Annotated in this window: 56 protein-coding genes (1 of these 56 cut by a window edge); 17 read left to right on the top strand and 39 right to left on the bottom strand. The window is 58.4% G+C overall.

From position 1 onward, the window contains the following. Positions 1–99: 99 nt before the first annotated feature. The 3 genes from IE091_RS11130 to IE091_RS11120 form a co-directional block, all read right to left on the bottom strand. Complete coding sequence (locus tag IE091_RS11130) at positions 100–267, bottom strand: hypothetical protein (RefSeq protein WP_189463658.1); 168 nt, start codon at positions 265–267, stop codon at positions 100–102. Positions 268–435: 168 nt separating this feature from the next. After that, the gene (locus IE091_RS11125) at positions 436–1,362 is read right to left on the bottom strand and encodes a LysR substrate-binding domain-containing protein (protein WP_189463657.1); all 927 of its coding nucleotides are present in this window, start codon (positions 1,360–1,362) and stop codon (positions 436–438) included. Between the two features lie 13 nt (positions 1,363–1,375). Then, on the bottom strand, positions 1,376–2,284 hold the full coding sequence (locus IE091_RS11120; RefSeq protein WP_186299156.1) for a LysR family transcriptional regulator: 909 nt from the start codon (positions 2,282–2,284) through the stop codon (positions 1,376–1,378). A 102-nt stretch (positions 2,285–2,386) separates the two neighbouring features. Here IE091_RS11120 and IE091_RS11115 point away from each other — a divergent pair, with 102 nt between their 5' ends. Beyond that, the gene (locus tag IE091_RS11115; RefSeq protein WP_189463656.1) at positions 2,387–3,499 is read left to right on the top strand and encodes an NAD(P)/FAD-dependent oxidoreductase; all 1,113 of its coding nucleotides are present in this window, start codon (positions 2,387–2,389) and stop codon (positions 3,497–3,499) included. A 65-nt stretch (positions 3,500–3,564) separates the two neighbouring features. Beyond that, positions 3,565–4,308, top strand: a complete 744-nt coding sequence (locus tag IE091_RS11110; RefSeq protein WP_144984002.1) for a transporter substrate-binding domain-containing protein — start codon at positions 3,565–3,567, stop codon at positions 4,306–4,308. Positions 4,309–4,426: 118 nt separating this feature from the next. Here IE091_RS11110 and IE091_RS11105 read toward each other — a convergent pair whose 3' ends face one another. After that, positions 4,427–5,194, bottom strand: a complete 768-nt coding sequence (locus tag IE091_RS11105; protein ID WP_016915559.1) for an exodeoxyribonuclease III — start codon at positions 5,192–5,194, stop codon at positions 4,427–4,429. 151 nt (positions 5,195–5,345) lie between these two features. On the opposite strand from IE091_RS11105, the gene pyrE reads away from it, so the two are divergent. Then, positions 5,346–6,011, top strand: coding sequence for an orotate phosphoribosyltransferase (pyrE, locus tag IE091_RS11100; protein WP_016915560.1), 666 nt, complete (start codon positions 5,346–5,348; stop codon positions 6,009–6,011). Here the strand turns inward: pyrE and IE091_RS11095 are convergent. Continuing rightward, positions 6,008–6,490, bottom strand: coding sequence for a tRNA (cytidine(34)-2'-O)-methyltransferase (locus IE091_RS11095; protein WP_039178973.1), 483 nt, complete (start codon positions 6,488–6,490; stop codon positions 6,008–6,010). The two genes, pyrE and IE091_RS11095, sit on opposite strands and share 4 nt — an antisense overlap. A gap of 94 nt (positions 6,491–6,584) precedes the next feature. Between IE091_RS11095 and rep the strand changes: the two genes are divergently transcribed. Next, complete coding sequence (rep, locus tag IE091_RS11090; protein ID WP_144983994.1) at positions 6,585–8,654, top strand: DNA helicase Rep; 2,070 nt, start codon at positions 6,585–6,587, stop codon at positions 8,652–8,654. 100 nt (positions 8,655–8,754) lie between these two features. Here rep and IE091_RS11085 read toward each other — a convergent pair whose 3' ends face one another. Both IE091_RS11085 and IE091_RS11080 read right to left on the bottom strand, forming a co-directional pair. Then, the gene (locus tag IE091_RS11085; protein WP_039178981.1) at positions 8,755–9,567 is read right to left on the bottom strand and encodes a c-type cytochrome; all 813 of its coding nucleotides are present in this window, start codon (positions 9,565–9,567) and stop codon (positions 8,755–8,757) included. 210 nt (positions 9,568–9,777) lie between these two features. After that, entirely contained in the window at positions 9,778–10,707 is a 930-nt protein-coding gene (locus IE091_RS11080; protein WP_189463655.1) for a GNAT family N-acetyltransferase, read from the bottom strand. A gap of 56 nt (positions 10,708–10,763) precedes the next feature. On the opposite strand from IE091_RS11080, the gene IE091_RS11075 reads away from it, so the two are divergent. The 3 genes from IE091_RS11075 (at position 10,764) to IE091_RS11065 (ending at position 13,573) form a co-directional block, all read left to right on the top strand. After that, a complete protein-coding gene (locus IE091_RS11075; protein WP_016915565.1) occupies positions 10,764–11,435 on the top strand; it encodes a response regulator transcription factor in 672 nt (223 codons plus the stop codon). Then, a complete protein-coding gene (locus IE091_RS11070; RefSeq protein WP_096921755.1) occupies positions 11,435–12,838 on the top strand; it encodes an ATP-binding protein in 1,404 nt (467 codons plus the stop codon). The genes IE091_RS11075 and IE091_RS11070 overlap by 1 nt, the downstream gene beginning before the upstream one ends. A 117-nt stretch (positions 12,839–12,955) precedes the next feature. Further along, positions 12,956–13,573: a CBS domain-containing protein gene (locus IE091_RS11065; RefSeq protein WP_144983985.1), complete on the top strand. Its 618-nt coding sequence runs from the start codon at positions 12,956–12,958 to the stop codon at positions 13,571–13,573. A gap of 96 nt (positions 13,574–13,669) precedes the next feature. On the opposite strand, the gene nhaD is transcribed toward IE091_RS11065, so the two are convergent. The 5 genes from nhaD to IE091_RS11040 form a co-directional block, all read right to left on the bottom strand. Further along, positions 13,670–15,136 (bottom strand): sodium:proton antiporter NhaD, encoded by a 1,467-nt coding sequence (nhaD, locus tag IE091_RS11060; protein WP_096921754.1) that lies wholly within the window; start codon positions 15,134–15,136, stop codon positions 13,670–13,672. 155 nt (positions 15,137–15,291) lie between these two features. Then, on the bottom strand, positions 15,292–17,118 hold the full coding sequence (gene glmS / locus IE091_RS11055) for a glutamine--fructose-6-phosphate transaminase (isomerizing) (RefSeq protein WP_189463654.1): 1,827 nt from the start codon (positions 17,116–17,118) through the stop codon (positions 15,292–15,294). A 43-nt stretch (positions 17,119–17,161) separates the two neighbouring features. Beyond that, positions 17,162–18,529 (bottom strand): bifunctional UDP-N-acetylglucosamine diphosphorylase/glucosamine-1-phosphate N-acetyltransferase GlmU, encoded by a 1,368-nt coding sequence (gene glmU, locus IE091_RS11050; RefSeq protein ID WP_039179002.1) that lies wholly within the window; start codon positions 18,527–18,529, stop codon positions 17,162–17,164. A 15-nt stretch (positions 18,530–18,544) separates the two neighbouring features. Beyond that, positions 18,545–19,642: an FAD:protein FMN transferase gene (locus IE091_RS11045; protein WP_039179005.1), complete on the bottom strand. Its 1,098-nt coding sequence runs from the start codon at positions 19,640–19,642 to the stop codon at positions 18,545–18,547. A gap of 27 nt (positions 19,643–19,669) precedes the next feature. Beyond that, positions 19,670–20,470, bottom strand: a complete 801-nt coding sequence (locus IE091_RS11040; protein ID WP_039179009.1) for an undecaprenyl-diphosphate phosphatase — start codon at positions 20,468–20,470, stop codon at positions 19,670–19,672. 181 nt (positions 20,471–20,651) lie between these two features. Here IE091_RS11040 and IE091_RS11035 point away from each other — a divergent pair, with 181 nt between their 5' ends. Beyond that, the gene (locus IE091_RS11035; protein WP_189463653.1) at positions 20,652–21,845 is read left to right on the top strand and encodes a cation diffusion facilitator family transporter; all 1,194 of its coding nucleotides are present in this window, start codon (positions 20,652–20,654) and stop codon (positions 21,843–21,845) included. Here the strand turns inward: IE091_RS11035 and mgtE are convergent. From mgtE to argC, 19 genes are all read right to left on the bottom strand, one after another. After that, a complete protein-coding gene (gene mgtE, locus IE091_RS11030) occupies positions 21,842–23,224 on the bottom strand; it encodes a magnesium transporter (protein ID WP_039179015.1) in 1,383 nt (460 codons plus the stop codon). The genes IE091_RS11035 and mgtE overlap by 4 nt on opposite strands. Positions 23,225–23,342: 118 nt before the next feature. Then, entirely contained in the window at positions 23,343–23,771 is a 429-nt protein-coding gene (locus tag IE091_RS11025) for a F0F1 ATP synthase subunit epsilon (RefSeq protein WP_016915576.1), read from the bottom strand. A gap of 24 nt (positions 23,772–23,795) precedes the next feature. Next, complete coding sequence (atpD, locus tag IE091_RS11020) at positions 23,796–25,175, bottom strand: F0F1 ATP synthase subunit beta (RefSeq protein WP_016915577.1); 1,380 nt, start codon at positions 25,173–25,175, stop codon at positions 23,796–23,798. Between the two features lie 76 nt (positions 25,176–25,251). Then, positions 25,252–26,142 (bottom strand): F0F1 ATP synthase subunit gamma, encoded by an 891-nt coding sequence (gene atpG, locus IE091_RS11015; protein WP_081138484.1) that lies wholly within the window; start codon positions 26,140–26,142, stop codon positions 25,252–25,254. A gap of 65 nt (positions 26,143–26,207) precedes the next feature. Further along, on the bottom strand, positions 26,208–27,752 hold the full coding sequence (gene atpA, locus IE091_RS11010; protein WP_100731127.1) for a F0F1 ATP synthase subunit alpha: 1,545 nt from the start codon (positions 27,750–27,752) through the stop codon (positions 26,208–26,210). A gap of 16 nt (positions 27,753–27,768) precedes the next feature. Continuing rightward, the gene (locus IE091_RS11005) at positions 27,769–28,305 is read right to left on the bottom strand and encodes a F0F1 ATP synthase subunit delta (protein WP_016915580.1); all 537 of its coding nucleotides are present in this window, start codon (positions 28,303–28,305) and stop codon (positions 27,769–27,771) included. Between the two features lie 11 nt (positions 28,306–28,316). Next, positions 28,317–28,787 (bottom strand): F0F1 ATP synthase subunit B, encoded by a 471-nt coding sequence (locus IE091_RS11000; protein ID WP_016915581.1) that lies wholly within the window; start codon positions 28,785–28,787, stop codon positions 28,317–28,319. Between the two features lie 76 nt (positions 28,788–28,863). After that, positions 28,864–29,091: a F0F1 ATP synthase subunit C gene (gene atpE / locus IE091_RS10995; RefSeq protein WP_016915582.1), complete on the bottom strand. Its 228-nt coding sequence runs from the start codon at positions 29,089–29,091 to the stop codon at positions 28,864–28,866. Between the two features lie 71 nt (positions 29,092–29,162). Next, complete coding sequence (gene atpB / locus IE091_RS10990; protein ID WP_016915583.1) at positions 29,163–29,990, bottom strand: F0F1 ATP synthase subunit A; 828 nt, start codon at positions 29,988–29,990, stop codon at positions 29,163–29,165. 15 nt (positions 29,991–30,005) lie between these two features. Beyond that, entirely contained in the window at positions 30,006–30,404 is a 399-nt protein-coding gene (locus IE091_RS10985; RefSeq protein WP_229800817.1) for an ATP synthase subunit I, read from the bottom strand. 202 nt (positions 30,405–30,606) lie between these two features. Beyond that, positions 30,607–31,551 carry a ParB/RepB/Spo0J family partition protein gene (locus IE091_RS10980; RefSeq protein ID WP_189463652.1) on the bottom strand — a complete coding sequence of 315 codons (945 nt, stop codon included), beginning with the start codon at positions 31,549–31,551 and terminating at the stop codon, positions 30,607–30,609. A 66-nt stretch (positions 31,552–31,617) separates the two neighbouring features. After that, the gene (locus tag IE091_RS10975) at positions 31,618–32,385 is read right to left on the bottom strand and encodes a ParA family protein (protein ID WP_039179044.1); all 768 of its coding nucleotides are present in this window, start codon (positions 32,383–32,385) and stop codon (positions 31,618–31,620) included. Continuing rightward, positions 32,385–33,050, bottom strand: a complete 666-nt coding sequence (gene rsmG, locus IE091_RS10970; protein ID WP_189463651.1) for a 16S rRNA (guanine(527)-N(7))-methyltransferase RsmG — start codon at positions 33,048–33,050, stop codon at positions 32,385–32,387. The genes IE091_RS10975 and rsmG overlap by 1 nt, the downstream gene beginning before the upstream one ends. Then, positions 33,047–34,951 carry a tRNA uridine-5-carboxymethylaminomethyl(34) synthesis enzyme MnmG gene (gene mnmG, locus IE091_RS10965; protein ID WP_189463650.1) on the bottom strand — a complete coding sequence of 635 codons (1,905 nt, stop codon included), beginning with the start codon at positions 34,949–34,951 and terminating at the stop codon, positions 33,047–33,049. Before mnmG ends, rsmG begins: the two co-directional genes overlap by 4 nt. A 542-nt stretch (positions 34,952–35,493) precedes the next feature. Then, positions 35,494–36,252: an amino acid ABC transporter ATP-binding protein gene (locus tag IE091_RS10960; protein ID WP_144983966.1), complete on the bottom strand. Its 759-nt coding sequence runs from the start codon at positions 36,250–36,252 to the stop codon at positions 35,494–35,496. A 10-nt stretch (positions 36,253–36,262) separates the two neighbouring features. Continuing rightward, the gene (locus IE091_RS10955; RefSeq protein WP_016915590.1) at positions 36,263–36,934 is read right to left on the bottom strand and encodes an amino acid ABC transporter permease; all 672 of its coding nucleotides are present in this window, start codon (positions 36,932–36,934) and stop codon (positions 36,263–36,265) included. A gap of 98 nt (positions 36,935–37,032) precedes the next feature. Next, positions 37,033–37,800 (bottom strand): transporter substrate-binding domain-containing protein, encoded by a 768-nt coding sequence (locus IE091_RS10950; protein WP_100731122.1) that lies wholly within the window; start codon positions 37,798–37,800, stop codon positions 37,033–37,035. A 149-nt stretch (positions 37,801–37,949) separates the two neighbouring features. Next, complete coding sequence (gene erpA, locus IE091_RS10945) at positions 37,950–38,303, bottom strand: iron-sulfur cluster insertion protein ErpA (protein ID WP_026001913.1); 354 nt, start codon at positions 38,301–38,303, stop codon at positions 37,950–37,952. Positions 38,304–38,401: 98 nt separating this feature from the next. After that, positions 38,402–39,436, bottom strand: coding sequence for an N-acetyl-gamma-glutamyl-phosphate reductase (argC, locus tag IE091_RS10940; protein ID WP_189463649.1), 1,035 nt, complete (start codon positions 39,434–39,436; stop codon positions 38,402–38,404). 163 nt (positions 39,437–39,599) lie between these two features. On the opposite strand from argC, the gene IE091_RS10935 reads away from it, so the two are divergent. The 5 genes from IE091_RS10935 to IE091_RS10915 all read left to right on the top strand — a co-directional run bounded on the left by IE091_RS10935 (position 39,600) and on the right by IE091_RS10915 (position 44,450). Continuing rightward, on the top strand, positions 39,600–41,405 hold the full coding sequence (locus IE091_RS10935) for a chloride channel protein (RefSeq protein ID WP_189463648.1): 1,806 nt from the start codon (positions 39,600–39,602) through the stop codon (positions 41,403–41,405). Between the two features lie 22 nt (positions 41,406–41,427). Next, positions 41,428–41,859, top strand: coding sequence for a protoporphyrinogen oxidase HemJ (gene hemJ, locus IE091_RS10930; RefSeq protein ID WP_016915595.1), 432 nt, complete (start codon positions 41,428–41,430; stop codon positions 41,857–41,859). Further along, complete coding sequence (thiD, locus tag IE091_RS10925; RefSeq protein WP_189463647.1) at positions 41,859–42,668, top strand: bifunctional hydroxymethylpyrimidine kinase/phosphomethylpyrimidine kinase; 810 nt, start codon at positions 41,859–41,861, stop codon at positions 42,666–42,668. The genes hemJ and thiD overlap by 1 nt, the downstream gene beginning before the upstream one ends. A gap of 37 nt (positions 42,669–42,705) precedes the next feature. Next, a complete protein-coding gene (hemL, locus tag IE091_RS10920; protein ID WP_039179067.1) occupies positions 42,706–43,986 on the top strand; it encodes a glutamate-1-semialdehyde 2,1-aminomutase in 1,281 nt (426 codons plus the stop codon). Between the two features lie 86 nt (positions 43,987–44,072). Continuing rightward, positions 44,073–44,450: a hypothetical protein gene (locus tag IE091_RS10915; RefSeq protein WP_039179070.1), complete on the top strand. Its 378-nt coding sequence runs from the start codon at positions 44,073–44,075 to the stop codon at positions 44,448–44,450. A gap of 50 nt (positions 44,451–44,500) precedes the next feature. On the opposite strand, the gene IE091_RS10910 is transcribed toward IE091_RS10915, so the two are convergent. The 6 genes from IE091_RS10910 to IE091_RS10885 form a co-directional block, all read right to left on the bottom strand. Further along, positions 44,501–45,283 (bottom strand): curlin subunit CsgB, encoded by a 783-nt coding sequence (locus IE091_RS10910; protein WP_144983957.1) that lies wholly within the window; start codon positions 45,281–45,283, stop codon positions 44,501–44,503. A 57-nt stretch (positions 45,284–45,340) separates the two neighbouring features. Continuing rightward, the gene (locus tag IE091_RS10905) at positions 45,341–45,859 is read right to left on the bottom strand and encodes a hypothetical protein (protein WP_144983954.1); all 519 of its coding nucleotides are present in this window, start codon (positions 45,857–45,859) and stop codon (positions 45,341–45,343) included. 222 nt (positions 45,860–46,081) lie between these two features. After that, positions 46,082–46,912 carry a CsgG/HfaB family protein gene (locus IE091_RS10900; RefSeq protein ID WP_039179075.1) on the bottom strand — a complete coding sequence of 277 codons (831 nt, stop codon included), beginning with the start codon at positions 46,910–46,912 and terminating at the stop codon, positions 46,082–46,084. 60 nt (positions 46,913–46,972) lie between these two features. Then, complete coding sequence (locus IE091_RS10895; protein WP_373294998.1) at positions 46,973–47,350, bottom strand: curli assembly protein CsgF; 378 nt, start codon at positions 47,348–47,350, stop codon at positions 46,973–46,975. Positions 47,351–47,391: 41 nt separating this feature from the next. After that, positions 47,392–47,907: a CsgE family curli-type amyloid fiber assembly protein gene (locus tag IE091_RS10890; protein WP_039179081.1), complete on the bottom strand. Its 516-nt coding sequence runs from the start codon at positions 47,905–47,907 to the stop codon at positions 47,392–47,394. Positions 47,908–47,924: 17 nt separating this feature from the next. Further along, complete coding sequence (locus IE091_RS10885; RefSeq protein ID WP_039179084.1) at positions 47,925–48,617, bottom strand: LuxR C-terminal-related transcriptional regulator; 693 nt, start codon at positions 48,615–48,617, stop codon at positions 47,925–47,927. 281 nt (positions 48,618–48,898) lie between these two features. Between IE091_RS10885 and rdgB the strand changes: the two genes are divergently transcribed. The 4 genes from rdgB (at position 48,899) to IE091_RS10865 (ending at position 52,307) form a co-directional block, all read left to right on the top strand. Continuing rightward, complete coding sequence (gene rdgB, locus IE091_RS10880; protein ID WP_026001914.1) at positions 48,899–49,507, top strand: RdgB/HAM1 family non-canonical purine NTP pyrophosphatase; 609 nt, start codon at positions 48,899–48,901, stop codon at positions 49,505–49,507. Further along, a complete protein-coding gene (gene hemW, locus IE091_RS10875; RefSeq protein WP_189463646.1) occupies positions 49,500–50,669 on the top strand; it encodes a radical SAM family heme chaperone HemW in 1,170 nt (389 codons plus the stop codon). Before rdgB ends, hemW begins: the two co-directional genes overlap by 8 nt. A gap of 44 nt (positions 50,670–50,713) precedes the next feature. Continuing rightward, the gene (locus IE091_RS10870) at positions 50,714–51,385 is read left to right on the top strand and encodes a YiaD family glycine zipper/OmpA-like lipoprotein (RefSeq protein ID WP_039179089.1); all 672 of its coding nucleotides are present in this window, start codon (positions 50,714–50,716) and stop codon (positions 51,383–51,385) included. Between the two features lie 76 nt (positions 51,386–51,461). Beyond that, positions 51,462–52,307: a 23S rRNA (adenine(2030)-N(6))-methyltransferase RlmJ gene (locus IE091_RS10865; protein ID WP_144983951.1), complete on the top strand. Its 846-nt coding sequence runs from the start codon at positions 51,462–51,464 to the stop codon at positions 52,305–52,307. Positions 52,308–52,327: 20 nt separating this feature from the next. Here IE091_RS10865 and mnmE read toward each other — a convergent pair whose 3' ends face one another. Together mnmE and yidC are read right to left on the bottom strand one after the other, a co-directional pair. Then, entirely contained in the window at positions 52,328–53,707 is a 1,380-nt protein-coding gene (gene mnmE, locus IE091_RS10860; RefSeq protein WP_144983948.1) for a tRNA uridine-5-carboxymethylaminomethyl(34) synthesis GTPase MnmE, read from the bottom strand. A 117-nt stretch (positions 53,708–53,824) separates the two neighbouring features. Then, on the bottom strand, positions 53,825–54,676 hold the 3' portion of the coding sequence (gene yidC / locus IE091_RS10855) for a membrane protein insertase YidC (protein WP_189463645.1). 831 nt of this gene lie beyond the right edge of the window; 852 of the gene's 1,683 nt are visible here — the last part of the coding sequence; its start codon lies beyond the right edge, outside the window; its stop codon occupies positions 53,825–53,827.

The following is a 54,676-nucleotide window of genomic DNA, read 5'->3' as shown; positions in this document are numbered from 1 at the left end:
TGATGGTCATATCGCCGCATAGGTGTGCCGAATGATGCTGTGCACTATGCCAGAAAAATCAGGTGGTTGTCGACAGGCTATCCGCAACCACCTGAATAGTTACTCCGCGTCATGCTCTTCGAGAAATGCTGGAATGATCTTATCGCGCATGGCTTGCTCGGTAGAGCCCCCGTAGGAACCAACATAAAGCGGTTCAGCGAGAGCGGTATTCATGCCGAGAAACAGCAGTCCCGCCATAGCAGTCGTTTGGCTAGTCATTTTTTTCATGCTTGCAGTGTCCTGTCATTGATGTCGATGTTTTGCTTGTTGTTATCAATGGCCGCCACCGCTTCTGGTATTGCTAGAAAACGGTCAGAAGGCGTGGGCAGTGCGACCTGCAATTGAAGCTAGCATCGCTTTGGTCATCAGGGCTAATGCCGTTTGTTAGCCATCCTATTAGCTAATGTTATGGGTCAATGGCGTAGGCGATGTATCGAGCTGATCGGCAAGGTGTCGTTTCAACTCCTCGAGAAACTCCAGTACCAATCGTGACGGGGGCCGGAAAGCGGGAAGCACTGCACTGTAATGAAAGGGAATTTCAGGAGTAAAGGGACGGGATACCAGGCCTTGCGAAAGGTAGCTATCCGCAGTGATAGGGTCGATCAACGACACTCCGGCTCCCGCCAGGACCAGTTCGCACGCCACACTCGACAATTGGGTCTCGATCCGCATTCGGCGCTTGATGCCCGCCTGCTGGAAGACCTGGTCGATAAGCGGCCTGACATCCTGGGTTTGTCCGAGAGAGACGAAAGGTTCTCCCTCGAGATCCTCGATGTTCACGACCGGCTGGCTGGCAAGGGAGTGGTCGGGCAGCATCACTAACCGCAACGCCCCACTGGCAATCGGACGAATGGTGACGGAGGGGTCGACCAGTTGCATGCCTATCAGGCCGGCATCGCACTGTTGTGTTGCCACCCACTCCAGCACCCGCTGGGAGCTATGCACCTGCAGGGAGATGGTGATGCCGGGATGTCGCTCGGAGAAAGCGTTGATCATCGTCGGCAGCGCATTCAACGCCAGGGCGGGCATACAGCTCAGCAGCAATCGACCGGTGCGAAATTCACGAATTTCGCGGGCCGTATCGGTAATTTTATCCAGGCCGACGAAGGCTCGCTCCACGTCTTCATAGAGAGCTAATGCTTCCGGCGTGGGAATCAGTCTCCCCTTGTGACGCTGGAAAAGTGCAAACCCCACATGGAATTCCAGATCCCCGACCAAACGACTGACGGCAGGCTGGGAAACGTGCAGTGTCTGAGCGGCACGCGTTACCGTCTTGTGAACCATCACCGCCCGAAAGGCTTCTATCTGGCGAAGATTAATCATCTTTCTAACGCTCCTATGGCAGTCGGGTGGCTTGCGAAAAGCGTTGGCGAAACACGCCGATAAACTCCTGTGCAAGCTGCGATACAGGCTGGTCACGTGGTGTCAACAAAGCAAAATCTTCTCCTAACAAGGGAGAAAAAGGCCGTAATACCACGTTCATGTCGCTGAGGGCTCTAGCACTGATAGGATCAAGGACCGCAATGCCCACTCCTCGGCCGACTAGCCGGACCGCTTGCAAGGCCAGCGAGACTTCCAAGCGCCGTCTGGGGCGTAACTGTCTTGCTTCCATCAACCGCTCCAGATCGAGACGTAAGGGATCCTGCGGCTCGAAGCAGATCAGGGTCTCATTGACAAGATCCTCCACTTCCACCGTGTTACGTTCCGCAAGAGGGTGGCCAGAGGGTAGCGCGCATACGCTGTCGAGATGAAATACGTCGCTGTCCATGCGGTCATCGATTGCAGAAACAATAGCAAAGCCAAAGTCACAGCGTTGGGTGAGTACGTCTTCTACTACCTGGTCTGAGCGGAAAGTGGCCAGCTCGATCCTGGCATCGGGATGGTCAGACGCGAAGTCGGCCAATACATCGGGGAGGAAGGTCATTCCTAGCAAAGGCATGGCACTGATGCGCAATCCTCCGACTTCACGTTCTCTGATCCGCCTTGCAGTGCTGCGCAAGTGCTCCATGCCGCTCCATACCTTCTGTACCTCGCGATGAAATAGGCGCGCCTCCGGTGTCGGCACCAGACGCCCCCGAACACGCTCGAATAGCGTGAACCCTACGTCATGTTCCAGTTGCTTGAGCAGGCGGGTGACACCCGGTTGTGCAATCAGCATACGCCTGGCGGCACCGGAAACTGTACCGATCTCCATGACATGCTTAAAAGCGAGGATCTGGCGGTCGCGCAAATGAAGAGAGGGCATAGTCATAACTTTTACGCATTAAGTGGACAATTATTGATATTGGATCGTATAGCACATCCCTACCTATAGTCGAGCTTACTTAAACTAGATTGAGCTAGCGGCATGAAATTTGACTTCTTAATTATTGGTGGTGGCGTAGTAGGCATGGCTGTTGCCTATGGCCTACTGCGCAGAGGTCAAAAAATTATCATGCTAGACGAAGGAGATGATGTTTTACGTGCATCACGAGGTAATGCCGGGCTAACGTGGGTACAAGGAAAAGGTATAGGCATGCCTCGCTATGCCGAGTTGAGTCTACAGTCGAGCGATGTATGGCCTTTTTTTGCTATTGAGCTTAGCGAGCGCAGTGGTGTACCGCTTGAATACTCTCGCCAGGGCGGTATTGATATTTTCTTTGACGTTCAGGAGGCCGAAGCACGTGTGGCTAGCTATCGTAAACTTCAGGCTTCATCACCCTGTCTCGCAAGCTATTTTCAATGGGAATACTTAGACAGGCCAGCCCTGATAACCCATCTCCCTGGCTTAGGTGAAAGCATTCACGGGGGCACTTGGTCTCCCCATGATGGCCATTGCAATCCGCTATTGCTTTTGCGTGCACTTTTAACAGCTAGCCTTAAGATGGGTCTTAGCTATCATCCAGGCTGCTCGGTTCAGCGCCTCGAATCAAATATCGTTGGCTTCACTGCCAATACTCTAGGCGGTAACTTTACAGCTGAGCGTATTATCGTAGCTGCAGGCCTTAGAGCGAAGCACCTCTCACCCATGTTGGGCCTGAGCGGGGAAGTGTTTCCCTTACGAGGGCAGATCCTCGTAACGGAAAAAATGCCTTTGATACCGCAACTTCCTACACCTCAGATAAGGCAAACCGGTAACGGTAGCTACTTGATCGGTGACACCCATGAACATGCAGGCTTAAACCGGGATGCGACTACCAATATCATGGCGAAATTAGCAGCTCGTGGGGTGCGTATTTACCCGCACTTGAAGAACGCCAACATAGTGCGTGCTTGGAGTGCATTACGAGTAATGACACCTGATGGATTTCCACTGTATGAATCATCCAGAGCCTGCCCAGGTGCCTATAACATCAATTGTCATAGCGGAATTAGTTTAGCTGCTTTCCACGCTGAGGAGCTGGCTCAAGCCTTGCTCCATGACCGACTGAGCCATGAATTTAGCGAATTTTCCAGTGCGCGCTTTAGCAAGATTAAATAACAAAAACGTTACACCGAGAGTACGACGCCTCACGCAACCATCGATAAAATCAAGAGGAATGCGAAATGCGACAAGTCACCTGCTGTTTAGTTTTCACGACAGTATTAATCAGCTGCCTTGCTCATGCTGATAGTAAACCACTACGTATTGGAGTCGATGTTCCCTATGCGCCTTATCAATATAAAGAGCCTGATGGCACCATCACAGGGTTTGAAGTTGAATTAGTCAATGCTGCTTGTGAACGCATGCAGCGTGAGTGCGAATGGGTAGAACAAGGTTGGGATGGAATTATTCCTGGGTTAATGGCGCGCAAATACGACCTGATAGCGTCAGCGATGAACATTACAGAAGAGCGTTCTAGGCAAGTTAGCTTCTCGGCTCCCTACTACCAAGTACCATCCGTTTGGGTTAAAAACGTAAATAACGAGTACGATATAGAAGGTGACTTGGCAGATGTAGCAATCGGTGTGCAGCAAGCCACTATTCAAGATGAATATGTTACTACCTACTATCCTGATGCGGATATTCATCGGTATGGTGATTCAGGCTCTGTAGTTACCGATATGCATGCGGAGCGCCTCGACCTTGTTTTCACTGCCTATTCTCTTGCTCAAGAAACGATGCTCCAGGACGAGCGTTTTATACAAACGGGAGATTTAATTACCGGCCCTGAGTCGATTTATGGCCCCGGTATTGGTGCTGCTTTCCGCCCACGAGATGAAGCGCTGATAGAAGCTTTTGATAAGGCGATGCAAGAAATTAAAGAAGATGGAACATTCGACAAAATTTATAACGATTATTTTGAATAATCAGTAACTAATGATTATTTAGATTCTTTCTTAGGCATAAAGCAACAAGCCGACTCTTGGGTCGGCTTGTTGCTTATTACCACTACTGGCAGACGGCGACGCGGGAAGTAGCTAACGCTTAGAGCGCTAAATCATACTCAACGATCAGCGGTGCGAACTCGGAGAAGGTCGCATCGTAATCAATCCACGCGTCGACCACATGGCGCCGGAAGTTGGGGCCGACCAGCTGGTAGTCGATCCGCCAGCCTTCCTGCCGGTCCCGGGGTACTTCCTGGTCCAGCTTGGGCCACCAGGTGTATTCGCCAGCATCGCGATTGATCTCGCGGAAGGTGTCGATGAAACCGGTTGGGCCAAGCACCTGGTCCATCCAGGCACGCTCTTCCGGGCGGAAGCCGGAGGTGAGCTGATTGTCCGACCAGTTGGCCAGGTCGACGGTCTTGTGGGCAATGTGCCAGGTACCGCAGATGATGTATTCGCGGCGCTTGCGCGACATCTTCGTCAGGTACTCCTGGTACTGCTCCATGAACGCCTGCTTGGCTTTCTGGTCACTTCCGTCGGGCATCAGGAAAGTGGCAATGCTGAAACGGTCATAGTCCGCCTGCAGAAAGCGCCCTTCGTGATCGCACTGAGGAAACCCCAGGCCGTACATGATGGCCTTGGGGATTTTGCGGCAATAGAGCGCCACACCGGCGAAACCATCCTCCTCGGCATCCAGGAAATAGCCTTCGTAGCCTTCCGGATAGAGAATATGGTCACCCAGTTCAAAACTTTTTGCCTTGATGTTCTGCACGCAGACCACGTCGGCATCCTGCTGAGCCAGCCAGTCCAGGAAGCCACGGTCGACGGCATCACGAATACCATTGACATTGATGCTGGCAATTTTCATAAATCGTCCCTTTTGCGTCGCTGCTGTATGATACCCGACGTTTAGACGTTTGGGTAAATAGACAAACCAATTCTTGCTATTTAGCCCCGTTTTATTGTTGCGTTTGACTTACATTCCTATCGACCACACCTACCGACAAGAGAACACCGCCGTGGCCACCACTCTACAACCCTACCAACGCGATTTCATTGCCTTCGCTATTGAGCAGGGCGTGCTCAAGTTTGGCGAGTTCACGCTGAAGTCGGGGCGAGTAAGCCCTTACTTTTTCAACGCAGGCCTGTTCCAGACGGGCCGAGCGCTGGCCAAGCTGGGGCGTTTCTATGCCCAGGCGATTGTCGATAGCGGCCTGCAGGCCGATGTGCTGTTCGGTCCTGCCTACAAGGGCATTCCCCTGGCGGCGGTCACCGCGGCGGCCCTGGCCGACCACCACGACCGTGACATGCCCTACGCCTTCAATCGCAAGGAAGCCAAGACCCATGGTGAAGGCGGTAACATCGTGGGGGCTGAGCTGGCGGGCGATATCTTGATCATCGATGACGTGATCACGGCGGGCACGGCCATCCGCGAAGTCATGACCCTGATCGAGCAGAGCGGCGCTCGGGCGGGCGGCGTGATCATTGCCCTGGACCGCCAGGAGCGTGGCCAGGGCGAGCAGAGCGCCATTCAGGAAGTGCAGTCCCAGTATGGCATGCCGGTGGTCAGCATCGTGTCGCTTGAGCAAGTGCTCACCTACCTGGAAGAGCAGTCAGGTAGCGACCTCAGCAGCCACGCCGAGGCCGTGCGTGCGTACCGCGACCGCTACGGTATCGCCGGTTAGGTTGCGTCGCCCATGGGCAATGCGCCAGCGTAGTCTTGTTGGCGCCACGCTTCGTAACTGACCACCGCCACGGCGTTGGAGAGGTTCAGGCTGCGGTTGTTGGGCTGCATGGGAATGCGCAGTTTTTGCTCTGCGGGCAGCATGGCGTGCACCTCGGGAGAGAGCCCGGCGGTTTCCGAGCCGAACAGCAGCACATCCCCCGGCTTGAAGGCGGCATCGCTGTGGGCGCGGGTGCCTTTGGTGGTAATCGCCCAAAGGGTACGCCCCTGCATGGCCGTGTAGAACGCCGCGAAATCAGCGTGACGGGTGACGTTGGCCAGGTCACGGTAATCGAGCCCCGCACGCCGCAGCTTTTTCTCTTCGAGATCGAAGCCCAGCGGTTCGATGAGATGCAGGCGGCAGCCGTTGTTCGCCACCAGGCGCATAATATTGCCCGTATTGGGAGCCATGCGTGGCTCGAAGAGCGCTACTTCAAACATCACTACCTGCCATGATTGGTCTATGGTGCCGTTGTCAGCGCGGCTGATTGTAATGGAAATCACTCGGAAACACTTGTAGAGGTCACCCTTCGCCATGATGCCCCAACCGCCAAAGACGATTCTTGAACGTATCAAAGGGCTCAATCCACGCCAGCAGGAAGCGGTGCGCTACATCGACGGCCCCTGCCTGGTGCTGGCGGGCGCGGGGTCGGGCAAGACCAGCGTGATCACCACCAAGATTGCCTACCTGGTGCAAGAGTGCGGCATGAGCGCCCGCCGGATCGCCGCGGTGACCTTTACCAACAAGGCCGCCCGAGAGATGAAAGAGCGGGTGGGCCAGATGCTGAAGGGCAAGGAGGGCCACGGGCTGACGGTTTCGACCTTCCACAACCTGGGGCTCAACATCATTCGCGGCGAGCTGAAGACCTTGGGCTACAAGCCGGGGTTTTCGCTGTTCGACCCGGAAGACGCCAAGGCGCTGCTGCGGGACTTGATGAACAAGGACGCTCAGGTGGACGCCGAGCAGATCAACGCCGTTCAGGCGAAGATTTCCCAGTGGAAGAACGACCTGGTACTGCCCGGGGATGCGCTTTCGTTTGCTGCCGATGACGACGAGCATTTCGCGGCACGGGTGTACGAAGCCTACGTTCGCCACCTGAAAGCCTATAACGCGGTGGATTTCGACGACCTGATTCTGCTGCCCGTGGTGCTCTTGCAGCGTGACCCGGAAGCACTGGCCCGCTGGCGGCGCAAAATTCACTACATGCTGGTGGATGAGTACCAGGACACCAACGTTTCCCAGTACCTGCTGGTGAAGCTGCTGATGGCCGAACGCGCCACCTTTACCGTGGTCGGCGACGACGACCAGTCGATTTACGCCTGGCGGGGCGCTCGGCCGGAAAACCTGGTCACCCTGGGGGAGGATTTCCCGCGATTGAAGGTCATCAAGCTGGAGCAGAACTACCGCTCTACCGGCACGATACTGCGCGCCGCCAACACGCTGATTGCCAACAACCCCCACGTCTACGACAAAACCCTGTGGTCGGAGATGGGCGACGGCGCGCCGATTCGCGTGGTGGTGAACCGCCATGAGGAGGCCGAAGCCGAGCGAGTGGCCAGCGAGATGCTCACTCGGCGCATCAAGGAAAAAGCCGAGTGGCGCGATTTCGCGGTGCTTTACCGAGGCAATTTTCAGGCGCGGCTGCTGGAGCTGAAGCTGCAGCACTACCAGATTCCGTACAAGCTCTCCGGCGGCACGTCGTTTTTCTCGCGTAACGAGATCAAGGACGCCATGGCGTACCTGCGGCTTTTGATCAACCCCGCCGATGACAACGCCTTTTTGCGCATCGTCAACGTGCCCCGGCGTGAAATTGGCCCCGGTACGCTGGAAAAGCTTGCCAACTACGCCACCGAGCGCTCCATTTCGCTGTTTTCCGCCTGCCACGAACTAGGCCTGGAACAAACGCTGCCCACCCGCGCCGTGGAGCGGCTGTCGCGCTTTACGCACTTCATCGATGGCGTGCGCAAGCGGATGGACCAAGGCGATGCCATTGCCGCGATACGCGACATGCTGCGGGATATGGATTACGAGGCGTGGCTGTACCAGAACGCCAGCGCCCCGACCATTGCCGAGCGCCGCATGGCCAACGTGTGGATCCTGATCGACCAGCTGGAAAAGTCGCTGAACCGCGACCCGGAAGAGAGTACCGCCAGCACCGAGACGGAAACCGACAGCGTCGAGGCCGCTATCTCGCGACTGGTGTTGCGCGACATCCTGGAGCAGCAGGCCGAAGAGGACGATTCGGATCGCGTGCAGCTGCTCACCATGCACGCTTCCAAGGGGCTGGAGTTTCCCCACGTTTACCTGATGGGCTGGGAAGAGGATCTGCTGCCCCACCGTAACGCCATCGAGATGGGCACCGTGGAGGAGGAGCGCCGCCTGGCCTACGTGGGCATTACCCGCGCCCGGCGGACGCTGACGCTGACCCTGGCGCGCCAGCGCAAGGCGTATGGCGAACTGATGGACTGCCAGCCTAGCCGCTTTCTGGACGAGCTGCCCGCCGACGACCTGGAGTGGGAGGGCCGCGCCGACAAGGAAGACCCCGACAAGAAGCAGGCTCGGGGCAAGGATGCCATTGCGGGGCTGCGTTCCTTGCTGGGCTGAGGGCGTTTGATAGGAAGGCGGCTTTTCAAGGCAAAAAAATATCCACAGGGGGTAGGAAAAACCCGCCTGTGGATAGTTTGGAGCATCCGCTAACGAAGGATTACTCGGCTTCGGCGACCATGTAGTCGACGATAGCCATGATCTCTTCATCGGAAGCGCTGCTGCCACCGCGCGGAGGCATCACGCCCAGGCCGTTGAACACGCTGGCGTAGAGCTCATCCATTCCTTTGTCGATTCGCGCTGCCCAGGCATCCGCATCGCCCAGCACCGGTGCACCGGCCACACCAGCGGCGTGACAAGCAACACAGCCTGCGCTGGAGTAAAGCGCGGCGCCATCCAGATCGCTACCGCCATTGGCGGCTTCTTCTGTGCTGGCCACGGCTTCGTCTTCGCTGGTGGCTTCTTCAGCCGCGGCGACGTCCTCGCTGGCACCTTCGTCTTCGGCAGCCGCTTCTTCACCGCCGCCCAGCTCAGGCACGTCCATCACCGGCTCGACCAAATAGGCCGTGGCGGCTTCCATTTCGGCATCCGACAGGTTGGGGTTGCCGCCGCGAGCAGGCATCGCGCCAATGCCGTTGATCGAGTGCTCGAGCAGCGTGGCAAAGCCCTGCTCGGTACGCTCGGCCCAGGCGCTTTCATCGCCACGTACCGGTGCACCGGCAGCGCCCGTCTCGTGACACGCCATGCAGATACGGTTGTAAATGCCCGCGCCGTCGATCTCGTCGCCACCACCGCTAGCCGCCGCCGGTGCCGATGCGGTACCACAGTCCTGGCCTTGGAGGCAGAGCTGGCCTACTGGTGCCAGGCGCTCAGCCATTGCGTCACGTGCGGCGTCGTCCAGAGCATAAGCACCCGATGTGCCTGCCATGACGCCGAGGGCCGCCAGCCCGCTCATGATCAGCTTAGATTTCACTCTCACCACCTCTTTGAGTTTTATATAAAACGTTGTGCTTAAGAATCGTGCTTGAAGATCGAGCTCAGGAACCGTGCTCAGGAACCGGACGCTTGAAGATGTAGCACTGAACCCCTGCGCACCAGCGCCACTACGCACTCTGCCGCCGAAACGCCAAGACATGCCTCTTGGAGTTAGTATACCGAGAACACAAAGGGTAGGAAAATGCTACTAAGCGCGGCAATTCAACTCGGTGGCGGGCAAGACACACCAGCCCAGCAGTTGATGCTCACCCGCAGGCAGCATCCCCGCCTGCCGATAGGCTCGCTGCGCGGGCAGGTTGTCACGGTCTACCGTCAGCGCCAGCTGGCTTGCGCCCGTCTGGGCCACCATGGCCTGCGCTTGCTGCACCAGTGCCTTGCCTTGCCCCTGGCCGCGCCAACCAGGCACCAGCCCCATCAACTGAACGCTCCAGTGCTCGCGGCCTGGGCTGGCATCCAGCAGCAGCAGGCCCGCATGGCGGCCCTGCTCCCCCTGCAGGTAATACCAGTGTTCGGAAGCGCTCGATGCCTGGTGATAAAAGCCTTCCAGCAGAGCCTGCGCAGGCAATACATCGCGCAAGGCAGGGCAATCCAGCGAGCCCTCCCCCACCTGCTCGACCAGTGCCTGCTGCTGAGCGGGAGTCAGCTCATCAAACGGCCGTAGCGGTGGCAGCCCCCGCACGTGAGAAACCGGCCGACAGTGCCAAGCCAGGTGATCGAGGGTGGCCAACCGCTGCATGCCCAGGTTCAGCAATGGTGCTTCCCAGCTCGCCATGGTCTTATCCAGGGCAACGTGACACAGCACCAGCCCTTGGGTCGCCACCCAGCGGTGCAGTTGACTTAGCAGGGGCTCGACAAATTGGTTATTCTGCTTGGGCAACCATAGCTGCGCGATGCGGTTTTCCTGGCACTCTACCCAGGCGGCAGCGCAGACTCGTCCTGCCTGGCAAGCCACCCACAGGCCCGACCAACCCTCGGGCCGTGTACTGGCCTTGACCAGCGCCTGCTGTAGCGCAGCCTGCTGGTCAGGATGGTGGACAGCAGCCAACTGCAGCAGCGCTTCGCGCCGTTGCTGCGCCGGGCAGACCATGATCGACGTTGCCGGGTGGGTCGAGAACATGCCAGATAGCCTTGTCGCCAGCAGGCGCAACACAACAAGAGGAGTGGCCCGTCAGTATGCGAATTTTATTGGTGGAAGATGACCCTAGCCTGGCATCGGGCATTCGCATGGCGCTAAAGCCCGAGCATTACACGGTCGATCATCTGACCGATGGTGACACGGCCCTGGTCGCACTGCAAAACGAACCGTTCGATGCCGTGATTCTGGACCTGGGCCTGCCCACCATGGACGGCATCGAACTGCTGCAAACCCTGCGCCGCCAGGGGCATCAGGTGCCCATTCTGGTGCTGACGGCCCGCGACGCCGTCGAGAGCCGCATTGCCGGGCTGGACGCGGGTGCCGACGACTACTTGACCAAACCCTTCGAAGTGGATGAGCTGAAAGCGCGCCTGCGGGCCTTGCTACGCCGCAGCCAGGGCCAGCCAAACGGCCTGCTCTCCTGCCGGGGGATCAGCTTGAACCCTCAAACCCTCACCGTGCACTACCAGCAGCAGACCATTCCCCTGTCGCGTCGCGAGCTGGCGCTGCTGCAGGAGTTCATGAGCCACCCGGGGCGCGTCTTCACCCGTGATACGTTGGCCCGGCTGGTGTACGGCTGGGAAGAGGACGTGGAAAGCAATGCCATCGAGGTCCATATCCATCACCTGCGGCGCAAGCTGTTTCCGGATGCCATCCGCACCGTGCGGGGCATTGGCTATGTGATGGAAAAAACGGGCAAGGAGAGCTGATGCGCTCCATTCGTCGCCGCACGCTGGGGCTCGTGCTGCTGGTATTCGGCGTGAGCATGTTCATCATCGGTTTCATCAGCTATCGCTTTGCGGCACAGGAAATCGAAGAGTTGCACGACCGCAGCCTGGCGCAAAACGCCCGTTTGCTGGAGGGCCTGCTGCAAGCTCCCTTGCCTGCCCAGGACCGCACGCTGCTGCTGAGAAGCCTGGAGAGCGCCTTGCTGCAGCCCGGCGCCACAGAACCACCGGATCTGAGCGATGGCTATACCCACCAGCTGGCGTTTCAGCTTTGGGAAGGCAACCAGCTGCTGCTGCGTTCCGATAACGCCCCGGCGACCCCGCTGGTGAGCCAGCCGGCCGGGTATTCGACCGCCACCCTGGGGGAGCAGACCTGGCGGGTCTACGTGCTTTCGATGGCAGATGCCAACAAGCGGGTCATCGTCAGCGAACGCCAGGATGTGCGCGCGGCGCTGACCCGAGAAGTAGCGCTGCGCACGCTACTACCCGACCTGATCGGCCTGCCTCTGCTTACCCTGCTGCTGTGGTGGTCGATTGGCTGGGGGCTGGCACCGCTGTCACGCATGGCGGAACAGATCCGCAGCCGCGACCCTAACAACCTCCAGCCGCTGTCGTTGCAGCGCCTTCCTCAGGAGCTGGATACCATTGCCGGGGCACTCAACCGTTTGCTGGCGCGTTTACAGCAGATGCGTATTCGCGAAAAGCGCTTCATCGCCGATGCGACCCATGAGCTGCGTACGCCGCTGGCGATTCTCGATCTGCATGCCCAAAACGCGCTGGCTGCCGATAACCGCGCGGATCGTGAAGAGTCGCTGCACCATTTGCGCAGCGGCGTGGCCCGCTCGACGCGGCTGGTGGCCCAACTATTGACCCTGGCAAGGCTGGACCCCGAAGAGGAGCCGCTGCCCGAGATCCGCCATGCCGACGTACGGCAAGAGACCCAGGAGACCCTGGCGAAACTCCTGCCGCTGGCCACGGAGCGCCGCCAGCAGCTGCACATGGAGGTCGAGGAGCAGCAGAGCTGGCTCATGGAAGAGGAGCCCGGGGCCATCGAGACCCTGGTACAGAACCTGGTGGGCAACGCCCTTCAGCACTCGCCCCCGGAAGGCGCTGTGACGGTGCACCTGAGCGCGTCCCGTCACCACATCACCCTGATGGTCGATGACCAGGGCAAGGGAATCCCACCCAGCGAGCGCAGCCGGGTCGTGGAGCGCTTTCAGCGTGCAGGGCCTGGAGCGGGCGCTGGCCTGGGCTTGTCGATCGTCGAACGCATCGTGAAACGCCATGGCGGCACCCTGTTACTGGAGGATGCACCCAGCGGAGGGCTGCGGGTACACGCCACGCTGGCGAGAGATTCACTGACTCAGCGCCATGCAAAAGAATGAGAAAAAATGTAACAGATTCTGGCTGTTAAGATTTCGATAAGAATTCCGTGCAACTGTGAAGGTACAGAGCAGGCAATCAGTCAATGACCTGCTGTTCACCCCACGGAGGTACCCCCGATGAATTCACTGCTGAAATCTCATAAAGCCCTTATCCAATTTGGCGCAACACCGCTGCTGACCACCCCGGCCGCCAAGACGTTGACACCCAATAGCCCGGCGCTGTCGGTTCTGACCGATTTCACCAAGGTGGTGCCACAGTCTGTCGCTGGCGATACGCCCATCGATGAAGCCCACCTGAAGATGCGCCATGGCGGTGTTCGCCTGCTGTTCGTGATGGACAAGCAGAATCACTGCGTCGGCGTGCTGTCGGCCAAGGAAGTGATTGGCTCACGACGCATCAATATTGCCATGCAGCAGCGTAATCTGGAACGTTCCGAAGTGACGGCTGCCATGATCATGACGCCCTGGGAAAAACTCAGCGCCATGCCGCTGGAGCAGCTGACAGCGCTCACCATCGAGGATCTGGTGCGTTCCATGGAAACGTTTGCCGAGCAACACCTGCTGATTACCGAGCAGACGGCCAACCACGAACTCAGCGTACGGGGAATCGTGTCGGCCACGGACATTCAAGCCGTCATGGGCAAGCAGACCAAGGGAAAAGCCGATGCCACGGTAGTACCCATGGCCCGCAGCTTCGCCGACATTTGCCAAGTGGTCACCGGTCACGATTTGTAAGTTTCAACCCGCTTACTGACCAAAACGCCCCTTATCTTCGATAAGGGGCGTTTTGTTTGCCTGCCCAGCGGCCAGCGCTGGGCAAACGGTGGGTTTTCAAAACATGCTGGCGTTGATCATCAGATGCGCCGCGATACTGGCCACATAGCCCAGCAGGATGGCAGGCACCCAGCGCAGATGAACGGCAAAGGTGTATATGCCCCGTGCCTGGCCCATCAGCGCCACCCCAGCGGCAGACCCCATGGAAAGCAGGCTACCGCCCACCCCCGCCGTCAGGGTAATCAGCAGCCAGTTGCCTTCGCTCATGTCTGGTGCCATGGAGAGCACGGCAAACATCACGGGAATGTTGTCCACCACGGCGGAAATCAGGCCCAGCACCACGTTGGCCCAGACCGGGTTCCAGCCGCCGTACAGGGTTTCAGACAGCAGGCTGAGATAGCCCATGAAGCCAAGGCCACCGACACACATGACGACCCCGTAGAAGAACAGCAGCGTGTCCCACTCGGAGCGCGCAATCCGGCTGAAGATATCGAACGGCACCACGCTGCCCAGTTGCTCCAGCTTTTGCCAATCGCCACGGCGAGAGTAGCGCTCGCGCTTGCGCTCCAGCGAGCGAGGCAGGCTGCGACGCAGGTAGTAACCAAAGAACTGCAGCAGGCCCAGGCCGAACATCATGCCCATGGCAGGGGGGAGATACAGGATCGAATGGCACAGTACCGAGATGGCCACGGTCACCAGGAACAGCAAGATGATGCGCTTCGCGCCGCGCTTCATCCAGACGTCCTCGGTCAAGGCAGCGGGCTGACGGTTGACGAGGAAGAAGTTCATGATCAACGCGGGCACCATGAAGTTGACGATGGCGGGCACCAGCAACGCAAAGAAGCCTTCGAACGGCACTTGCCCGGCTTGCCATACCATCAGCGTGGTAATGTCGCCAAACGGGCTGAAGGCGCCCCCTGCGTTGGAAGCAACCACCACGTTGACACAGCACAGGCTGATGAACTTGTTGTCTCCCTCAGCCACCTTCAAGACGACGGCACACATCAACATGGCCGTGGTCATGTTGTTGGCAATCGAGGAGATGGCAAACGCGAGACAGCCGGTGATCCAGAACAGGGTTCGGTAGCTGAACCCCTTGCGCACCAGCCAGGCACGCAGCGTATCGAAGACACGCCGCTCTTCCATGGCGTTGATATAGGTCATCGCCACCAGCAGGAACAGCAGCAGCTCGGCGTACTCCAGCAGCGTCTCCTTGAAGGCTTCTTCCGCTTCATGAGGCATGCCTGCCTGAACGTACACCCAAGCCACCATGGCCCAGATGAGTCCCGCCGCCACCAACACCGGCTTGGACTTGCGCATGTGGATAATTTCTTCACTCATGACCAACGCATAAGCAAGAATGAAGATGGTCACCGCCGCAATACCGGTCAGTGAGGAGGTCAGGTCTAGCGGGCCGGCAGCAGCAAAAGCAAAGGAGGGCAAGAGGGTCAAGCAGAGGGCGGTCAACAACCAAGCGGCTCGGCGGGAGGAGTGCCGTGCTGCGAGGGCGTTAGGTGGTTTCATGGCAAGTGGTCCTGGCAGGGTAAGAGAGTACCGCCACGATAATAAGCACACTAACTATGTGCTGCAACGCAGCGATTGCGCATAAGATGCGGCCATTCGCCGCATCCTGTAAAGCGCTTTTGTGCAGGCCTTTGCAATAAATTGTGTCTTGGGTTTTATTCCACCGTCACGCTTTTCGCCAAGTTACGTGGCTGGTCCACATCGGTGCCTTTCAGCACGGCTACGTGATAGCTCAGCAGCTGTAACGGCAGGGTATATAACAGCGGCGCCAGTGCCTCGTGCACCTCCGGTAATTCCAGTACGCGGATATCTTCCTGAGCGCTGATGCCTACCTTGCGATCGGCAAATACGAACAGCTGACCACCGCGAGCGCGCACTTCTTGAAGGTTGGACTTCAGCTTTTCCAGCAGCTCGTCATTGGGCGCTACCGAAATTACTGGCATCTCGTTATCCACCAGCGCCAACGGGCCGTGCTTCAGCTCACCCGCAGGATAGGCTTCCGCGTGGATGTAGGAGATCTCCTTGAGCTTCAGGGCGCCTTCCAGAGCAATCGGATAGTGGGCACCACGGCCCAAGAACAGCGCATGATGCTTTTCGGCAAACGCCTGGGAAAGCGCTTCGATCTGCGCATCGAGGCCTAGCACCTGCTGGCAGAGCGATGGCAGGGCCTGAAGACCCGCCAGAATCTCCGGCTGCTCCGGCTGGCCTTTCGCTTTACTGACGGAAAGCGTCAGCAGCAGCAGTGCGATCAACTGCGTCGTGAATGCCTTGGTGGAGGCCACGCCGATTTCAGGGCCAGCGCGGGTCATCAGCGACATATCCGATTCGCGCACCAGCGAACTGCCGGGCACGTTGCAGATTGCCAGCGTGCCGACATAGCCCAGGGTTTTGGCAAACCGCAGCGCTGCCAGCGTATCGGCGGTTTCCCCAGACTGAGAGAGGGTGACGAATAGCGTGCCATCCGGTACCACCGGATGGCGGTAGCGATACTCGGAGGCCACTTCGACCTGCACCGGCACGCCAGCGTAGCGCTCCAGCCAGTAGCGGGCCACCAAGCCCGCATGGTAGCTGGTGCCACAGGCAATGATGTGCACTTGGCGGGCTTTCTGGAACAGCGCCTGGGCGTCTGGCCCGAAGCTTTCGACCAGAACGCTGCTGGCGCTGATGCGCCCTTCCAGCGCTGCCTCGATGACCTTGGGCTGCTCGAAGATTTCCTTGAGCATGTAGTGGCGATACTCTCCCTTGCTGGCAGCGCCATCGCCATGCTCGAAGGTATGTACCAGGCGCTGGACATCGTGCCCCTGACGGTCGACGATGCGGATGACACCGTGTTCGCGCAGCTCGACCAGATCGCCCTCTTCCAGGTAGATGAAGCGGTCGGTGACCTGCAACAGCGCCAGCGGGTCGGAGGCCAGGAAGGCCTCATCGATCCCCACGCCCACCACCAGCGGGCTGCCCTGGCGCGCGCCCACCACCACGTTGGGCTCGTGCGTGCTCATCACGCCCAGCGCGTAGGCGCCCCCCAGCCCGCTGACGATCTCCTGGGTCGCCTCGAACAGTGTCTTGTCGGTCGCCAGTTTGTCGGCCAGCAAGTGAGCAATCACTTCGGTATCGGTGTCGGAAGTGAAGGTGTAGCCACTGCCCTGCAGCGTTTCTTTGATCTGCTCGTAGTTCTCGATGATGCCGTTATGTACCACGGCGACATTGTCACTGCTGTGGTGGGGATGGGCATTGGCCTCGGAGGGCTTGCCATGGGTGGCCCAGCGAGTATGGGCGATACCGCAATGCCCCGGCAGTGCCTCGCTGGCCAGGCGCTCTTCCAGGGCCGCCACCTTGCCCAGAGCCCGGTGGCGGGTCAATGATCCGCTGCTGAGTACCGTCATGCCTGCCGAGTCATAACCGCGATACTCCAGACGCTTGAGTCCTTCCAACAATATTCCCTGCACATTGCGCTGTGCCACGGCTGCGACGATACCGCACATACTCCACTCTCCTGGAGGCGCCAAGCGCCTGTGTCACCGATAGTTAGTTTGCTTTTTTGGTGGGGCGCGGCCAGTCGGCCTTTTCCAACTGGCGGCTGCGAGTGACCGCCAAGGCATGTTCTGCCACGTCCTTGGCGATGGTGGAGCCCGCGCCCACGGTGGCTCCCTGACCAATCGAAACAGGCGCGACCAGCGCGCTGTTGGAGCCAATGAACGCATGGTCGCCAATCTGCGTGCGATGCTTGTTGGCGCCATCGTAGTTGCAGGTGATGGTACCTGCCCCAACGTTCACTTCACGCCCCAGAGTGGCATCGCCCACATAGCTCAGGTGGTTGATCTTGCTGCCTTCGCCGACCTCGGCGTTCTTGGTCTCCACGAAGTTGCCCACTTTCGCCTTGACCGCCAGACGCGTGCCGGGGCGAAGACGAGCGTAGGGCCCAATCTGATTATGGCCAGCGGCCACCGTGGAGTCGATGACGCTGTGGCTATCGATGACGCTTTCAGCACCGAGGGTGCTGTTCTTGATCACGCAATAAGGGCCAACGCGCACGCCTTCGCCCAACTCCACGTCCCCTTCGAAGACGCAACCCACATCGATGAACACGTCGTGTCCACAGGTGAGCTTGCCGCGCACATCGATTCTCGCCGGGTCTGCCAGGGCAACGCCCTGGGCCATCAACGCTTCCGCCGTCTGCTGCTGGTAAGCACGCTCCAGACGGGCCATCTGCGCACGGTTGTTGACCCCTTCCACCTCGGTAGCATCGTGGGGCTGCGCCGTGGCCACCTTGATACCTTCGCTGGCAGCCATGGCAATGACGTCGGTCAGATAGTACTCACCCTGGGCATTCTCTGCCGAGAGCTGGGGCAACCAGCGCTTCAGTTGAGCGCTGGTCATGGCCATGATGCCGGTATTGCACTCGGTGATGCTCAGTTGCTCGTCGTTGGCATCTTTTTGCTCGACAATCGCCACGGCCTGCCCGTCACTATCGCGCACGATGCGCCCGTAGCCGCCAGGGTCATCCAGCGTGACCGTCAACAGGCCCATATGCTGCTCATCCACCTGAGTCAGCAGGTTGGCCAACGTGTCACGGCGAATCAGCGGCACATCGCCGTAAAGCACCAGCACGACGCCGTTGCCCAGACGAGCCTGGGCCTGAGCCACGGCATGGCCCGTCCCCTTTTGCTCTTCCTGCAGAGCAAACAGAACGTCATGCTCTGCCAGCGCTTCTCGCAGTTGGTCAGCGCCGTGACCGATCACCACGTGGGTCCGTGCCGGATTCAGTGCCTGAGCGGTCTCCAGCACGTGCTGCACCATGGGTTTGCCTGCCAGGGTATGCAGCACTTTCGGCAAGGGAGAGCGCATCCGCGTCCCTTTGCCAGCGGCCAGAATGACGATGTCGAGATCATGCATGTTCAGTACCTACCGTTATTGGGCCACTGCCGGTGTCCAGGCATCGATGCCCAGCTCTTCCAGCAGCGCATCACCAAAATAGTTCGTAAACGCAGGGCTGGCGATGCTGCGCCAGCGGTCGCCGTCGCGCACCAACAGCAGTACGCTCAGGTCGTGTTCAAGGGCCAGTGCCATTCCCTCTTCCGTGCCGACGACCAGCAGTGCCGTGGCCCAGGCATCCGCCCATGCATTGGAAGGGTGGAAGACCGACACCGATACCAGGTCATGGGTAATCGGTTTGCCGTCACGAGGATTGATGGTATGCGAGTAGCGCTGCCCGTCGACTTCGAAGTAATTGCGGTAGTCGCCTGAGGTCGCCACCGACAAGTTGCTGAGCGGCACGATATGCTGAGCCCTTTGCTCACCGTCTTCCGGCACTTCGATACCTACACGCCAAGCCAGTTCCTCGTCCGGCTCCCGGTAACCACGGGCGATCATGTCTCCCCCCAGGTTCACCAGATAGTGCTCGATCCCCTGCTGGTCCAGATACGCACCCACTCGATCGACGGCATGACCTTTCGCCACGCCAGAAAGATCGACAAAGATATCCCGCGTGCGTCGCGCCTGCATCTGCTGGGTATCCACTTCCAGGGCATCATACCCGACGGTCGAAAGGCGTTCGGCAAGGGCTTCATCGCTGGGCACTTCTTCTGGCCTCGCCTCTGGCCCGAAACTCCACAGATTCACCAGGCCGCCCACCGTCACGTCGAAGGCACCATCGCTATCTGTCGCAATGGCTTGGCTGACGGCCAATACCTCGATCAGCTCATTCGACAACGGCTGCCATTCGTCCAGCGGCGCATGATTGAACGTTACCAGCTCGGCGTCATCCCGATAGGTCGACATCGAGCGGTCCACGCTCTCGAGTTCGGCCAGGAAGCCCTCTTCCAACGCCTGTGCCTGGCCTTGGGTCAGCGGATCCATCACCGTCACCTGGTAGAAAGAGCCAAATACCCCTCCTTCAAATCGGGTCGGCGGCTCCAGGGGGCGATCACTCTCGGAACAGCCTGCCATCAGGGGCAACAGGGTCAGTAAGCCAATGCCAGCCAAAAAAGGGCGATAGCCGATGTTCATCGCATTTTCCTTGAAATGTGCGCGGGGTCAGAAGTGGAAGAACCACAGCAGCCAGAGACCAAATACCACGCGGTAAACCACGAACGGCTGCATGCCCAGTTTCTTGATGACGACCAGAAAATAGTGAATACACAAGTAAGCGCTAATACCAGAGAGAAGCGTACCGACGATCATGGCTGGCCAGTCGATGGCCTGTGGGTCGCGGAGCAAGCCAACGGCCTCCAGTCCTCCAGCCAGCACAATCACGGGAATCGACAGCAGAAACGAGAAGCGTGCCGCGCCCTCTCGGCTCATGCCTACCAGCAGGGCTGCCGTGATGGTGATCCCGGAACGGGACGTGCCTGGAATCAGCGCCAACACCTGGGCTCCACCGATGATGAGCACGTCTTTGAGCGACATCTGATACTCACTACGTGTCCCACGCTTGCGCCAATCGGCAAAGCCTAGCAGCAGGCCGAAAACGATAAGGCTCGCCCCGATGATCAGGGTTGAACGCATATAGCCTGAAATCACATCGTGGAGCAGAAACCCCACCAGACAGACGGGTATCGTCGCAATGACGACCCAAATGCCCAAGCGAGCATCTTCATCCACCCCGCGCCCTACCAACGCCTTGGAGGTGCTGGTGATCATCTGAATGATTTCATGACGAAAGTAGATGACGACCGCGCTCAGGCTTCCCAAATGCAGTGCCACGTCAAAGGCTAACCCTTGATCTTCCCAAGAGGTCAGTTCAGGCACCAGAATCAGGTGTGCAGAGCTTGAAATAGGCAAGAATTCCGTTAGTCCTTGCACTAACGCCAGAATAATGACTTGAAGCCAATCCATGGTGCATCCTGTAAACAGTGAGTCAAAGGGCGATGGCTGGGAGTACCAGAGCTGCCAAGGATACACATCCCCGCTTTCATTGTCCGCTCTGGCCAAGGACTCCTGGCAAGAAGGTATAGAGCTTGCGCCGTGGTGCGCTACAATAAGCGCCTATCGAAAGAGCGAGTCTTCAAGGTATCCCATGACTCAGACCCCAGAATCATCAGTGGTTCCCAGCAACGCCATAGACAGCCAGGAAGCCAAGCGTGTCACGTACATTGGTGCCTGGCTGGATGGGTTGCTGAGTATCGTCAAGGTAGCGGTGGGATTTCTGGTCGGCTCGGCAGCCTTGATTGCCGATGGCATTCACTCCCTGTCTGACCTTGTCACCGATGGTTTTGTCCTGGCCGCCATTCATTATGGCCGTCAGGAACCGGATAACGACCACCATTATGGCCATGGCCGCATCGAAACGCTGACCACGCTACTGCTGGGCAGCGTGCTGATCTTCGTGGCCGGCGGTATCGCCTGGTCGAGCATCGACCGTCTGTTGAGCGGTACCGAAGTGGGCGCGCCCGGCGCTTTTGCCATCGCGGTGACGGTGCTGGCCCTGATCAGCAAGGAGTGGATCTTCCGCTACACCATGCGGGTCGCCAAACGGGTCAAGTCCAAGCTGCTGGAAGCCAATGCCTGGCACTCCCGCAGCGATGCTCTCTCCACGGCCGTGGTGCTGGTAGCGCTGGTGGGTGCCCAGTATGGGCTGGGGTGGCTGGACGCCGTGGCCGCGATCATCGTGGGGTTACTGGTAGGTAAGGTCGGCATCGACCTGCTGTGGGAATCCGCCAGAGAGCTGGTGGACACCGCCTTGCCCGAAGACGTGCAGCAGCAGATGCATGATGTGGCCTGCAGTGTGCCCGGCGTGGATAGCGTGCATGACCTGCGCACGCGCCAATCGGCGGGCTGGGTGATGGTGGACCTGCACGTGGTGGTAGGCCCGCGTATCACCGTTTCCGAAGCCCATGAAATTGGCAACGAGGTGAGCCGCTGCCTGCGCCACGAGTTTCCGCTGCTGACCGATGTCATTTTCCACGTGGACCCGGAAGACGACGCCGGTGAAGGCGACCCGAGCCGCCTGCCCGGCCTGCCCTTGCGCCCAGAAGTGGAAGCCGCCCTCGACGAACGCTGGTACATGCATCCGGTATGGCGCACGTTGAACGATCTGCAGCTTCACTACCTGGACGACAAGGTATCGGTCACGCTGATCATCGGTGACGCGGTCCACCAGCCGCCCCAGTGCCTGGCCAGCCAGCTCAAGGCGCTGGCCAGTGACATCGAATGGCTGGGCCACGTGGAAGTGATGTTCATCACCCGCGCGGCCAGCAGCGCCATGCGCTAGACGTTGGTCAGAATGGCAGTGGCGATGGTGAAGTAGATCAATACCCCCGATGCATCGATCAAGGTCGTCACCAGCGGTGCCGAGGCCGTGGCCGGGTCCACCTTGAAGCGCTCCAGCACGAACGGCAGACACATGCCCATCATGCTACCGAACAGCACGATGGTGACCATGCTCAACGCGACCACCATGGCGACTTCCTCACCGCCACGCATGACCCCGATGGGCGCGACGGCCAACGCCATGGTCAGCCCCAGCGCACCGGCCACCAGCAGCTCCCTGCCCAGCATCTTGCTCCAGTCCTTGACCCCTACGTCCCCGGTGGCCATACCCCGCACCATCAGCGTGGCCGCCTGGGCGCCCGCATTACCGCCACTGCCAATCAACAGCGGCAGGAAGAATACCAGAGCGACCTGGGCGGCAATGGTATCTTCGAAGTACGCAATACCAGCCCCCGAAAACAGGTTGGCAAACACCAGCAGTACCAGCCAGGTCACCCGCTTGCGGTAAAGGCTGGCCAGGGGCACCCGACTGACACCATCTTCCAATTGGCCAATCGACATCCCCTTGTGGATATCTTCGGTGGCCTCGGATTCGGCCACGTCCATGGCATCATCGTGGGTCACGATCCCCACCATGCGCCCATCCTGATCGAGTACCGGCAGCGCCAGCAGGTCATAGCGCGCCACGATACGCGCCACTTCTTCCTGCTCTTCGTCTACGTGGGTGCTGATGACATCCTTGATCATGATGTCATCGACGATGGCACCCGGACGGGCGACCATCAGCTGCCGCAACGACATGGTTCCCACCAGCTCGCCTTCCTTGTCGAGGATGTAGAGCTGGTAGACCGTTTCCGCATCCGGCGCTGTCTGTCGTACCCGCATCATCGCCTGTGACACCGTCATGCCACTGGCTATCGCTACATAGTCAGAGGTCATGATGGCGCCGGCCGTGCCTTCTTCGTAGCTGGCCAGACGCTTGAGATCTTCCCGCTCCTGGTGCGCCATGCGACGCAACAACGCTTCGCGGCGATCTTCATCGAGCAGGTTGAACAGATCCACCCGCTCGTCCGACCCCATCTCCTCCAGCAGCTTGAGCACTTGGGTGTCGCTCAGCTCACCGACGACTTCGAGCTGACTCTCGCCTGGCAGATAGCCCAGCACATTGGCGGCTCGCTCGGTGGAGAGTATGTCCAGCACCGTCAGGGCCGCACGTAGCTCCTCATCCTCTTCGATCAGCTCTTCCAGCACTTCGCCAATGTCGGCCGAGCGAATTTCGGCGAGGCGTTCCGCCAACTGCGCCTTGCTGGGCTCTTCCTTGACCAGCTCCTCGAGCAGCTCGGTTTTCAATTCCAGTAAGGCTTCTTCGTTCAGCGCCATCGCTCTCTCCTGATGCCATTCAAATCCGGGACGACTGACCACCATACTAACAGACAAAAAAAACGCCCCTTAAACCCTGGTCGGGTTTAAGGGGCGTTTGGGTACACAGTGCGTGTAACTAGCCTTTACCCGCCTTTTTGCGCAGTTGCTGGATCGTTCGCAACTGGGCAACGGCTTCGGCAAGTTCAGCAGCAGCACGGGTATAATCCAGCTCTGCCGACTTGTCGTTAAAGGCTTTCAGCGCCTGCTGACGCGCTTCCTCGGCGGCGGCCTCGTCGAGGTCACCGGCACGAGCAGCGGCATCTGCCAGGATCGTCACGACATCTGGCTGGACTTCCATGAAGCCGCCAGAGACAAAGAAGTTTTCTTCCTTGCCGCCATCGTGGATCACGCGGATCGGGCCCGGCTGAAGCTCGGTCAGCAGCGGGGCGTGCCCCGGCAAGATGCCGAGGTCACCCATGATCCCGGAAGCCACCACCTGCTCGACCTTGCCTGAGAAGATGGATGCTTCTGCGCTGACGATATTGCAAGTGAAGCTATTCGCCATAGCGAATCCCCCTAATGGACGGGATTACTTCTTCATCTGGTTGGCTTTGTCGACAGCTTCGTCGATGGAGCCGACCATGTAGAAGGCCTGTTCCGGCAGATCGTCATACTCGCCAGCCAGAATGCCCTGGAAGCCACGGATGGTGTCTTTCAGAGAAACATACTTGCCGGGTGAGCCTGTGAATACCTCAGCCACGAAGAACGGCTGAGACAGGAAGCGCTGGATCTTACGCGCACGAGATACGGCCAGCTTGTCTTCGTCAGACAGCTCGTCCATACCCAGGATCGCGATGATGTCCTTCAGTTCCTTGTAACGCTGCAGAACGTTCTGCACGCCACGCGCCACTTCGTAGTGCTCTTCACCGACGACCAGCGGGTCCAGCTGACGTGACGTGGAGTCCAGCGGATCGATGGCGGGGTAGATACCCAGCTCAGCGATGGAACGCGCCAGTACCACGGTAGCGTCAAGGTGGGAGAAGGTGGTCGCAGGAGACGGGTCAGTCAAGTCATCCGCAGGAACGTAAACGGCCTGCACCGACGTGATAGAGCCTGTCTTGGTGGAAGTGATACGCTCCTGAAGAACGCCCATCTCTTCCGCCAGCGTCGGCTGGTAACCTACCGCTGAAGGCATACGGCCCAGCAGTGCAGATACTTCGGTACCGGCCAGGGTGTAACGATAGATGTTGTCGACGAACAGCAGAACGTCACGGCCTTCATCACGGAATTTCTCAGCGATGGTCAGGCCGGTCAGCGCTACGCGCAGACGGTTGCCGGGCGGCTCGTTCATCTGACCATAGACCAGCGCTACCTTGTCGATAACGTTGGATTCGGTCATTTCATGATAGAAGTCGTTACCCTCACGAGTACGCTCACCCACACCGGCGAATACGGAGTAGCCGCTGTGTTCGGTGGCGATGTTGCGGATAAGCTCCATCATGTTGACGGTTTTACCGACACCCGCGCCGCCGAACAGACCAACCTTACCGCCTTTCGCGAAGGGGCATACCAGGTCGATGACCTTGATACCGGTCTCGAGCAGCTCGTTGGAAGCTGCCTGGTCGGCATAGCTGGGGGCTTTACGGTGGATCGGCATGCGCTCTTGCTCGCCAATCGGGCCCGCTTCATCGATCGGCTCACCGAGCACGTTCATGATGCGGCCCAGCGTTTCCTTACCCACCGGTACGGAAATCGCGGCACCTGTGTTGACCACGTCCAGGCCACGCTTCAGACCCTCGGTGGAGCCCATGGCAATGGCGCGTACTACGCCGTCGCCCAGCTGCTGCTGGACTTCGAGGATGGTCTCAACATTGGAGACCTTCAGCGCGTCGTAGACCTTGGGCACAGAGTCCCGCGGAAACTCTACGTCAATCACCGCGCCGATGATTTGTACGATACGTCCGCTCATCTTGGTTCCTCTCAAAAACCTGCAAATGAAACCTGTCTGCCGGGAATGACCTGTCAGTCAGACCACTCCCTCGGCGTTAAACGGCAGAAGCGCCGCCGACGATCTCGGAAATTTCCTGGGTGATGGCGGCCTGACGGGCCTTGTTGTAAACCATCTCCAGATCGTCAATCAGGTTGCCCGCGTTATCAGTGGCACTCTTCATAGCGATCATACGGGCGGCCTGTTCGCACGCACCGTTTTCGACTACCGCCTGATACACCTGCGATTCGATGAATCGAACCAACAGGCTGTCCAGCAACGCCTTGGCATCCGGTTCATACAGGTAGTCCCAGCTTCCGGGACGGGCGTTTTCTTCGTCATGCTTCTCTTCGCTGCCCATGTCAGTGGACAGCGGAAGGATCTGATGCACGACCGGGCGCTGCGTCATGGTGTTCACGAACTCGTTGTACACCACGTACAGGCGATCCAGCCGACCTTCATCGTACGCTTCCAGCATGACCTTCACACTACCGATCAGACCCTCGACGGTCGGTGCTTCACCTAATCCGCTCTTGGCAGCAACCAGGTTGCCACCATAATTGCGGAAGAAGGCACCGGCCTTGGAGCCAAGGGCACAGAAGTCCAGCTCAGCGCCTTGCTGTTTCCAGGCCATCGCATCTTTCAGAACGGCCTTGAACAGGTTGACGTTCAAGCCGCCACACAGGCCGCGGTCTGTCGACACCACGATATAACCCACGCGGTTGACAGGGCGCTCGACCATGTAGCGGTGCTTGTCTTCCTGCTCTACGTCTGCATCCGCAATATGGGCTACCACATTACGGATCTGCTTGGCGTAGGGCTGACTGGACTTCATCAGATCTTGCGCTTTACGCATTTTCGATGCAGCCACCATTTCCATGGCGCTGGTGATCTTCTGCGTATTTTTGATGCTCCCGATCTGGGTGCGTATCTCTTTTGCAGCTGCCATAGCGATCTACCCTTCGTTCGTGGCTCTCAGAAAGCATGCAAGCCCGCCCGCAGGCGGGCCAGACATTACCAGCTCTGAGTCGCCTTGAACTTCTCGAGACCCGACTTCAAACCGTCCTGAATCTCGCCGTTGTAGTCGCCGGTCTGGTTGATCTTGTCGAGCAGTTCGCCGTGCTCGGACTTCATGTAGTCGTGCAGAGCACGTTCGAAGCCCAGCACCTTCTCGACGCTCACATCGTCCAGGTAACCTTCGTTGGCAGCGTACAGAGACAGGGCCATTTCCGCCACGGACATCGGCGAGTACTGCTTCTGCTTCATCAGCTCGGTAACACGCTGTCCGTGCTCGAGCTGCTTACGCGTGGCTTCATCCAGGTCAGAGGCAAACTGAGAGAACGCCGCCAGTTCGCGGTACTGAGCCAGCGCCAGACGCACACCACCACCCAACTTCTTGATGATCTTGGTCTGTGCGGCACCACCAACACGAGAAACCGACAGACCTGCGTTGATCGCCGGACGAATACCGGAGTTGAACAGGTTGGTTTCCAGGAAGATCTGACCATCGGTGATGGAGATGACGTTGGTCGGAACGAAGGCCGATACGTCACCGCCTTGGGTTTCGATGATCGGCAGCGCGGTCAAGGAACCGGTCTTGCCTTTCACTTCGCCGTTGGTGAACTTCTCGACGTAGTCGGCGTTGACGCGCGCGGCGCGCTCCAGCAGACGGGAGTGGAGATAGAACACGTCACCCGGGTAAGCTTCACGACCCGGCGGACGACGCAGCAGCAGCGATACCTGACGGTAGGCAACGGCCTGCTTGGAGAGATCGTCATACACGATCAGTGCGTCTTCGCCACGGTCACGGAAGTACTCGCCCATGGTGCAGCCGGAGTAGGCCGCCAGGAACTGCATGGGTGCCGGGTCGGCAGCGCCAGCCGCCACCACGATGGTGTGCTCCATCGCGCCGTGCTCTTCGAGCTTGCGCACCACGTTGGCAATGGTCGACTGCTTCTGACCGATGGCCACGTAGACACAGGTCACGCCCTTGCCTTTCTGGTTGATGATCGCATCGATGGCAATGGCGGATTTACCGATCTGACGGTCGCCGATGATCAGCTCACGCTGACCACGACCGATCGGCACCATGGCGTCGATGGACTTCAGACCCGTCTGGATGGGCTCGTCAACGGACTGACGGGTGATAACGCCAGGCGCTACCTTTTCTACCGCGTCGGTCAGCTTGGCATTGATGTCGCCTTTGCCGTCGATGGGGTTACCCAGCGCGTCGACAACGCGACCCACCAGCTCGGGGCCTACCGGAACTTCAAGAATACGACCGGTACACTGAGCGGTCATGCCTTCTTCAAGCTGCAGGTAGTCACCCAGGACAACGGCACCCACGGAGTCACGCTCCAGGTTGAGTACCATGCCGAAGATGCTGTTGGGGAATTCAATCATTTCACCGAACATCGCGTCTTCGAGGCCGTGAATTTTCACGATACCGTCGGAAACGCTGACGATGGTGCCCTGATTACGGGCTTCGGATGCGACGTCAAGCTTCTCAATTCGCTGCTTGATGATGTCGCTGATCTCGGAAGGATTCAGTTGCTGCATGCCATGTCCCTCAGACTCAAGCGGTCAGCGCTTCGGAAAGACGGTTCAATCGACCACGCACCGAACCGTCAATGACGGTATCGCCGGCACGCAGGATGACACCGCCGATGAGCGACTTGTCGACCTGAGTAGTAATGGAGATTTCGCGATTCAGACGTTTCTTGAGCGCGTTTGCCAGCTTGGTCTGCTGCTTGCTATCCAGCTTGTAGGCTGAAACCACAGTGACGTCGATACGCTTTTCATGTTCTGCGCGAAGGTGTTCAAACTGTTCAGCGATTGCACTCAACGCCATCAACCGACGCTGGTCGGCCAGGGTGGTGAGAAACCGCTGGAAAGCGTCATCGGCACCGTCGCCCAGCATGTCAGCCAGCAACGCCACTTTCTGTTCGCTACCCAGTTTGGGACTACCTAACAGGTTGGCGACCTGATGATCCTTGACAATGAGACCTGCCATTGCCAGTGACTGAGACCAGGTATCCAGTGCCTGATGATCGCGCGCGTATTCAAACGCCGCTTTGGCGTAAGGACGAGCGACGGTCGTTTGTTCCGCCATGGATCACCTCCTTACAGTTCAGCGGCAAGCTTATCAAGCAAGTCGCGGTGCGCTTTCTCGTCAACAGAGGCTTCAAGAACACGCTCGGCGCCTATGATCGCAAGGTGAGAAACCTGCGCACGCAACTCGTCTTTCGCGCGATTGATTTCTTGCTCAATTTCAGCCCGAGCACTGGCCACCAGACGCTCGCCTTCGGCACGTGCTTGTTCACGTGCTTCTTCGATCATCTGCGCAGAGCGCTTGTTCGCTTGCTCGAGGATTTGAGATGCCTGCTCCTTGCTTTCACGCAGCGTCTGCTCGGCACGCTCTTGAGCGAGCTCAAGGTCACGCGTCGCACGGCTGGCTGCGTCCAAGCCATCAGCAATCTTTTTCTGACGCTCGTGAAGCGCGTTGCTGATCGGAGGCCACACATACTTTATGCAAAACCAGACAAAGATCGCGAAGGCGATCGTTTGCCCGATAAGCGTCATGTTGATATTCACAGGGATGTACCTCTGACAAATTCGTGGCGACCGGAGTGAAACAAAACCGAGCGGTTGCCCGCTCGGTCAAGCTGCATTAACCGGCAACAACGAAGATCAGGTACATCGCGATACCAACACCGATCATCGGTACGGCGTCAAGCAGACCGGCCATGATGAAGGTACGAGTTTGCAGCTGGTCGCTCAGCTCAGGCTGACGAGCGGTGTTGTCCAGCAGCTTGCCACCCAGCATGGCGAAACCAAAGCCAGTGGTCAGGGCGCTAACACTGATGATGATGGCGGCAGCAATGTAGACGATTTCCATGATGAAGCTCCTGATAGTGCGTTAATTTCAAGGGTTTAGGTTAAGGGTTTAATGCAAAGCGTTGCTCGGATTCAGTGATGCTCGTGCGCGGCGCTCAAATAGACGATAGACAGCGTCGTGAAGATGAAGGCCTGCAGCGAAACCACCAGAATATGGAAGATGGCCCACGGCACATCCAGCATCCAGATCGCCCAGAACGGTAGCAGGGCAATCAGGATAAAGATAACTTCACCGGCAAACATGGCGCCGAACAGACGGAAACCAAGGCTGATCGGTTTGACCAGCAGGCCGACGATTTCGAGAATCAGGTTGAACGGTGCCAACAGCCAGGTATTGAACGGCGTCAGCGCCAGCTCCTTGCCGAACCCAGCAACACCTTTCACCTTGCAGCTGTAGTAGATGATCATCAGGAAGACACCGATGGCCATACCCAGCGTGGCGTTGATGTCAGTGGTGGGAACGATTTTCATGTAGCCCACGCCCAGCTTGCCGAACAGCTCCGGGAAGTAGTCCAGCGGGATCAGCTTGAGGCTGTTCATCAGCAGAATCCACATGAACAGCGTCAAGGCGATCGGGCCGATGTTCTTGTTGTTGCCGTGGAAGGTAGATCGGGTCAGGTTATCGATGAACTCGATGACCATTTCAACGGCGTTCTGCAGGCCGCCCGGGACGCCGGTAGTCGCTGCTTTGCCCGCTTTATGGAACAGCCACAGGAACAGAGCACCCATGCCGATGGACCAGCCCATCGTGTCCAGGTGAATGGCCCAAAAACCCATTTCGGTCGCTTCGGCAGAGGTGGACGCAAGCGACCAACCATTTTCCGGGTGCTTTCCGAACGTCAGGTTTTGGAGGTGGTGCTGTATGTAATAGATGGCCGATATTTCGTTATCCGCTGCCATACTGCTTCCTCAAGTTTAAAGGGTTGACCGCTCATGCACGAGCCAGGGGGCTAGCCAGTGCATCAGTTGGGCCACCACATAGGCGACAAAGAAAAAAGCTGGGTTTGAAGGGGGCGCTGTCGTCAGCACTATGGCGAATAACGCCACCGTCAAACCAAACTTGCCTGCTGCAGCCTGATATAAGTTGAGCACATTACGCTGTGGTTGGCGGCTGCGCTGCTGCCTTTGGCCACGCCACACGAAATAGATGGTCGGTAGAAGGCTGATCATCCCCCCCGACAGGGCAGATCCTGCTGCCTCGATGCCGACCATGACACTTGCCAACATGGCCACCAGCAAGATCACCACCAGTTGAGCAAGAAACAGCCGCCGAAAATCCAATAGACGCCGACGTGCAGGCGCTGCACTTTTCACTTTGACCACGACTCCGTGCAGGCTGGGCTGCTGCTCAATGGGATACCGAGTACGCCCGTTCGTCCAAGCAAGCTTTCGACAAACACGGCGGATTATAGGGAAGCGCTATCACACCTTCAACCGAAGTTGCACGGATTTCGTACGTTTTGGCGTTTACTTGCGACCAAAGGGTTAAAAAAAGGCCGCATATTTCATTAGCCTGCTACTTTATGTGCGCAAGAATGCCATCCAGCTCTTCAAGGCTTGTATAACGTATGGTGACTTTGCCTTTGCCCTTCTGACCGTGATCGATGGAGACAGGCGCGCCCAACAGCTCACCAAGGTGCGTTTCGAGACGCGCCACATCGGCGGTCTTGGCCACTTTCTTGGCCGATGCCACCGGCGCCTGCTGGGTGTCGTGCACTTTTTTTACCAGCGCTTCGGTGTCTCTCACCGTCAGATCCTGGTTGACCACTTCATGGGCCACCTGGCGTTGCTGGGCGCTGTTCAGCGATAGCAGGGCACGGGCATGCCCCATGTCCAGATCGCCACGCTCCAGCAGGGTCTGCACTTCCGGGTCCAGGGCAAGCAAGCGCAGGAGGTTGGCCACCTGCGTGCGGGATTTGCCCACGGCATCGGCCACCTGCTGCTGGGTAAGCTCGAACTCTTCAGCCAGACGTTTCAATGCCAGCGCTTCTTCGATGGCATTGAGATTTTCACGCTGAATGTTCTCGATCAGTGCCAGCGCCAGTGCCACGTCGTCGCTGACATGGCGAATGACCGCCGGAATGACATCCAGCTCGGCCAGTTGGGCAGCGCGCCAGCGCCGTTCACCGGCAATGATTTCATAGCGGTCCGGGCCAATCGGGCGAACGACGATTGGCTGCATGACCCCCTGGGCGCGAATGGAGTCGGCAAGTTCCTCTAGTGCCTCAGGCTGAATGTCGCGGCGAGGCTGGTACTTGCCCCGCGTCAGTTGCCCCAGCGGCAGCCGCTCCAGGCGTTCGGCATGGGCATCGTCCTGCGCTGCCTCTGCGGAAGCACCTTCCGGCAGAAGGGCCTCTGTGCCTTGTGAGGCGCTACTGGTCAGGTCCAAACTGTCACGACGACGGGCGCCCGCACCAATCAGGGCATCCAGGCCACGTCCTAGCGCGCGTTTACGCGTCATTCGCTTTCCCTCGTTGAACGTTACGTACTTCGAACCTTACAGCGACAGCCGCCGTAACGACAGGCGTTACAGTGACAACCGTCGAATCATCTCTTTGGCCAGCACGCGGTAGGCCTGGCTGCCCCGCGAAAAACGGGCGTACTGGGTCACGGGCAGGCCATGACTTGGCGCTTCTGCCACTTTCACGTTGCGCGGAATGGTGGTTTTCAGCAGCGCATCGCCGAAAAAGTCGCGTAGCTGCTTGTCCACTTCCCGCGTGAGGCTGGTGCGCTTGTCGTACATGGTGCGCAGGATACCGGAGACGGCAAGCTCGGGATTCACGCTCTGCTTGATCTGTTCCACGGTATCCAGCAGCGCCGAGAGTCCTTCCAGAGCGTAAAATTCACACTGCAGCGGGATCAGTACGCCATGGGCTGCAGTAAGCGCATTCACCGTGAGCATGTTCAGCGACGGCGGGCAGTCGATCAGTACCACATCGTATTCGTCGGCCACGCTGGCCAGCGCCTGAGAAAGGCGACTCTGCCGCTGCTCGGCGTCCAGTAGCTCGACTTCCGCCGCCGTCAAATCGCCATTGCCCGGCAAGACATCGTAACGAACCGACAAACCGCGCACGATAGCGTCGCTGGCCGAGGTTTCCCCCAGCAGCACGTCCAGCACGCTCTTTTCCAGATCGTACTTGTCGATCCCACTGCCCATGCTGGCATGCCCCTGGGGGTCGAGGTCGACCAACAGTACGCGCCGGTCCAGGGCGGCCAGGCTGGCGGCCAGATTGACGGCTGAAGTGGTCTTGCCCACGCCGCCTTTTTGGTTGGTCAGGGCAATGATCTGGCTCACTACTCAACTCCTTTTGGGGTCAGGATCAACAGCTGCCGCTCGGCCGTCTCGAAGGGTACATTCAACAGGTGCCGAGCGTTCAGTTCAACACCTGCTGGCAGGTCGCGCAGCTCGTCATCGGCACCGGGGCCCTTCATGGCCAGCCACTGGCCGTCGGCGGTCGGTAGCGGGCGCGTCAAGGTCACGAAGTCCACCAGGCTGGCGAAGGCCCGCGAGATCACCTGATCGAAGTGCTGGCCCGCAAACTGTTCGACTCTTGCCTGAGTGGGCGTCACGTTGCTCAGCGCCAGCTCCATGACGGCCTGCCGTTGGAAGCGAACCTTCTTGCCGTTGCTGTCCAGCAGCGTCACCTGAAGCTCGGGCTTCAAAATCGCCAGCACCAGCCCAGGCAAGCCTGGCCCGGCGCCTACGTCCAGAAGTCGGGGCCCCCGTATGAAGGGCGCCACCGCCGCGCTGTCCAGCACGTGGCGAGACACCATTTCATCGACGTCGCGTACGGCGGTGAGGTTATAAGCCCGGTTCCACTTGTGCAATAGCGCCAGCAGCCCCAGCAGCTGCTCACGCTGGGTGGGCGTAATGGCGATATCCAGTTGGGCCAGCCCTTGCTCCAGTCTGGGGGCTACGCTACCGGGCAGGCTTTCAATCAGCGGCGGCAAGAAACTCATCCGTTGGCAACCTCGGTATGGCTGATCAGGCGGCGCTTTTTCAGGTGAATCAGCAGTATCGAAACGGCAGCAGGCGTCACTCCCGAGATACGGGCAGCCTGGGCAAGGGTTTCCGGCCGCGCGGCGCTGAGCTTCTGGCGAATCTCGTGGGAAAGCCCCTCCACGTTGTGATAATCCAGCTCAGCGGGGAGCGCAGTGGCTTCGTGGCGCTTGAGCTTGTCGATTTCGTCCTGCTGACGATCGATGTACCCCTGATACTTGGCCTGAATCTGCACCTGTTCGGCGACAGCTTCATCCTCCACGCCGCCGCTTTCCATGCCCGGCAGGTCGGCAATATCGGCGTAGGTCAGTTCAGGGCGCTTCAGCAAATCGCTCAGGCAGTACTCCCGCGACAGCGGCTTGCCGGTTTTCTCGGCGATGCTGGCGGCAGCCGGGCTGTTGGGATGTACCCAGGCGCTGGACAAGCGCGTGGCTTCACGCTCGATGGCATCACGTTTCTGGCTGAAAGCCGCCCAGCGGGTGTCATCGACCAACCCCAGCTGGCGGCCCTGCTCGGTCAGGCGGAGGTCGGCATTGTCTTCACGCAGCAGCAGCCGATACTCGGCGCGCGACGTGAACATGCGATAGGGTTCCTTGGTGCCCATGGTGATCAGGTCATCCACCAGAACGCCTAGATACGCCTCGTCACGACGTGGGTACCACGCCTCCAGCTGCTTGGCTCGCCGTGCCGCGTTGAGCCCCGCCAGCAACCCTTGAGCACCTGCTTCTTCGTAGCCAGTGGTGCCGTTGATCTGCCCGGCAAAAAACAGGTTGTGGATAAATTTGGTTTCCAGCGAGTGCTTCAAATCCCGCGGGTCGAAGAAGTCATACTCGATGGCATAACCCGGGCGCGTGATATGGGCATTTTCCAACCCTTTGATGGAGCGCACGACCTGCAGCTGCACATCGAAGGGCAGTGAGGTGGAGATCCCATTGGGGTAGAGCTCGTGGGTATCCAGGCCTTCCGGTTCGATGAACACCTGATGGCTCGATTTGTCGGCGAAGCGATGCACCTTGTCTTCGATCGACGGGCAGTAGCGGGGGCCGATGCCTTCGATTACCCCAGAGTACATGGGGGAACGATCGAGGTTGTTCAGGATGATCTCGTGGGTGCGCTCGTTGGTGTGCGCAATATGGCAGCTCACCTGCTGAGGATGCATGCCCCGATGCCCCAAGTAGGACATGATCGGCGTGGGCGTGTCGCCTGGCTGCTCTTCCAGCTGTGAAAAGTCGACGGATTTGGCATCGATACGCGGAGGGGTACCGGTCTTCAACCTGTCGACGTGAAAAGGCAGTGCCCGCAGTCGCTCAGCCAGCGCATTGGAAGGCGGGTCGCCTGCGCGGCCACCACGGCTTTGGTCCAACCCGATGTGGATAACCCCGCCAAGGAACGTGCCCGTGCTCAGCACCACCGACTCGGCATGAAAACGAATGCCTGTCTCGGTCACTACACCACGTACGGTGTCGTTATCCACAATGAGGTCGCCAGCCGCCTGCTGGAAAATCGTCAGGTTTGGCTGGTTTTCCAACATGCCGCGAATGGCGGCCTTGTAGCGGATCCTGTCTGCCTGGGCGCGGGTCGCGCGTACGGCAGGCCCCTTACGTGCGTTGAGTACTCGAAACTGGATGCCGCCCAAATCCGTGGCTAGCCCCATGGCACCACCCAACGCATCGATCTCCTTGACCAGATGGCTCTTGCCGATCCCACCAATGGCGGGATTGCAAGACATTTGGCCCAGCGTCTCGATGTTGTGGGTCAGCAATAGGGTTTGACAGCCCATGCGAGCAGAGGCCAATGCGGCTTCGGTTCCCGCATGGCCACCGCCGATGACAATCACGTCAAAGCGGTCGGGGTAGTTCAAGAGACACCTCGTCTTGTGCCCAAGGCACGGATGATGTGGTCAGCGGATCACCGCTGTTGGAATAAGCCCGCCAGTATAAACCTCCTGTGGGTAACCGTCAGGTTTTTCCACACCCCTGCTATCAGTGGTTTTATAAATTAATAACAAAATAAAAATATATAAGAGAAGTTCTGTAAATGTAGTTACTAATGGTGTGGACAAAATCTGTTGATAAATGATTTTTTCCTATATGAATCATTATTTTGTATTGTTGACCAAGTAGTGGCGAACCGGCGGAGTGCCTGCGTAGAAGCGGTGACGGAGCTGTGGATGAAAAGCTTACTTACCCACAGGCCAGGTTAACGACGGCTTATCCACCGCTGGCTACCGCGCTTGTTACCGCACCTGTGAACAAGTGATCTGGTGACCATCATATGCGTTGAAAGATGCCCATGGCGCGGGTGTTAGCCAGATAGTGACCGCCGAGGAAAAAATATTATCCACAGGCAAAAAAAAGGCCTGTCGCAAGGACAGGCCGGTCTCTGAGGTGCCCTGATGGGCTGCTAGTGTTTCAATACGCGCGCCAAGAAGGACTGGGTGCGTTCGTGCCGAGGTGCGTCGAACAGCTGTTCCGGTGGCCCTTGCTCGGTGATTTCCCCTTTGTGAATGAAGATGACGCGGTCGGCTACTTCCCGTGCAAAGCCCATTTCATGGGTCACGATAACCATGGTCATGCCTTCCTTGGCCAGCTCACGCATGGCGTCCAGCACTTCACCGATCATCTCCGGGTCTAGCGCCGAGGTGGGCTCGTCGAAGAGCATGAGCCGGGGTTCCATGGCCAGCGCACGCGCCAGTGCAACCCGCTGCTGCTGCCCTCCAGAGAGCTGGCTGGGGTACTTCTGTGCCTGATCGGCAATGCCGACGCGTTCCAACAGCCGCTGAGCCGTCTCTTCGGCATCCGAACGGCTCCAGCCACGCACTTTCATGGGGGCCAGGGTAATGTTGTCGATGACGCTCAGATGAGGGAAGAGGTTGAACTGCTGGAACACCATGCCGACTTCGGTGCGGATGGTTTGCAGGGCCTTGCTGCTTTTGCCATCCGGCAGCAGCGTATTGCCATCGACATCGAGGCTGCCGGACTGAAACTCTTCCAGCCCGTTGATGCAGCGGATCAGCGTGGATTTACCGGAGCCGCTGGCGCCGATCACGACGACGACTTCTCCGGGGACGATTTCCAGATCGATGTTCTTGAGCACATGCAGGCTGCCAAAGTGCTTGTTGAGCTTCTGCATTTGCACAATGGGCGATGAGGTCGAAGTCATTGTGCGCTCCTTATTGGCCAACGACGCCGCGCCGTTCCAACTGGCGCAGGATGATAGAGAGGGTCCAGGTAATGGCCAGGTACATCAGGGCGACCATGAAATAGACTTCCAGCGCCGTGAAGGTGGTGGCAATGTAGATCTGCCCTTGGCGCACCAGCTCGCCCACCCCGATGACGGAAAACAGCGAGGTGTCCTTGATGCTGATGATGCCCTGGTTGCCCAGCGGGGGGATCATGCGGCGGAAGGCTTGAGGCCAGATGACGTAACGAAACGACTGCGCTCGGGAGAGCCCCAGCGACAGCGACGCTTCGCGTTGCCCGCGTTCGATCGACTGCACGCCTCCGCGTACGATTTCGGAGATATAGGCCCCCGAATTGACGGCAATGGCGGCAATGCCGGCCACCAGCGCATTGATGGGGCCACCCAGCAGTTGGGGCAGGCCGTAGAAAATGAACAGCACCTGCACCAGGATGGGCGTACCGCGAAAGACTTCGACATACAGGATGGCTGGCCAGCGCAGCCAGCGCGTGCGGCTGATGCGCAGCAGGCCAAAGAAGATGCCGATGAAAAAGCCAATGGCCAGGCCGCCGAACGAGATCAGCAGTGTCCACGGAATACCGGGTAACAAGTAGGGAATCGAGCGGAAAGCGGCCGCCCAGTCGAATTGAAAAGTGACTTCCACGTGACGTCTCCAGAACAGCACCACACAATGATTCAGGGCCGGGGGCTAGGCCGCCCGGCCCTGTAAACGCGAGATAACGCACTTACCTCAGACAGTGCTTACTCTTCGTCGGAGGACTCACCAAACCACTTCTGGTAAATCTCGTCGTAGGTGCCGTCTTCACGCATGGCCGCGAGTGCTTCATTGGCGGGTTCTACCCACTGGCTACCCTTGTGGAAAACGATGCCGTACTGCTGGCCTTCGTACAGGGGGCCGACGACCTTGGTGCGACCTTCACCGCGTGTTTGCGAGAAGTAGGCAACGTTGGGGGCATCGTAGAACGCGGCATCGACGTTACGCCCCAGCAGGGCCATGTACATGTCGCTATTGCCTGGATAGGGAGTGATATCGGCGTCGTCGCCCAGCTGTTCTTGCAGGAAGTCGTAGCTGGTGGAGCCGATGCGCGTGGCGATGGAGAGCCCGGCCAGGTCTTCGATGGACTCTACGTCATCGTTGTCGGCACGCACGATGATCTGCAGGCCCGAGTCGTAGTAGGGGTCAGAGAAGTCGACGATCTGCGCACGCTCTTCGGTGATGGTCACACCGGCAATGGCAATTTCCTGGCTGCCGGTCTGGACGGCCGGAATGATGCCCGCGAACTCCATGGTGGTGAGATTGACGTCGAAGCCAGCCCGTTCGGCGATTTCGTTGATGATGTCCATGTCGAAGCCGATCATTTCACCGGTTTCGGGGTCGAGCATCTCGAAGGGCACAAAGCTTGGGTCAGTCACCACATTGACCGTGGGTGTGTCAGCAAACGCAGTGGTACTGCCCAAGCCCAGTGCAACGGCAGTGGCGATAGCGGAGGTGGTAAAAAAGTGTTTCATTAGTTTCCCCGAGTTTTATGTGGTTTCCGTCACCGTTTATAGCGTGTTTCTTCTTATAAACCGGTCGATGAACCGTTATTGACCTTTTTACCTTGGCGAGAAACCGCCAAGGCGTCAAGTCATGGGGAAGTCGTTGCGACCAACGCTGGTCATACCATGAACGAGGCACCACAGCCGCAGGTGGTGGTGGCATTAGGGTTTTGCACGCGAAAACGCGCCCCTGCCAGGCCCTCTTCGTAGTCCACGGTAGAGCCGACCAGGTATTGGTAGGAGAGGGGGTCTACCACCAGCGTGGCATCTCCGAATTCGATCAGGGTGTCGTCCTCTGCCACGTTGTCGGCAAAGTCAAAACCATACTGAAAGCCGGAACAGCCACCACCGGTGACATAGACACGCAGCTTGAGGGCTGGATTGTGCTCTTCGGCCATGAGTGCCTTGATGCGCTGGCGTGCACTGTCGGACAGCATTAAAGGGGTTGGAACAAAAGCTTCTGCACCGCTCATGGGTACCTCCCGCGAGCTTTAGGAACGAATAGACGGCATGGGGGGATTATGGGTAATTCCCAGCAAAATGGTCAACTATTGCCGGGAATTACTGCGGCTCAAGGCATCAGAGCGGGGGCGTTGAGGCCCATCTGCTCATCGAAGCCAAACATCAAGTTCAGGTTCTGGATGGCCTGGCCGGAGGCACCCTTGACCAGGTTGTCGATGACGGAAAGTACCACCACCGTATTGCCGTTGCCCGGACGATGCACGGCGATGCGGCAGGTATTGTTGCCTTTTACGCTGCGGGTTTCCGGGTGGCTGCCGGCGGGCATGACGTCCACGAACGGCTCATCGGCAAAGCGTTTTTCGAACAGTGCCTGCAAGTCGCCTGGCTCGGTGCTGAGGGTGCTGTAGAGCGTGGCGTGGATACCGCGGATCATGGGAGTCAGGTGGGGGACGAAGGTCAATCCCACGGTGTCTGGCTGCATGTCGCCCAGGCCCTGACGAATTTCCGGCAGATGGCGATGGCCGCCTGCACCGTAGGCTTTCATGGACTCGCTGGCTTCGGCCAACAGCGAGGCGACCTTGGCACCACGCCCAGCGCCGGTGACCCCGGACTTGCAGTCGGCAATCAGCTGATTCGGGTCGATCAGGCCCGCTTCCAGCAGCGGCAGGTAACCCAGCTGAACGGCGGTGGGGTAGCAGCCGGGTACCGCGATCAGACGCGCGGTCTTGATCTTTTCACGATGCATTTCCGGCAGGCCGTAGACCGCCTCTTTCAACAGTTCAGGGGCGCCGTGGGGCTGGTCGTACCAGCGGCTCCACTCGTCGGCATCGCGCAGTCGAAAGTCGGCCGACAGGTCGATGACGCGGGTTCCGTTGGCCAATAGCTCGCCTGCCAGCGCATGGGCCACGCCATGAGGGGTGGCAAAAAAGACGGCGTCCATGGCCCCCAGGGCCTTGGCATCGGGCTCACTGAAGGTCAGGGTATCGTAGTGGCCTCGCAGGTTGGGGTACATGTCACAGATCTTGACGCCTGCTTCCGAGCGCGACGTTATTGCTTGAACATTTACCTCGGGGTGCTGGGCCAGCAGCCTCAGAAGTTCAACACCGGTGTAGCCAGTGCCGCCTACAATGCCAACGTTTATCACAGATCACTCCTTGCGCCTTCTGCACAGTCCTGGCAGCGGTAATTAGCAGCCTAGCAAGTTTTGCGAGGCTGTTGATGTGTCTCCAGCTATGATACACAAGAGAGCAGGCGCATAAGAGCACTGCGTGTCGTAGACCCACTCTACCCAACCAAGGACGAGCGTTGTGGCAGGTTTTTCGCGGTCAGATTTCACCTTAGAGGGTTTTCGTCGCCAGCTGGCCAATGTGGATGCCTTGCCGCAACTGTGTGTGCTGGGCCTGGTGTCCGGTGTCATGACCGGGGCCGTCATGGTGGCATTCAGGCTGCTGCTGGAGGCGGGAGCCGCGCTGTACATGCCGGACGGTAACCCGGAAGGCTTCGAAGCGCTGCCCCCGTGGGTCAGAGTGCTGCTGCCCCTGCTGGCCGTGAGCGTCATCGGTGTGCTGCTGTATCGTCAGAAGGCCACCGCACGCAAGCTGGGCGTCGGCCATGTCATCGAGCGCCTGACCTACCATCAGGGGCGTTTTCCACTGCGTAACTGGCTCAACCAGTGGTGGGTCGGGGTGGTATCGGTGTTGGGCGGTCTCTCTGCTGGCCGTGAAGGACCGGCGATTCATCTGGGGGCGGCGGCTTCCAGTGGCCTGGGGATGCGGCTGCGGCTGCCGCACAACAGCCTGCGTGTGCTGGTGGCCTGTGGAACGGCGGCGGGTATTTCTGCCTCTTTCAATACGCCCATCGCGGGGGTCATCTTTGCCATGGAAGTGGTCATGATGGAGTACACCCTGATGAGCTTTATGCCGGTGATCCTGGCTTCCACCATGGGTGCGCTGGTGGCTCAGCTGGCGTACGGAAACGAGCCAGCCTTCCGCATCCCTGAAGTAGCGCTTGGCTCGCTGATGAATTTGCCCTGGATAGTGGTGACGGGGCTAGTGATTGGCCTGATGGCTGGCGTATTCATTCATCTGGCACGCCATGCCTTCCTGGGAGGGCTGCCGTTATGGCTGAGGCTGGGCAGCGTTGGAGTGGCCACGGGAGCACTGGCGTGGTGGTTTCCTGAAATACAGGGCATTGGCTACGATAGCCTGGCCGCGGCGCTGAATAACCAACTGACCGTTAGCGTATTGCTGGCGCTGATGATCGGCAAACTGCTGATCACGGCCCTGACCGTGGCGGGCGGAGTGCCGATCGGTATCATCGGCCCCGTGCTGGTGTCGGGTGCAGCCACCGGCGCACTGGCAGGCATGCTGGGTGGCTGGCTATGGCCCGACAAGGCGGCAGATCCCGGGATTTATGCCATGCTGGGGATGGCCGCCATGATGGGCGCCGTGCTGCAGGCTCCGCTGGCGGCCTTGATGGCACTGCTGGAGTTGACCCACACTCCCCACATGATGTTGCCTGGCATGCTGGCGGTGGTGGTGGCTTGCCTGACCTCGCGACAGTTGACGGGCTGTGAAGGGTTTTTCGTCAGTTCGGTGCGGTATGGCATGCACCCCTTGCAGCAGCCGTTGATGCAGGCGCTTTCCAGAGTGTCGGTGCCTGCGGTCATGGAGCGCTCTCTGGTGCGTACCGAGCGCATGATCACCCTCGAGCAGGCCCGCCAGCGGCTGGAGACCAACCCTACCTGGCTGGTGATCGAACGATCCAGCGACGACAAGCCGGTATTGGGCTTGAAAGCGGCAGAGCTGGCCCGCTGGTTGCTGGAGCATGACGAAGCCTTGAAAGAGGGAGCCGCGCAAGAGGAGGAGTTGATCGACCTGTTGGAAATTCCCGGGCAGCGGCTGGAAATGGCCCCCATCGGTTTGCAGTCCACCCTGTCGGAAGCCTTCCTCAAGCTGCAGGACAATACGCTGGATGCGCTCTACGTGATTCATGGCTACCGACCAAAGCAGCAGCGAATTTCAGGTATCATTACTCGCGGCGCCATCGAGCGCTATTACCACTATACCGATACACGTCATTCTGACCCCCGTGACCCCACTGTTTCGCAATGAGCGCACCTATTAAGGAGAGACCATGTACGAGTGGATAAAGGCCATTCACCTGATGGCCGTTGTGACCTGGTTTGCTGCACTGTTCTATCTGCCACGGCTATACGTGTACCACGCGATGGCGCGCGACAAGGGGGATGTCCAGGCCATCGACTACTTCAAGACCATGGAGCGCAAGCTTTATCGCGGCATCATGACGCCCTCCATGATCGTCGTGCTGCTGTTTGGCGGCTGGCTGCTTTACCTGGTACCTGCCTGGTTCACTCAGGGCTGGATGCACGTGAAGCTGACGCTGGTAGTATTGCTGGTGGCCTATCACCACGTATGTCTGATCTATTTGAAGCAGTTGGCTCAGGATCGCTGCACCAAGAGCCACGTGTTCTTCCGCTGGTTCAATGAGGCCCCTGTCGTGGCCCTGATCGCCATCATTCTTCTGGCGGTAGTGAAACCCTTTTGATGCGCCAACCACTTCCTCCCGTTGTACTGGTATTGGCAGGCCATGATCCTACCGGCGGCGCTGGACTGGTCGCCGATAGCGAAGCCATCGCCGCGTGTGGTGGCTGGGCAGTGACCATTCCCACCGCCCTGACCGTGCAGAACTGCCATAATGTCACCACGGTATTACCAGCCGATGCAGCTGCCATGCGGCAAATGGCAGAAGCGCTGGTCGACATGCAGATTGCCGCCATCAAGCTGGGCTTGCTGGCGGACGAAGCGACCTTGCGTGCGGTCGAGCAGATCGTGCGGCGTTTTCCGGGTGTACCGGTGGTGGCAGACCCCGTCTTGAAAGCGGGCGGCGGCACTGAGTTATCCACACCCCGTTTGCAGAAGCTTTATAGTGACCGTCTGCTTCCCCTTGTGGATATCCTGACGCCCAACCGTCATGAACTGATCGCGCTCACGCCTGAGATCGACGCACCGTTCGATGATACGGCCCGCGCTGTTTCGTTGTTGTCGCGCGGGTGCCAGGCGGTACTGGTCACCGCCACGGATGAGCCTCTGCCCGGCAGCGGGCAGCAGGTGGTCAACACACTGCATTCGCCCGATACCACTCGCCAGTGGCAGTGGCCCAGGCTGCCGGAAGTATTTCACGGGTCCGGATGTACGCTGGCTTCCGCCCTGGCCGCTCGTTTAGCCGTAGGTGAGCGCTTACCTACGGCTTGCGAACAGGCACAGCACTTTACCTGGGAGAGTTTGTCACACGGCTATCAGCCGCCCAGCGGGCAGTGTTTGCCTCAACGTCTATCACGCCCTGCACGCTTTTGATTTTTATTGTCCGTCAGCTATTGCTATAGAGGATGCCATGACCACATCTGCAGAATTATTTGATCTGGCCAGTCGCCATATTCCCGGTGGCGTGAACTCGCCGGTGCGCGCCTTCAAAGGCTTGCATCGTCCCCCGGTGTTCATGGAGCGCGCCCAGGGGGCCTACCTGTTCGACGTCGAGGGCAATCGTTACATCGACTATATCGGTTCCTGGGGGCCGATGATTACCGGTCATGCCGACCAGGACGTGCTCGCCGCCGTGCGGGCGCGCCTGGATAATGGGCTCTCCTTTGGCACGCCTACGGCAGTAGAGACCACCATGGCGGACCTGATCTGCGAGATGATTCCGTCCATGGAGATGGTCCGCATGACCAGTTCCGGTACCGAGGCGACCATGTCGGCCATCCGGCTGGCGCGGGGCACTACGGGAAGAGACAAGATCGTCAAGTTCGAAGGCAACTACCATGGCCACTCGGATTCGTTGCTGGTCAAGGCAGGCTCTGGTGCGCTGACCCACGGTGAGCCCAGCTCGCCCGGTGTGCCTGCTGCGCTTGCCGAGCACACCATCACGCTCTCTTATAATGACCCGGAAGGCGTGGAAGCGTGCTTTGCCGAGATCGGTGAGCAGATTGCCTGCATCATTGTCGAGCCGGTGGCGGGCAACATGAACTGTATCCCACCCCAGCCTGGTTTCCTGGAAACCCTGCGCCGTGTGTGCGACCAGTACGGTAGCCTGCTGATTTTTGATGAAGTGATGACCGGCTTCCGTGTGGCCCTGGGCGGGGCCCAGGCCTATTACGGCATCACGCCTGACCTCACCTGCTTGGGCAAGATCGTGGGCGGGGGCATGCCGGTCGGGGCGTTCGGTGGCAAGCGTGACATCATGCAGAACATCTCGCCGCTTGGCCCGGTGTATCAGGCAGGCACCTTGTCGGGTAACCCGCTGGCCATGGCCGCAGGCGTCGCGCTGCTGACCAAGCTGCAGGTGCCGGGTTTCCATGATGCTCTTACCCAGCGTGTGCAAACCCTGTGCAACGGCCTGCAGGAGCGTGCCAACGCCGCGCGGGTACCCATGTTGACCCAGTCGGCGGGGGGAATGTTCGGCGTTTTCTTCACTTCGCAATCTCGGGTCGATAATTTCGCTCAGGCCACGGCGTGCAACCCGGATGCTTTCCGCCGCTTCTTTGGTGCGATGCTAGACCATGGCGTCTATCTTGCACCGTCTGCCTACGAAGCGGGCTTCATGTCCAGCGCCCATACCCCAGAAGATATCCAGCTCACGCTGGATGCCGCCGAAAAAGCCTTTGCCGTCATGTAGTATTCAGTAACGGGGGGTATGTCGACTGCTACACTACAAGGGCCGCTCAACATGAGCGGCCCTTGTGGTTACCGAGGTAGCTCACCATGATACGACGGCCGGTTTATCACGCTTCACGCTTTTACGGCGCGCTATTCACCGCCGTTCTCACCCTTGGCTCGCCCTTGGCAGGGTTGGCCGCACAGGAGCAGGATATGACCCAGATCCACATCACCATGAGCGGCTCCCCTGGCGCAGAGTTCTCCGCCGAGTGGCGCATTACCCATGACGGCGAAACCGTCGAGCATCCGGAAACCCGTGGTACGGTTCCAGCAGAATTCACCTTCGAAGGCGATACGTTGGAAGGCACCGTCAAGCTGTTGAGCGATGACGAGCGGCTGGAAGTCGATATCGTCAAGGGCAGCAACCGTTCCCGCTCTTCGACTCAGGGCAAAGGTGGCACGCTGACGCTGATGGTGCGTTAAGGCATAAAAAAACCGCCCCCGAAGGGGCGGTAGCGAGCATTCGGTATTGCTTAGTGGCCTTGGCTGACCACGTTGTAGTTGCCATTGCCGTTGGTCACGATTTGCGAGAAGTGCTGGCCTGCTCCGTTAAAGGCACCACTTTGGTTGACGAAGTGGGTGTTAAGACTTCCATTGGTGCTGATGAAAGAGTCATGACCGTAGCCGGTTTGAGTGACGGCTGCGTAGTTGAAGCTGCCATTGAGGATGATATCGCTGTCCAGCTCATCACCGGTTTGGGTAGTGTAAGTGCGGTTGAAGTTGCCGGATGCTTTCACGTAGCTATCGTTAAAATCGCCATCTTGCACCACGTTGGACTCGTTAGCCCAACCTTCCTGCTGTACCCAAGAGTCGTTGAGCTGACCTTGCTGGTCCACGTTGGCCAGGTTGCCTTTGCCACTCTGTACGACGATGGAGTCGTTGGTGACGCCTTCCTGGGTAACGTAGGCAGTGTTCAACTGGCCGGACTGGGTAATCGTGGAGTAGTTGTTACCAGGCGCGGTGCTGGCAGTGCCGACGATTTCGTCTTGAGTGACGTTAGCACGGTTGAAGCTACCTTCCTGCTTGATGCGAGAATCCTGGGTGCCCCACTGGGTGACCGAGGTACGGTTCAAGTCACCGTTTTGCTCGATCTGGGAGTCGCTGCCTACGGCACTGCCGGCATACAGTGAACCAGCCATGCTATCGACCGCTGCGCGGGAGCCGTTGAACTGCCAGCTGGGAGCCGTTTGTGCCATGGCGGCAGCGCTCATGGTCAGTGCGATGGCAGCAGCGATAGTAGTGATTTGAGTTTTCATGGTTACATCCCCTTTATGATGGCTTGCTTCGTTGGTTACTGAGATAGCGGCAGCAACTCAGTAAGTTTCGACGGTGACTGGGCGCAGGGTGCTGGAGTAGGCTTGTTGCTCTACGCCGATGCTGCGGTAGCCACTCCCCGATTGTGAAACTTGGATATCGCTTTGATGACCCACTTGATTGATATAGGCTTCAAGCGATTGTTGGTTTCCAGCTTGGGTGAGATGTGCTTTGTGATGGTTGCCTTGTTGGAATACCACCCCGAAGTTATTTCCCCCACGTTGCTCCATGACGGCAATGTTTCTGCTGCCCAGCTGAGTGATTCGAGAAAAGTTGCCTCTCTGGTAACTCGCTGAGTAAGACTGTGAAACCATTGCCTGATTGTTATTGCCGACTTGCTCGATGATGCTGTAGTTGCCTTGCCTGGCAGTGTCTACCGAATTGAAATACTGTTCGATACGTTGGTCAGCGGCGTTGGCCGAGGCTGAAATCGATACCATCGCTGCCACCAGGCTTGAAGCGGCGATCTTCAGGAGTCGCGTCTTGTTACTGGTGTGAGATGCTGCGGAAGGTTTCATTTTTCATCCCTCTGAAACTTTTTGTATCGTTTTGTATTTCATGTGTTGAGTTTGATCGATTATTGGGTTGACGCCATAAGCAGTTTGAATAGTTACGAGAGGGTTTTTCTCATAATTTACTACCAAAAAAGTATGAATTTCCTAATGCTGTGATGGCATAAAAAGACGCGGCCCTATCCAAAGATAGGGCCGCGTCTTTTTATGAACTAACGCCGTCATTGATTACAAAGCAGGTATTGGCGCATTCAGATAGTCTGCTAGTACGGTATTTTGCAGCGTCGTGCCGTTGGGCAAGTTCCATAGATTGTTTTCGACGCCACGTGCGATCAGGTGAATGACCGCAGATTCAATGGCTGACATGACGGCCAACTGAACGGGCTCGTTCGTGGTGATACCTGCCTCGGCTTCCAGAAGACGCCTGAAATCGATGAAACGGTAAACACCGGCACGCAGCTCTTTGGAATAAATGGTTTTGGTCGTGGTCACGTTGGCCAGAATTTCACCCGTCGAGATCTCCACGGCGCGCAAATTCACGGTGACCTGGTCTACTTGATACTGTCCCGACGCACCAATACCGAAGTATTCAGCCCCGGCCCCCCCCGTACGGATGTTGGATTCATAGGCAATGATGCCGCCTTCCAGCATGACGGAAGCTGCTCTGAGAGAAGGCAAATTATCGGGTTGGCCAAAACGCTCGAACTCTGCGCGGATGATACGTCGTTCCGTCAACAGGTTTTGTAACCCTACCCGCTCCAGCGGTATGAACCATCCCGAATCAGCCAAAGCGCCGGTCAGCATGGCGGCAGCCCCCTGCGTCACCGCCGTTGAAAAGGTGCTGGCAGGTGCGGGACGGTACTGCCCGGTCTGATCACGAAAGTCATACACAGAAACGAAAATTTTGCCTGCGGGTGGCGGTAGCGATACCAGGTCCTGGTACGTGGCTCCTCTGGGGGTAAGTGTGGCCTGCGCTCCTTCAAGGTTTTCGGAGTTGGCCACCATTCCTGCGCAGCCACTCAGGAGGCTGACAAGGAGCATGGACGCGATGATTTTCATGTTGATCCCCTGACGACACTGTAAGTGATGGTGTTATGTGTTGTGTGTGCCGAAACGCTGCTAAGGGTTGAATAGCCCACCGACGCTGATGTTGGTCACGTCGCCAGTGACTTTATCCACCACTCTCACGATCAGTTGCCCCCCTTCATCGCGGACGACGACGCTAAATTCACCGCTATCGAAGGAGCCCTCTCCAATGTTGCCCGCCCCGACATCCGTGATCAGCTGAGAGATCAGCCGACTCTCCAGGCTTTGGATGAGTCGCTCGGTGGAAGAGATCGGCTCGATACCGCGTGCGTTGGGATCGACGTTGGTATCCTGTGACTGGGCTTTGCCCAGCAGATAGGTGCCCATGAACGGGTCCCCTCCAAACGAAGGGTTCAATGGGCGATAGATCAATTCGCCTGCAACGCTCTCAAGAGTAACGACTCCCAACATGACAGCCGTAGCGAAAGCGCAGGCTTTGCGGTGAGTGTTCATCAGTTCAACTCCTCTCTACCCAGGTCTTTATCGGATGTGATGGCGGCGGTAAGCTGCTGTTGAAGCAGCGCTTCTTCCACGATATTTACAGCTTCTCCGGCAACACGGTCCGCTTCGTTGATTCGGGGAGAGAGCTGTGTTCTGAAATACATGCGGTTGCCTTCCATGACCCAGATCTGGCTTCCCCAGCGAGCATCTGGGCGCTCTTGAATGGTCAGGGTGGCGTTGCCGATGATCAGGTTATCCATCGCCCGCTGACTGAAGGCGCGATAGAACGTTTTTCCGGCCATGGTGATCGTTCGATCTACCATGATGCCGGTCAGCTCACTGCCCCTGTTCACTCGGCCTTGAACTTCCGGGCCATCTGGGCTCGACAGCTGATTGATGGCATCTATCTCCGCTTGCTCATTGACGGGCAAGGTGCTGGCGGGGTCAGCAGGTTCATTGGCGTGACTGTAAAGCCCTGATCCTGAGCTCAGCAGTACCGTCATGATCAAGAAATGGCGAAGGTTCATGGCGTTTACCCCTGTGCCTAGCGATGCCGTTGCAGGCTTCGCGCGGCCTCCATGTTGGGGAGGATGGGGCCCAGGTTCTGGTGGATCCAGTTGAGCGCCTGAATACGATTGTGTACGTTGATTTTTCTGAAGATATTGTAAAGATGTGACTTCACCGTGTGCTCACTGACGAACAGCTTGTCGGCGATTTGCTGGTTGGACGACCCATTGCTCAGCAGTGAAATGATTTCCATCTCTCGATTGGTCAGGCCACAAGCCGGGCGAAAGGCGTTGCTCTGATACTTGCGGTAAAAAAGGATAAGCCGCGCCATCAAGTCGCGTGACATCCACAACTCCCCCTCCAGCAATGAGAGGATGCCCTTGCAGATCACTTCCAGGCTTTCGTCCCGGTAAAAAACGCCTTTCAAATGAGCGCAGGAGAGTGCTTCCAAGGCGTGATCCATATCTCGCACATTGAAGGCTGCCAGCGGTGATTTCGCGAGCGAATCCGACAGTTTGTCCTGCCATTCTGGCAGTGCATCGACGCCGATATGGTCGCTGTCGATGAGGATCAACAGTCGATCGGTGATTGTCGCAGGCAGTTGAGCAGCAGGTGAGTGAACGCTCACACTGCAGCCCGTGTGCTCATGCAGGTAATCAGCAAATAGCTGTGCTTGAGGGCTTTTTTCGGTGACGATGTACACCAAGCCGGGGGTCTTTTGCTGGGACATTGGGGGAGCCTCATTCAAGGAGAACATCAGCAGGCGACCCTAACAGTGTTGCCTATAAGATACTTTTCGTAAAGAAATGTTATCAAAATAATGAGTAAAGTAATTTTCATATTGTTATTCTTTTTTTATCTAAAAGCCAAGTTATTGATTTATATTTTATAAATGAGTCATCTTCGAACGATTGGGCGGTAACCATAAAAATACGCTGGGTAAACATTCCATGTGCTTTAGCTGTGTTTCTGTTCAGCGTAAACTGAGGCTCCCTGTTTGGAGGTTTCGATATGTCGACGGGTACGACGCTTGTCCTGGCCAGTGGAAACGCAGGAAAACTTAAAGAGTTCAATCAGTTACTTGCCCCGCTTGGGCTCGATGTAAGAGCACAGGCAGAGTTTGGCGTGCAAGACGTGGAAGAAACCGGACTGACCTTCGTTGAGAATGCGCTGTTAAAAGCTCGTGAAGCCAGCCGAGTCAGCGGGTTACCTGCCCTGGCAGACGATTCGGGGCTGGAGGTGGATGCACTGCAAGGAGCACCAGGTATCTACTCTGCGCGTTATGCCGGTGAGCCGAAGAGTGACGAACGCAACAATCAGAAACTGCTGGCGGCGCTTGCCGACTGTGCGGAAGGCCAGCGCAGTGGCCGCTACTGGTGTGTGCTGGTCTATTTGCGTCATGCCGAAGACCCTGTCCCCGTCATCGTACAGCGCAGCTGGGAAGGCGAAATTCTGGCGCATCCCCGTGGGGATGGTGGGTTTGGTTACGATCCTCTGTTCTGGTTACCGGATCAAGGCATGAGCGTGGCTGAGCTGGCGTCAGAGTCCAAGAACCGGTTGAGCCACCGCGGGCGTGCGCTGCACGATCTCGTGGATATCCTGAAGGTGGCGCATGGCTGAGGCACTGCCGCCCCTGTCGCTTTACATCCACACCCCGTGGTGTGTTCGCAAGTGCCCTTATTGCGATTTCAACTCTCACGAGCCAGGCGCCCAAGGGCTCCCTGAAGAGGCGTATCTGGCTGCGCTATTGGCTGATCTGGAGCACGATCTTCCTCTGGCAGCCGAACGCCCTCTGCAAACGATCTTCATTGGCGGCGGGACGCCTAGCCTGCTCTCGCCGGACTTCTATCAGCGGCTGTTTCAGGGTATTCAGCAGCGTTTGGCGTTTGCACCGACCATCGAGATCACTCTGGAAGCCAACCCAGGCACGACCGAACAGCAGCGTTTCGTAGGTTACCGAGAGGCGGGTATCAACCGGCTGTCGCTGGGGATACAGAGTTTTCGTCCGGTGCAGCTAGAGGCCCTGGGGCGCATCCACAGTGGGCAAGAGGCATTGACGGCCGTGGGGCAGGCCAGGTCGGCGGGCTTCGATAATATCAACATCGACTTGATGCATGGGCTTCCCCAGCAAACGCCTGAACAGGCCATGGAAGACATCGACCAGGCCTTGGCATTGGCGCCGGAACACCTCTCCTGGTACCAATTGACCCTGGAACCCAATACGGCTTTTTTCTCACATCCTCCTCCGTTACCGGAAGAGGAAGCGCTGTGGGACATTCAGGAAGCAGGGCATGTGCGCCTTGAACGGGCAGGGCTGCAGCGTTATGAAATATCGGCCTATGCGCGCCTCGGCTCACAAAGCCAGCACAATCTGAACTATTGGCGCTTCGGCGACTATCTGGGCATTGGAGCGGGTGCCCACGGCAAGTTGACGTGTATCGACGAGAATGGCCAATGGCAGATCGAACGCCGCTGGAAAACCCGCCAGCCTCAGTCTTATTTGAGGCGTCTCGACGATCCACGTGGTTTCGTGGCCGGCAAACAGCCGATCGAAGCCGATGAGCTGCCGCTGGAATTTGCCATGAATGCACTGCGATTGACGGAAGGGGCAAGCCTGAAGACATGGCAAGCGCATACGGGCCAGCCTGTCGAACTGTTACTTGACCGTTTACAAATCGCTCACGAAAAAGGACTTTTGGTGGAAATGCCCGAAAAGCTGCGTGCTTCTCCTCAAGGTCTATTATTCTTGAACGAACTGCTGGCACTGATCAGTGATGAGTGAGCAGTGATAACAAAGGCAAAACCTAATCGTAAAAGGAGTGAGTGATGCGTATGTTCCGACTACTGACCCCGTTGGCGGCGGCTATTCTGGTGGCGGGCTGTGCCACCACCGACCCTTATGGTGGTCAAACACAACGCTCCAGTACAGCGGTGGGTACGGGCATTGGGGCAGCCATTGGTGCCGCAGCGGGTGCCTTGTCTGGTGATGGAAGCACTAGCCGTCGTGACCGAGCGTTGATCGGGGCAGCGGTTGGCGCCGCCGCCGGTGCTGGGGTCGGGGCCTACATGGACCGCCAGGAGCAGCAGCTGCGTGAAAACCTGCAGGGGTCTCGTATCGAGATCGACCGTCGCGGCGACGACATCGTCTTGAACATGCCCAGCAGCGTGACCTTTGGTTTCGACTCTGCTGACCTGACCAGCGACGCACGCAGTGCACTCAATGAAGTCGCCAATGTCTTGACCCAGTACACGGATACCCGCGTCAATATTGCTGGCCACACCGACAGCACGGGCAACGCGGATTATAACCAGCGGCTTTCCGAGCGCCGTGCCGAATCGGTAGGTCGTTACCTGGGGCAGAATGGCGTTTCCTCCATGCGTCTGAACACCTTGGGTTACGGTGCGACTCGGCCGGTTGCCAGCAATGACTCCGAACAGGGGCGTGCACAAAACCGTCGTGTCGAAATCACGCTGACGCCGACAGGCAATGGCCAATAAGCCGTAAAAACTCTGCATTGCTCTAGAACGCCCGCTATGCTCACATAGCGGGCGTTCTGTTTATATAGGCATCCTCATGCTGTCATACCAACACGCCTACCATGCCGGTAACTTCGCCGATGTTCAGAAGCATCTGACGCTCTATGCCGTCATTGATCATCTGTTACGTAAAAAATCAGCAATTACATATGTGGATACCCATGCGGGCAGAGGCTTCTATCCGCTGGCTACCGAAGAGACACAGCGGTTGCTGGAGTATCGTGAGGGCGTTTTACCGCTCTGGCAGCATCGCCAGCAGTTGGCAGATCCGCTGCTAGGCGCCTGGCTCGAGTCCGTGGCCAGTGCCCAGCCAGACGCTGATACACTGGCCTGCTATCCGGGTTCTCCCTGGTGGCTCGCCCAGCGTCTGCGCTCAGAGGATCGGCTGATCCTGTTCGAACTGCATCCCGGTGAGCACGAACATCTCGCCAGCCAGTCGCTGCCCAAGCGGGCGACGCGTATCTTCGGCGATGGGTTGGTCGGCCTGCGCCATCAGGTACCGGCATCGACCCCCAGGGTGTGTGTGTTGATGGATCCCAGCTACGAGCGCAAGATCGAGTACCACGAAGTGGTGGAAAGCACGGCCTACGTGCTTGAGAAAGCCAGGCATGCCGTGGTGATGATCTGGTATCCGTTATTACCTGCCGAACACCATCAAGCGCTGCTGGCAGGCCTGCGTGACAGCGGAATTCGCAAAATCTGGCAAAGCGAACTGCTGCTACGTGCCCCTGAAGCGGGTGCCCGCGGCATGTACGGAAGCGGCATGCTGGTCGTCAACCCCCCCTGGGGGCTGGAGGAGCGTCTGATCAATGCCATGTCACAGATAACACCGACGCTGGGCGAGCACAGCCGCTTCCGTACGTCCTGGTTGGTCCCGGAGTAAAGGTGGAGGAGTAGTCGAGTCTACTTGCCGATACAGAAGCTGCCAAAGATCTCTCCAAGCAGGTCGTCGGCGCTGAACTCCCCGGTAATCTCTCCCAGTGCCTGCTGGGCATCGCGCAGATCTTCGGCCAGCAGCTCTCCTGCACCGTAGCCTTCCAGCTGAGCGCGCCCTGCTTCCAGTGCGGCCATGGCACGGTCCAGGGCATCCAGATGGCGGCGGCGCGCCGAGAAACGACCTTCGGTAGTGGCGGAAAAGCCCATCACCTCTTTCAAATGGGATTTCAAGTTATCCACACCTGCCCCCGTTTTGGCCGAGAGCCTGACGATAGGAGTGCCTGTGGGTAACTCAGATGCTTCGAGCCCTGGCGCTTCGGCGCTGCTGTCGATCTTGTTGCGCACCAGGGTCAATCGCTGCTGGTCCGGCAGGCGGGCCACGAACTCGGGCCAGATGGCCATGGGGTCCGTTGCCTGGGTAAGCGAGGCATCGACCAGCAGCAGTACGCGATCGGCTTTCTCGATCTCTTCCCAGGCCCGGGCAACGCCAATTTTTTCTACCGCGTCCGGCGTATCGCGCAGGCCAGCGGTGTCGATAATATGCAGTGGCATGCCGTCCAGGTGGATGTATTCACGCAGCACGTCGCGGGTGGTGCCCGCAATGTCCGTGACGATGGCCGTGTCCTGCTCGGTCAGCGCATTGAGCAGGCTGGACTTGCCCGCATTGGGGCGCCCTGCAATCACCACGCTCATGCCTTCACGCAGCAAGGCGCCTTGGCCTGCGGCCTGGCGCACACGCACCAGTGCCTGCTGCACCTGCTCAAGATGCGTTGCCACGTGGCCATCGGCAAGAAAGTCGATCTCTTCTTCGGGGAAGTCGATGGCGGCCTCTACATAGACACGCAGCTCGATCAACTGCTGAACCAGCCCAGAAACGCGCTGTGAAAACTCGCCTTGCAGCGAGCGAAGGGCATTTTCGGCAGCCGAGCGTGAGCTGGCATCGATCAGGTCGGCAATCGCCTCGGCCTGGGCCAGGTCCAGCTTGTCATTCAAGAACGCGCGTTCGGAGAACTCGCCAGGCCGAGCCAGGCGGGCGCCCAGGGCGAGGCAGCGCTCCAGCAGCATATCCATGATCACGGGGCCACCGTGCCCCTGCAGCTCCAGCACGTCCTCCCCGGTAAAGGAGTTAGGCCCGGCAAACAGTAGCGCAATGCCTTCGTCGATAATGCCTTGAGCGCCGTTGAAGGGGCCGTAATAGGCATGACGCGGGGGAGGGCATTGCCCCAGTATGGCCTGAGCGATATGGCGGCTTTCCGGGCCAGATACGCGGATGATGCCAACGCCGCCGCGCCCAGGGGGGGTGGCCAGGGCGGTAATCGTGTCTTGGGTATAGAGTCGTTCAGCCATAACGCGTCCTGGAGATCCAAAAAGAAAGTGTATCGTGTATGCAGCAGAAGAAAAGGGCAGGCCTGAAACGCCAGACCCCCGCTTTAGCGGGGGTCTGGTGAAGAACGGGATGAGAGGCTACTTGGTGCGCATCCCTTTGCCCACGTTGGGGTCTTTCTCGATATTGCGGGTAATCACGTACTGCTGGGCTACCGAGATGATGTTGTTCACCACCCAGTAGATGACCAGACCCGCCGGGAACCACAGGAAGAAGAACGTGAAGATAATGGGCAGCATCTTCATGATCTTGGCCTGCATGGGGTCCGGAGGCGTCGGGTTGAGCAACTGCTGAACGTACATCGATACACCCATCAGGATGGGCAGAATGAAGTACGGATCTTTCACCGACAGATCTTGGATCCACAGCATGAACGGCGCATGGCGAAGTTCAACGGATTCCAGCAGCATCCAGTACAGCGCGATGAAGACCGGCATCTGGATGAGGATCGGCAAGCAGCCACCCAGCGGGTTGATCTTCTCTTTCTGGTAGAACTTCATCATCTCTTGAGACATTTTCTGGCGGTCATCGCCATAAAGCTCTTTGAGACGCTGCATCTCCGGCCCGAGCTTGCGCATCCGAGCCATGGACTTGTAGGCCTTGGCTGAAAGCGGGAATAGCGCGAGCTTGACCAGCACGGTCAGCAGAACGATGGACCAGCCCCAGTTGCCGACTACGTCATGAATCTTGTCGAGCAGCCAGAACAGCGGATTGGCAATGAACCACAGCCAGCCGTAGTCCACGGTCAGACGCAGATTCGGTGCCACCTGCTCCAGGTACTCCTGTACCTTGGGCCCCATGTAGAGGGTAGCCCCCAGAGTGGCTTCGCCTTCGGCGGCCACGCTGGTCACCGGCCCTGCAAAGGCGGCAACGTTGCGGTTGCTGGAGTCGGTGGTCGCGTAATACAGGTTCTGCTGATTCTGAGCAGGTGC

This window comes from Vreelandella hamiltonii, assembly GCF_014651775.1.
In the GTDB taxonomy this organism is placed as follows: Bacteria; Pseudomonadota; Gammaproteobacteria; order Pseudomonadales; family Halomonadaceae; genus Vreelandella; species Vreelandella hamiltonii.
This window is presented reverse-complemented; position numbering and strand designations above follow the sequence as displayed.

What these genes read in the sequence shown, in the direction of transcription:
- IE091_RS11130 (WP_189463658.1), bottom strand. Translation starts at nt 267, where the DNA reads ATGAAAAAAATGACTAGCCAAACGACTGCTATGGCGGGACTGCTGTTT.
- IE091_RS11125 (WP_189463657.1), bottom strand. Translation starts at nt 1,362, where the DNA reads ATGATTAATCTTCGCCAGATAGAAGCCTTTCGGGCGGTGATGGTTCAC.
- IE091_RS11120 (WP_186299156.1), bottom strand. Translation starts at nt 2,284, where the DNA reads ATGCCCTCTCTTCATTTGCGCGACCGCCAGATCCTCGCTTTTAAGCAT.
- IE091_RS11115 (WP_189463656.1), top strand. Translation starts at nt 2,387, where the DNA reads ATGAAATTTGACTTCTTAATTATTGGTGGTGGCGTAGTAGGCATGGCT.
- IE091_RS11110 (WP_144984002.1), top strand. Translation starts at nt 3,565, where the DNA reads ATGCGACAAGTCACCTGCTGTTTAGTTTTCACGACAGTATTAATCAGC.
- IE091_RS11105 (WP_016915559.1), bottom strand. Translation starts at nt 5,194, where the DNA reads ATGAAAATTGCCAGCATCAATGTCAATGGTATTCGTGATGCCGTCGAC.
- IE091_RS11095 (WP_039178973.1), bottom strand. Translation starts at nt 6,490, where the DNA reads ATGTTTGAAGTAGCGCTCTTCGAGCCACGCATGGCTCCCAATACGGGC.
- rep (WP_144983994.1), top strand. Translation starts at nt 6,585, where the DNA reads ATGATGCCCCAACCGCCAAAGACGATTCTTGAACGTATCAAAGGGCTC.
- IE091_RS11080 (WP_189463655.1), bottom strand. Translation starts at nt 10,707, where the DNA reads ATGTTCTCGACCCACCCGGCAACGTCGATCATGGTCTGCCCGGCGCAG.
- IE091_RS11075 (WP_016915565.1), top strand. Translation starts at nt 10,764, where the DNA reads ATGCGAATTTTATTGGTGGAAGATGACCCTAGCCTGGCATCGGGCATT.
- IE091_RS11070 (WP_096921755.1), top strand. Translation starts at nt 11,435, where the DNA reads ATGCGCTCCATTCGTCGCCGCACGCTGGGGCTCGTGCTGCTGGTATTC.
- IE091_RS11065 (WP_144983985.1), top strand. Translation starts at nt 12,956, where the DNA reads ATGAATTCACTGCTGAAATCTCATAAAGCCCTTATCCAATTTGGCGCA.
- nhaD (WP_096921754.1), bottom strand. Translation starts at nt 15,136, where the DNA reads ATGAAACCACCTAACGCCCTCGCAGCACGGCACTCCTCCCGCCGAGCC.
- glmS (WP_189463654.1), bottom strand. Translation starts at nt 17,118, where the DNA reads ATGTGCGGTATCGTCGCAGCCGTGGCACAGCGCAATGTGCAGGGAATA.
- glmU (WP_039179002.1), bottom strand. Translation starts at nt 18,529, where the DNA reads ATGCATGATCTCGACATCGTCATTCTGGCCGCTGGCAAAGGGACGCGG.
- IE091_RS11045 (WP_039179005.1), bottom strand. Translation starts at nt 19,642, where the DNA reads ATGAACATCGGCTATCGCCCTTTTTTGGCTGGCATTGGCTTACTGACC.
- IE091_RS11040 (WP_039179009.1), bottom strand. Translation starts at nt 20,470, where the DNA reads ATGGATTGGCTTCAAGTCATTATTCTGGCGTTAGTGCAAGGACTAACG.
- IE091_RS11035 (WP_189463653.1), top strand. Translation starts at nt 20,652, where the DNA reads ATGACTCAGACCCCAGAATCATCAGTGGTTCCCAGCAACGCCATAGAC.
- mgtE (WP_039179015.1), bottom strand. Translation starts at nt 23,224, where the DNA reads ATGGCGCTGAACGAAGAAGCCTTACTGGAATTGAAAACCGAGCTGCTC.
- IE091_RS11025 (WP_016915576.1), bottom strand. Translation starts at nt 23,771, where the DNA reads ATGGCGAATAGCTTCACTTGCAATATCGTCAGCGCAGAAGCATCCATC.
- atpD (WP_016915577.1), bottom strand. Translation starts at nt 25,175, where the DNA reads ATGAGCGGACGTATCGTACAAATCATCGGCGCGGTGATTGACGTAGAG.
- atpG (WP_081138484.1), bottom strand. Translation starts at nt 26,142, where the DNA reads ATGGCAGCTGCAAAAGAGATACGCACCCAGATCGGGAGCATCAAAAAT.
- atpA (WP_100731127.1), bottom strand. Translation starts at nt 27,752, where the DNA reads ATGCAGCAACTGAATCCTTCCGAGATCAGCGACATCATCAAGCAGCGA.
- IE091_RS11005 (WP_016915580.1), bottom strand. Translation starts at nt 28,305, where the DNA reads ATGGCGGAACAAACGACCGTCGCTCGTCCTTACGCCAAAGCGGCGTTT.
- atpE (WP_016915582.1), bottom strand. Translation starts at nt 29,091, where the DNA reads ATGGAAATCGTCTACATTGCTGCCGCCATCATCATCAGTGTTAGCGCC.
- atpB (WP_016915583.1), bottom strand. Translation starts at nt 29,990, where the DNA reads ATGGCAGCGGATAACGAAATATCGGCCATCTATTACATACAGCACCAC.
- IE091_RS10980 (WP_189463652.1), bottom strand. Translation starts at nt 31,551, where the DNA reads ATGACGCGTAAACGCGCGCTAGGACGTGGCCTGGATGCCCTGATTGGT.
- rsmG (WP_189463651.1), bottom strand. Translation starts at nt 33,050, where the DNA reads ATGAGTTTCTTGCCGCCGCTGATTGAAAGCCTGCCCGGTAGCGTAGCC.
- IE091_RS10960 (WP_144983966.1), bottom strand. Translation starts at nt 36,252, where the DNA reads ATGACTTCGACCTCATCGCCCATTGTGCAAATGCAGAAGCTCAACAAG.
- IE091_RS10950 (WP_100731122.1), bottom strand. Translation starts at nt 37,800, where the DNA reads ATGAAACACTTTTTTACCACCTCCGCTATCGCCACTGCCGTTGCACTG.
- erpA (WP_026001913.1), bottom strand. Translation starts at nt 38,303, where the DNA reads ATGAGCGGTGCAGAAGCTTTTGTTCCAACCCCTTTAATGCTGTCCGAC.
- hemJ (WP_016915595.1), top strand. Translation starts at nt 41,428, where the DNA reads ATGTACGAGTGGATAAAGGCCATTCACCTGATGGCCGTTGTGACCTGG.
- thiD (WP_189463647.1), top strand. Translation starts at nt 41,859, where the DNA reads ATGCGCCAACCACTTCCTCCCGTTGTACTGGTATTGGCAGGCCATGAT.
- hemL (WP_039179067.1), top strand. Translation starts at nt 42,706, where the DNA reads ATGACCACATCTGCAGAATTATTTGATCTGGCCAGTCGCCATATTCCC.
- IE091_RS10915 (WP_039179070.1), top strand. Translation starts at nt 44,073, where the DNA reads ATGATACGACGGCCGGTTTATCACGCTTCACGCTTTTACGGCGCGCTA.
- IE091_RS10910 (WP_144983957.1), bottom strand. Translation starts at nt 45,283, where the DNA reads ATGAAAACTCAAATCACTACTATCGCTGCTGCCATCGCACTGACCATG.
- IE091_RS10905 (WP_144983954.1), bottom strand. Translation starts at nt 45,859, where the DNA reads ATGAAACCTTCCGCAGCATCTCACACCAGTAACAAGACGCGACTCCTG.
- IE091_RS10900 (WP_039179075.1), bottom strand. Translation starts at nt 46,912, where the DNA reads ATGAAAATCATCGCGTCCATGCTCCTTGTCAGCCTCCTGAGTGGCTGC.
- IE091_RS10895 (WP_373294998.1), bottom strand. Translation starts at nt 47,350, where the DNA reads ATGTTGGGAGTCGTTACTCTTGAGAGCGTTGCAGGCGAATTGATCTAT.
- IE091_RS10890 (WP_039179081.1), bottom strand. Translation starts at nt 47,907, where the DNA reads ATGAACCTTCGCCATTTCTTGATCATGACGGTACTGCTGAGCTCAGGA.
- IE091_RS10885 (WP_039179084.1), bottom strand. Translation starts at nt 48,617, where the DNA reads ATGTCCCAGCAAAAGACCCCCGGCTTGGTGTACATCGTCACCGAAAAA.
- rdgB (WP_026001914.1), top strand. Translation starts at nt 48,899, where the DNA reads ATGTCGACGGGTACGACGCTTGTCCTGGCCAGTGGAAACGCAGGAAAA.
- hemW (WP_189463646.1), top strand. Translation starts at nt 49,500, where the DNA reads ATGGCTGAGGCACTGCCGCCCCTGTCGCTTTACATCCACACCCCGTGG.
- IE091_RS10870 (WP_039179089.1), top strand. Translation starts at nt 50,714, where the DNA reads ATGCGTATGTTCCGACTACTGACCCCGTTGGCGGCGGCTATTCTGGTG.
- IE091_RS10865 (WP_144983951.1), top strand. Translation starts at nt 51,462, where the DNA reads ATGCTGTCATACCAACACGCCTACCATGCCGGTAACTTCGCCGATGTT.
- mnmE (WP_144983948.1), bottom strand. Translation starts at nt 53,707, where the DNA reads ATGGCTGAACGACTCTATACCCAAGACACGATTACCGCCCTGGCCACC.